General features: G+C 53.5%; 48 protein-coding genes and 3 riboswitches (2 of these 51 running past the window's edge). Of the genes, 25 read left to right on the top strand and 23 right to left on the bottom strand.

From position 1 onward, the window contains the following. A protein-coding gene (locus MHI42_RS18475; RefSeq protein WP_342420293.1) for an EAL domain-containing protein crosses the window boundary here: on the top strand, positions 1-2,261 show its 3' portion. The gene continues 838 nt to the left of window position 1, outside the view; 2,261 of the gene's 3,099 nt are visible here — the last part of the coding sequence; its start codon lies beyond the left edge, outside the window; it ends in the stop codon at positions 2,259-2,261. Between the two features lie 94 nt (positions 2,262-2,355). On the opposite strand, the gene MHI42_RS18470 is transcribed toward MHI42_RS18475, so the two are convergent. After that, a complete protein-coding gene (locus tag MHI42_RS18470) occupies positions 2,356-3,384 on the bottom strand; it encodes a GGDEF domain-containing protein (protein WP_342420292.1) in 1,029 nt (342 codons plus the stop codon). 281 nt (positions 3,385-3,665) lie between these two features. After that, positions 3,666-3,765: riboswitch (purine riboswitch) on the top strand. 124 nt (positions 3,766-3,889) lie between these two features. Here MHI42_RS18470 and MHI42_RS18465 point away from each other — a divergent pair. Continuing rightward, positions 3,890-5,353 (top strand): NAD(P)/FAD-dependent oxidoreductase, encoded by a 1,464-nt coding sequence (locus MHI42_RS18465; RefSeq protein ID WP_342420291.1) that lies wholly within the window; start codon positions 3,890-3,892, stop codon positions 5,351-5,353. Between the two features lie 759 nt (positions 5,354-6,112). Next, on the top strand, positions 6,113-7,630 hold the full coding sequence (locus MHI42_RS18460) for a methyl-accepting chemotaxis protein (RefSeq protein ID WP_342424764.1): 1,518 nt from the start codon (positions 6,113-6,115) through the stop codon (positions 7,628-7,630). A 139-nt stretch (positions 7,631-7,769) separates the two neighbouring features. On the opposite strand, the gene MHI42_RS18455 is transcribed toward MHI42_RS18460, so the two are convergent. Next, positions 7,770-8,348, bottom strand: coding sequence for a nucleotidyltransferase family protein (locus MHI42_RS18455; protein WP_342420290.1), 579 nt, complete (start codon positions 8,346-8,348; stop codon positions 7,770-7,772). Between the two features lie 149 nt (positions 8,349-8,497). Between MHI42_RS18455 and MHI42_RS18450 the strand changes: the two genes are divergently transcribed. The 5 genes from MHI42_RS18450 (at position 8,498) to MHI42_RS18430 (ending at position 14,277) form a co-directional block, all read left to right on the top strand. After that, positions 8,498-10,159 carry a sensor histidine kinase gene (locus MHI42_RS18450; RefSeq protein WP_342420289.1) on the top strand — a complete coding sequence of 554 codons (1,662 nt, stop codon included), beginning with the start codon at positions 8,498-8,500 and terminating at the stop codon, positions 10,157-10,159. After that, on the top strand, positions 10,156-10,887 hold the full coding sequence (locus MHI42_RS18445) for a LytTR family DNA-binding domain-containing protein (RefSeq protein WP_340990271.1): 732 nt from the start codon (positions 10,156-10,158) through the stop codon (positions 10,885-10,887). Before MHI42_RS18450 ends, MHI42_RS18445 begins: the two co-directional genes overlap by 4 nt. A gap of 135 nt (positions 10,888-11,022) precedes the next feature. After that, positions 11,023-12,291 carry an OFA family MFS transporter gene (locus MHI42_RS18440; RefSeq protein ID WP_342420288.1) on the top strand — a complete coding sequence of 423 codons (1,269 nt, stop codon included), beginning with the start codon at positions 11,023-11,025 and terminating at the stop codon, positions 12,289-12,291. Positions 12,292-12,718: 427 nt separating this feature from the next. Then, positions 12,719-13,333 (top strand): sigma-70 family RNA polymerase sigma factor, encoded by a 615-nt coding sequence (locus MHI42_RS18435; protein WP_342420287.1) that lies wholly within the window; start codon positions 12,719-12,721, stop codon positions 13,331-13,333. Then, positions 13,294-14,277, top strand: a complete 984-nt coding sequence (locus tag MHI42_RS18430; protein WP_342420286.1) for a hypothetical protein — start codon at positions 13,294-13,296, stop codon at positions 14,275-14,277. Before MHI42_RS18435 ends, MHI42_RS18430 begins: the two co-directional genes overlap by 40 nt. A 451-nt stretch (positions 14,278-14,728) precedes the next feature. Here MHI42_RS18430 and odhB read toward each other — a convergent pair whose 3' ends face one another. Together odhB and MHI42_RS18420 are read right to left on the bottom strand one after the other, a co-directional pair. Continuing rightward, entirely contained in the window at positions 14,729-16,075 is a 1,347-nt protein-coding gene (odhB, locus tag MHI42_RS18425; protein WP_342420285.1) for a 2-oxoglutarate dehydrogenase complex dihydrolipoyllysine-residue succinyltransferase, read from the bottom strand. A gap of 58 nt (positions 16,076-16,133) precedes the next feature. Continuing rightward, on the bottom strand, positions 16,134-19,001 hold the full coding sequence (locus MHI42_RS18420) for a 2-oxoglutarate dehydrogenase E1 component (protein WP_171720310.1): 2,868 nt from the start codon (positions 18,999-19,001) through the stop codon (positions 16,134-16,136). Between the two features lie 516 nt (positions 19,002-19,517). Continuing rightward, a riboswitch (cyclic di-GMP riboswitch) is annotated at positions 19,518-19,602 on the top strand. A gap of 28 nt (positions 19,603-19,630) precedes the next feature. Between MHI42_RS18420 and MHI42_RS18415 the strand changes: the two genes are divergently transcribed. Then, positions 19,631-19,780, top strand: a complete 150-nt coding sequence (locus MHI42_RS18415) for an anti-repressor SinI family protein (RefSeq protein ID WP_083442555.1) — start codon at positions 19,631-19,633, stop codon at positions 19,778-19,780. 150 nt (positions 19,781-19,930) lie between these two features. Here the strand turns inward: MHI42_RS18415 and MHI42_RS18410 are convergent, their stop codons facing one another. The 10 genes from MHI42_RS18410 to MHI42_RS18365 form a co-directional block, all read right to left on the bottom strand. Continuing rightward, on the bottom strand, positions 19,931-20,263 hold the full coding sequence (locus MHI42_RS18410) for a helix-turn-helix domain-containing protein (RefSeq protein WP_039299636.1): 333 nt from the start codon (positions 20,261-20,263) through the stop codon (positions 19,931-19,933). Positions 20,264-20,435: 172 nt separating this feature from the next. Then, positions 20,436-21,026 carry a TasA family protein gene (locus MHI42_RS18405; RefSeq protein WP_039299460.1) on the bottom strand — a complete coding sequence of 197 codons (591 nt, stop codon included), beginning with the start codon at positions 21,024-21,026 and terminating at the stop codon, positions 20,436-20,438. 69 nt (positions 21,027-21,095) lie between these two features. Continuing rightward, a complete protein-coding gene (locus MHI42_RS18400) occupies positions 21,096-21,692 on the bottom strand; it encodes a TasA family protein (protein ID WP_342420284.1) in 597 nt (198 codons plus the stop codon). 98 nt (positions 21,693-21,790) lie between these two features. Beyond that, positions 21,791-22,387, bottom strand: a complete 597-nt coding sequence (locus MHI42_RS18395; RefSeq protein ID WP_039299468.1) for a signal peptidase I — start codon at positions 22,385-22,387, stop codon at positions 21,791-21,793. 1 nt (position 22,388) lies between these two features. Then, positions 22,389-23,552: a hypothetical protein gene (locus MHI42_RS18390; RefSeq protein WP_342420283.1), complete on the bottom strand. Its 1,164-nt coding sequence runs from the start codon at positions 23,550-23,552 to the stop codon at positions 22,389-22,391. Between the two features lie 376 nt (positions 23,553-23,928). Beyond that, complete coding sequence (locus MHI42_RS18385; RefSeq protein ID WP_342420282.1) at positions 23,929-24,906, bottom strand: aldo/keto reductase; 978 nt, start codon at positions 24,904-24,906, stop codon at positions 23,929-23,931. Positions 24,907-24,961: 55 nt separating this feature from the next. Continuing rightward, on the bottom strand, positions 24,962-25,180 hold the full coding sequence (locus MHI42_RS18380; protein WP_171720306.1) for a hypothetical protein: 219 nt from the start codon (positions 25,178-25,180) through the stop codon (positions 24,962-24,964). 236 nt (positions 25,181-25,416) lie between these two features. After that, positions 25,417-25,977 (bottom strand): PadR family transcriptional regulator, encoded by a 561-nt coding sequence (locus tag MHI42_RS18375; RefSeq protein WP_342420281.1) that lies wholly within the window; start codon positions 25,975-25,977, stop codon positions 25,417-25,419. A gap of 5 nt (positions 25,978-25,982) precedes the next feature. Next, on the bottom strand, positions 25,983-27,509 hold the full coding sequence (locus MHI42_RS18370) for an MDR family MFS transporter (protein ID WP_342420280.1): 1,527 nt from the start codon (positions 27,507-27,509) through the stop codon (positions 25,983-25,985). Between the two features lie 201 nt (positions 27,510-27,710). Then, positions 27,711-29,528: a diguanylate cyclase gene (locus MHI42_RS18365; protein WP_342424763.1), complete on the bottom strand. Its 1,818-nt coding sequence runs from the start codon at positions 29,526-29,528 to the stop codon at positions 27,711-27,713. A 208-nt stretch (positions 29,529-29,736) separates the two neighbouring features. Between MHI42_RS18365 and MHI42_RS18360 the strand changes: the two genes are divergently transcribed. The 3 genes from MHI42_RS18360 (at position 29,737) to MHI42_RS18350 (ending at position 33,218) form a co-directional block, all read left to right on the top strand. Continuing rightward, the gene (locus MHI42_RS18360) at positions 29,737-30,084 is read left to right on the top strand and encodes a metal-sensitive transcriptional regulator (RefSeq protein ID WP_342420279.1); all 348 of its coding nucleotides are present in this window, start codon (positions 29,737-29,739) and stop codon (positions 30,082-30,084) included. Positions 30,085-30,443: 359 nt separating this feature from the next. Then, positions 30,444-30,644, top strand: coding sequence for a copper ion binding protein (locus MHI42_RS18355; protein ID WP_039299488.1), 201 nt, complete (start codon positions 30,444-30,446; stop codon positions 30,642-30,644). A 120-nt stretch (positions 30,645-30,764) separates the two neighbouring features. Continuing rightward, positions 30,765-33,218 (top strand): heavy metal translocating P-type ATPase, encoded by a 2,454-nt coding sequence (locus MHI42_RS18350; RefSeq protein WP_342420278.1) that lies wholly within the window; start codon positions 30,765-30,767, stop codon positions 33,216-33,218. Between the two features lie 741 nt (positions 33,219-33,959). On the opposite strand, the gene MHI42_RS18345 is transcribed toward MHI42_RS18350, so the two are convergent. After that, the gene (locus tag MHI42_RS18345; RefSeq protein ID WP_342420277.1) at positions 33,960-34,904 is read right to left on the bottom strand and encodes a DMT family transporter; all 945 of its coding nucleotides are present in this window, start codon (positions 34,902-34,904) and stop codon (positions 33,960-33,962) included. A 207-nt stretch (positions 34,905-35,111) separates the two neighbouring features. Here MHI42_RS18345 and MHI42_RS18340 point away from each other — a divergent pair, with 207 nt between their 5' ends. Both MHI42_RS18340 and nfsA read left to right on the top strand, forming a co-directional pair. Continuing rightward, positions 35,112-36,455, top strand: coding sequence for a PLP-dependent aminotransferase family protein (locus tag MHI42_RS18340; RefSeq protein WP_342420276.1), 1,344 nt, complete (start codon positions 35,112-35,114; stop codon positions 36,453-36,455). A 91-nt stretch (positions 36,456-36,546) separates the two neighbouring features. After that, the gene (gene nfsA, locus MHI42_RS18335; RefSeq protein ID WP_342424762.1) at positions 36,547-37,290 is read left to right on the top strand and encodes an oxygen-insensitive NADPH nitroreductase; all 744 of its coding nucleotides are present in this window, start codon (positions 36,547-36,549) and stop codon (positions 37,288-37,290) included. A 102-nt stretch (positions 37,291-37,392) separates the two neighbouring features. Here the strand turns inward: nfsA and MHI42_RS18330 are convergent, their stop codons facing one another. Then, positions 37,393-38,892, bottom strand: a complete 1,500-nt coding sequence (locus MHI42_RS18330; protein WP_342420275.1) for a glycoside hydrolase family 30 beta sandwich domain-containing protein — start codon at positions 38,890-38,892, stop codon at positions 37,393-37,395. Positions 38,893-39,114: 222 nt separating this feature from the next. Here MHI42_RS18330 and MHI42_RS18325 point away from each other — a divergent pair, with 222 nt between their 5' ends. Continuing rightward, positions 39,115-39,495 carry an ATP-binding cassette domain-containing protein gene (locus MHI42_RS18325; protein WP_171720298.1) on the top strand — a complete coding sequence of 127 codons (381 nt, stop codon included), beginning with the start codon at positions 39,115-39,117 and terminating at the stop codon, positions 39,493-39,495. Positions 39,496-39,992: 497 nt separating this feature from the next. On the opposite strand, the gene MHI42_RS18320 is transcribed toward MHI42_RS18325, so the two are convergent. The 6 genes from MHI42_RS18320 to MHI42_RS18295 form a co-directional block, all read right to left on the bottom strand. Next, complete coding sequence (locus tag MHI42_RS18320) at positions 39,993-40,838, bottom strand: ABC transporter ATP-binding protein (protein WP_342420274.1); 846 nt, start codon at positions 40,836-40,838, stop codon at positions 39,993-39,995. 89 nt (positions 40,839-40,927) lie between these two features. After that, on the bottom strand, positions 40,928-41,689 hold the full coding sequence (locus MHI42_RS18315) for an ABC transporter permease (protein WP_039299509.1): 762 nt from the start codon (positions 41,687-41,689) through the stop codon (positions 40,928-40,930). Beyond that, positions 41,686-41,979 (bottom strand): MTH1187 family thiamine-binding protein, encoded by a 294-nt coding sequence (locus tag MHI42_RS18310; RefSeq protein ID WP_039299512.1) that lies wholly within the window; start codon positions 41,977-41,979, stop codon positions 41,686-41,688. Before MHI42_RS18310 ends, MHI42_RS18315 begins: the two co-directional genes overlap by 4 nt. A gap of 53 nt (positions 41,980-42,032) precedes the next feature. Continuing rightward, a complete protein-coding gene (locus tag MHI42_RS18305; RefSeq protein WP_342420273.1) occupies positions 42,033-43,115 on the bottom strand; it encodes an ABC transporter substrate-binding protein in 1,083 nt (360 codons plus the stop codon). A gap of 131 nt (positions 43,116-43,246) precedes the next feature. Further along, positions 43,247-43,357, bottom strand: a riboswitch (TPP riboswitch). 69 nt (positions 43,358-43,426) lie between these two features. Next, positions 43,427-44,887, bottom strand: coding sequence for a hypothetical protein (locus MHI42_RS18300; RefSeq protein ID WP_342420272.1), 1,461 nt, complete (start codon positions 44,885-44,887; stop codon positions 43,427-43,429). Positions 44,888-44,934: 47 nt separating this feature from the next. Further along, the gene (locus MHI42_RS18295; RefSeq protein WP_342420271.1) at positions 44,935-46,143 is read right to left on the bottom strand and encodes an MFS transporter; all 1,209 of its coding nucleotides are present in this window, start codon (positions 46,141-46,143) and stop codon (positions 44,935-44,937) included. 161 nt (positions 46,144-46,304) lie between these two features. Here MHI42_RS18295 and MHI42_RS18290 point away from each other — a divergent pair, with 161 nt between their 5' ends. The 8 genes from MHI42_RS18290 to MHI42_RS18255 all read left to right on the top strand — a co-directional run bounded on the left by MHI42_RS18290 (position 46,305) and on the right by MHI42_RS18255 (position 53,223). After that, entirely contained in the window at positions 46,305-46,742 is a 438-nt protein-coding gene (locus MHI42_RS18290) for a pyridoxamine 5'-phosphate oxidase family protein (RefSeq protein ID WP_336103826.1), read from the top strand. 196 nt (positions 46,743-46,938) lie between these two features. Then, positions 46,939-47,976 (top strand): EAL domain-containing protein, encoded by a 1,038-nt coding sequence (locus MHI42_RS18285; RefSeq protein WP_342420270.1) that lies wholly within the window; start codon positions 46,939-46,941, stop codon positions 47,974-47,976. Between the two features lie 97 nt (positions 47,977-48,073). Continuing rightward, complete coding sequence (locus MHI42_RS18280; protein ID WP_171720290.1) at positions 48,074-48,748, top strand: winged helix-turn-helix domain-containing protein; 675 nt, start codon at positions 48,074-48,076, stop codon at positions 48,746-48,748. Further along, positions 48,745-50,178, top strand: a complete 1,434-nt coding sequence (locus MHI42_RS18275; RefSeq protein WP_342420269.1) for a HAMP domain-containing sensor histidine kinase — start codon at positions 48,745-48,747, stop codon at positions 50,176-50,178. The genes MHI42_RS18280 and MHI42_RS18275 overlap by 4 nt, the downstream gene beginning before the upstream one ends. Positions 50,179-50,274: 96 nt before the next feature. Continuing rightward, a complete protein-coding gene (locus tag MHI42_RS18270; protein WP_042133070.1) occupies positions 50,275-51,186 on the top strand; it encodes an ABC transporter ATP-binding protein in 912 nt (303 codons plus the stop codon). After that, positions 51,183-51,899 (top strand): ABC transporter permease, encoded by a 717-nt coding sequence (locus tag MHI42_RS18265; RefSeq protein ID WP_342420268.1) that lies wholly within the window; start codon positions 51,183-51,185, stop codon positions 51,897-51,899. Before MHI42_RS18270 ends, MHI42_RS18265 begins: the two co-directional genes overlap by 4 nt. Positions 51,900-51,901: 2 nt before the next feature. Continuing rightward, positions 51,902-52,639, top strand: coding sequence for an ABC transporter permease (locus MHI42_RS18260; protein ID WP_342420267.1), 738 nt, complete (start codon positions 51,902-51,904; stop codon positions 52,637-52,639). A gap of 218 nt (positions 52,640-52,857) precedes the next feature. Beyond that, positions 52,858-53,223 (top strand): metalloregulator ArsR/SmtB family transcription factor, encoded by a 366-nt coding sequence (locus tag MHI42_RS18255; protein WP_039299548.1) that lies wholly within the window; start codon positions 52,858-52,860, stop codon positions 53,221-53,223. Positions 53,224-53,536: 313 nt separating this feature from the next. Here MHI42_RS18255 and MHI42_RS18250 read toward each other — a convergent pair whose 3' ends face one another. After that, positions 53,537-54,631, bottom strand: a complete 1,095-nt coding sequence (locus tag MHI42_RS18250) for a cation diffusion facilitator family transporter (protein ID WP_342420266.1) — start codon at positions 54,629-54,631, stop codon at positions 53,537-53,539. A gap of 338 nt (positions 54,632-54,969) precedes the next feature. Between MHI42_RS18250 and MHI42_RS18245 the strand changes: the two genes are divergently transcribed. Then, positions 54,970-57,288, top strand: coding sequence for a heavy metal translocating P-type ATPase (locus MHI42_RS18245; protein WP_342420265.1), 2,319 nt, complete (start codon positions 54,970-54,972; stop codon positions 57,286-57,288). 353 nt (positions 57,289-57,641) lie between these two features. Continuing rightward, a protein-coding gene (locus tag MHI42_RS18240) for a methyl-accepting chemotaxis protein (protein ID WP_342420264.1) crosses the window boundary here: on the top strand, positions 57,642-57,671 show its beginning. The gene runs 1,863 nt beyond the window's last position; the window shows 30 of its 1,893 coding nt (coding positions 1-30); the start codon lies at positions 57,642-57,644; the stop codon falls past the right edge of the window.

Raw genomic sequence — 57,671 nt, 5'->3', positions numbered from 1 at the left:
AACAGGAATTCTTCGAGGATGTGATCGAGAATACCGGAATGATCGTATGGGCGGTTCATGGAGACAAGCGGAGCGTGCGCTTCAATCAATATGCCGAGAAAATGACCGGGCTTTCAGAGAAGGACGTGCTCGGCGTGAGTATCGATGACCTGCCTGGTCTTGAGGGCGGAGCGGCAGTGCTGCGGGATCTCCTTACCAAAGCGGTTTATCTTGATTATGTGACTAATGTGGAGCTGAAGCTCCCGGAGCATTCTCCGGGTGCGCATTATTTCTCCATCCGCACTACCCTGATCAAGGGGATGGATAATCAGGCGGAGGATATATTTGTCCTGGTCGGGCTTGATATCGATGAACGCAAACAGAACGAACTTAAGCTGCAGCTGAGTTACGAGGAACTGGAATCTACCTATGAGGAGCTTGCGGCAACTGAAGTTGAGCTGCAGGACCAGTTCAACCGGCTGGGCGTCAGTGAACGGCGTTTCCGTCTGGCCTCCGAAGGCTCAGGTGCCTATATGTGGGAGCTCGACTGGGATAGCGGCTTCTACAAGCTCTCGGACCGCTGGTATGAGGTCATGGGCTACACCGAGGAAGAGATTAATTCCTTCGAAGGCGGCGTGCTCAGCATCATTCATCCGGATGATCAGGAATCCGCACGCAAAGCCAGACAGGAGCATCTTACCGGGCTGACTCCGATCTACGAAACCGAGTACCGGATGAAGACCAAGGATGGCGTCTACGTCTGGTTTGAGGTTAGGGGGAAGGCAATTGTGGACCCGAGAGACCAAATCGTACTGTTCCTTGGCTCGCTGATTGATATCAGTAAGCGGAAGCAGGCAGAGTTCAATCTGAACAACAGCTATCAGGAGCTTGAAGCGACCTATGAGCAGCTTACGGCTACGCAGCAGGAGCTTGTAGGGCAATATGAGATGCTGCTGGAGAATCAGAAGAACATGCACCGCCTGGCTTATGTGGATTCGCTCAGCAATCTGCCGAACCGGATCTGTCTGCTGGAGACGATGGAGAATTATTTCCGCCGGCCGGGGGGGAGAGCAGCGCTGCTGTTCGTAGACACAGACAACTTCAAGTATATTAATGATACGCTAGGACATAAATCCGGCGACATTCTGATCCGCAAGGCCAGCGAGCGCCTGCAGTCGGTAGTCCGGGAAGGGGACATGCTCTCCCGGCTTGGCGGCGACGAATTTGTAGTGTTTCTCAAAGACATAGAGAGCCGCGTGGATGTGCTGAATCTGGCCGAGGACATTATGCGCTCCTTCCGCAAATCCTTCCTCATCGGCGAGAGCAACCTGTACGTATCCTGCAGCATCGGGATCTCCTTCTACCCGGAAGACGGGGAGACGACGGAGGAGATTCTGAAGAATGCTGATGTAGCGATGTACCGGGCCAAAGAAGAAGGAAAAAGCACTTATGTGGTTTATGACAAATCAATGCATACGGCATTTAATGAACGGATGAACATTGAGAAGCATCTGCGGAGTGCCATGAACAATAATGAATTTGAGCTGCATTATCAGCCGCAGGTGCAGATCGATACGGGACTGATCTCGGGATTCGAGGCTTTGATCCGCTGGAACAGTCCGGTACTCGGTTTTGTCTCTCCGCTATCCTTCATCAAGATTGCCGAGGATTCCAGGCTGATAATTTATATCGGGGAATGGGTGCTGCGGGAAGCCTGCAAATTCATGAACAGCATCCACCAGCTTACCGGAATCTCTTATAAAATATCAGTGAATATCTCCATTATTCAGCTGCTGCAGGATGATTTCGTGGAGATTGTGCTGGATAGTCTGGAAGAGAGCGGTCTTGAGCCGAGCAGTCTGGAGCTGGAGATTACGGAATCCATATTTATGGAATCGTTCGAGAGCACCGTTAGCAAGCTGGAATTCCTGAAGTCACGCGGCATCCGGATTGCGCTGGATGATTTCGGGACGGGGTACTCCTCCTTAAGCTATCTTCAGCAGCTGCCGATCTCGACACTCAAAATGGACAAAATTTTCATTGATTCCCTTGCGGATAAAGCCTATAGCGAGTCCTTCGTTCAGACGATCATTATTCTGGGCCATAAGATGGGCCTGGATGTTGTAGCCGAGGGCGTGGAGGACTCCAGCCAGCTGGCCTTCCTCAAGGAATCGAATTGCGACAAGGTTCAGGGTTACCTGATCAGCCGGCCGGTGCCGCAGCGCAAAGTAATTGACCTGCTCGTGCCGCAGAAGCGTTATGAAGTAGAACATCTGAATTAGAGCTTATAGATTACATAGTAAAAGCGGGTCCCGGGCATGGATAATATGCCTGCGGACCCGCTTTTTTTGAACTATAAAAAATGTTTATTTGCAGCTAGAAGATGACGATTTTGTTCTTACCTGTTTTTTTGGCTTCATACAGGGCATCGTCTGCCTGCTGAAAAGTGGAGCTCTTCGAATCCGTTCCATCATAATCATGCATGCCGATGCTGACCGTAACCGATTTATTCTCCATTTCATTAATGGGCAGGCTGGCAATTCCGGTTAGGATCTTGTCCATAATCCGCACGGAATCCTCCAGCGGCTTGGCCGTCAGAATGATAACGAACTCTTCACCCCCGTACCGGGCGGCGAAGTCATCCGATCCGATATGCTGCAGCATGACTGCAGCTACCTGCTTCAGTACAATATCGCCAACCCAGTGGCCATACTGGTCATTTACTTTTTTGAAATTGTCGATATCGAGAACCGCCAGCTGCAGGGGAAAAGGATTGTTCTGCTGATGCTCGATCAACCAGCCCAGATATTCATGAAAGGTCTTGTGATTGTACAAGTCGGTCAAGGGGTCAATCTTGGACAGCCTGTCCATAATAATATTCTGAATGCGCAGATCCTGCTCCGACTTCACCGAATTCTCCAGTGACTGCATTAGATCCCGTCCCCGTGCAATGACGCCGAACCCGGCTAGAGAAGTTCCTGCGAAGATAAGGGTGATAATAATGTTCTGGATGCGCAGGGTATAGTCATAGGTGGCTGTGTTGAGGAACAGCATAATGATATAGATCAGGCAAATAATTGAGGAAGCCTTCAGATAATTGTCCTTCAGATAGATCATGGATACCAGCAGCGGAAGCAGCATAATCAGCGGCTTCACATGAAACTCCGTGCTCAGATTCATGATCATCAGAATGCCGTACAGATGGCTTGCGACAATAATTGAGAACTCGGACATCAGCGGTTTCCATTTATGTACAACCTCGAGAATCAGAAGCAAGACGAGCAGTATGGAGTCGGGGATCAATATGTGGTTAATGAAATATTGCCCGCCTGAGAGCTCAGGCCGGTGGCCCCACATGGATAAGGCAACAAATAGCTGGCTTGCCAGATAAACAAACAGGACCATCCAAAAGGTATTGAGGAGGACACGGTTCCAGTACATTTGGCGAGGAGTTGGCGGTGGGATGTGCATAAGATGTTCCTCTTTTCCAGTGGCAATATACTTATATATTCGACAATTACCCCGATTTTCCTCCCTAATCCGATACTGTGATCATTGTTCGTGTTTTGGTGATTAACACTAGGTATTTATAGCTATTTATGCTGATATAATAATTCAAACACGAATTATTAATGCGATATATCCTTGACACATTCGCATAATTTCTGTAGAATTCCAATTGGCTCACAATAATGAGCTAAGCTGTTCGTATATCCTCAATGATAAGGTTTGGGGGTTTCTACAGGGGACCGTAAATTCCTGGCTACGAATAGGGTGCATTTTGCATACCTATGAAGAGGTCGGGATTTTTGTGCTGTTTGCGTAAGTGAATTTATATTTATCGCAGAAACAGAGCAGCCCTTATCCACTGCAGGGGCAGCCGTTTCATCCTGGGAGGAACAGAGAACCTATGAGTAAATATGATGTGATTGTTGTTGGAGCCGGTCCTGCCGGAATATTCGCCTGCTATGAATTGACACTTAAAGCGCCGGAGCTGAAGATCCTGCTGGTGGACAAGGGCCATGATATCTACCGGCGGAATTGCCCGATTCTGGAGGGGAAAATCAAGCTCTGCCCTCCGGCTTCGGGCCGTAAGGAATTCGCCGGATGTCTGCCGGCCTGTTCGATTACTGCCGGCTTTGGCGGTGCAGGTGCGTATAGTGACGGCAAATTCAACATCACGACCGAGTTCGGCGGCTGGATGACCGATTATCTGCCTCCTTCCAGGGTGATGGAGCTGATTGAATATGTTGACGGCATCAACCTGGAGCACGGCGCAACGCCGGTTATTACCGATCCGACTACCGAAAGTATCCGCGGGATTGAGCAGCGGGGGTATGCGGCAGGGCTTAAGCTGCTGCGTGCGCAGGTCCGCCACCTGGGAACAGAACAGAACCTGGAAATCCTGAAATCCATATACGAATATTTGAAGACGCGCATTGATATGCTGTACAAGACTGAGGTAGAGGATATTGTTACCGTCAAGGAGAACGGTGCACATCGGATTACGGGCATTACCTTGAAGAATGGTGAGAGCCATGAGGCGGATCAGGTAATGATTGCTCCGGGACGTGACGGATCTGCCTGGCTGACTGCGGTGCTGAAGAAACGCCGGCTCAAAATGTATAATAACCAGGTGGATGTAGGGGTGCGTGTGGAAACCTCTGATGTGGTGATGCGTGAGATTAACGAGCATCTCTATGAGGGGAAATTCGTCTTCAATACATCTGTGGGGACACGGGTCCGCACCTTCTGCAGCAACCCTTCAGGACATGTTGTCGTGGAGAATCACAGCGGAGTGATGGCAGCGAACGGACACTCCTACAAGGACCCGGCGCTTGGCTCCAAGAATACCAACTTTGCCCTCCTGGTCTCCCATACCTTCACCGAGCCGTTCGATAAACCGAATGAATATGCCCGGGAAATCTGTAAGCGGGCCAATGATCTGTCCAGCGGCGGCGTGATCGTGCAGAAGTACGGCGATATCCTGCGCGGCCGCCGCTCCACGGAGACACGGATTAAGGAAGGGTTCCTCGAGCCCACGCTGAAGGAAGCGGTGCCTGGCGATCTGGGTCTGGTCCTGCCGTACATCACGATGAAGAGCCTGATTGAAATGGTCGAGGCGCTGGAGAAGGTTACACCGGGTATTGCCTCCGAGCATACGCTGTTCTATGGAGTTGAGGCGAAGTTCTATTCCGCCCGGCCTAAGCTGACAGAGCAATTCGAGACCGAGATCTCCGGGCTCTACTGCGGCGGCGACGGTGCAGGCATTACCCGCGGCCTTGCACAGGCCGGAGCGGCCGGAGTATGGATCGCCCGGGGAATGATGGCTAAGATTAAACAAGAGGGCAACATGCAACCGGCAGTTTTGTAGAACCGCCCAGGTGGATGCCGGGAAGGACAGCCTTACACGCAGAAGCTGCGGTGTACACGGCTGTCCTTTTTTGGGGAGGTTATATGTTGGAGTCTGAATCTCCCCGGGCGCCCAACCCAACCCAACCCAACCCAACCCAACCCAACCCAACCCAACCCAACCCAACCAATACTCCTCGTTTCAACTGTTTTACCGGTTTGTCGAGTCTGAAGGATATGCGGGAGCGGGAAAAGTTGGAGCTAGTTAGCTTGAAGCTAGCGGAGCAGAAATAGATGGATTTCCTCCACTTGCTGATGCGCGAAAAGGTGCTGCCAAACCAATAGTTGGAAAAAGAACACTTAAATTACCCCAATTCAGCCAAAGTAGCGAAAACTAACATAAATAGGTGCTGTTAATCCACTTGCTTCCGTTCATTCGTAAGAAACGGGCAAATTAAGATGCGTTTATCCACTTGTTGTGGCAGGCGCGGGGCGGAGTGGGGTGGAACGGATACCTGAGCGGCATGCCTCGCAGCGTCTTCGCCGCATGTTCCACGCCCTGGAGTCCACGCCGCATGTTCCACGCCCTGGCGTCATCGCCACGTGTTCCATGCCCTAGCGTCCACGCCGCATGTTCAACGCCCTGGCGTCATCGCCGCTTCCCTTTTGTTCTTTATACACGCCGTAAGTGGAGGATAGGCATAGAAATGGTTTCCTTAATTTTACTCTGCTGATATAATGTTAGAATACATAACATGATAGAGTGGAGTGAACGTTGAAGATGGGTATTCGCCGGGGGAAAGCCGTTCTAGTCGTTGTTTTACTGCTGCTTGTAGGTGTGTACAGCTTATGGGTTGATATGTACTGGATACATAAGGTTATCTATCTGCTGCTAATGGCGGCGCTCGGCGGACTTGCGCTGGACAGCTATTACGGCGGAGTCCTCAAGGACCGGCAGCTGGCGGAATCCCGGGGCAAGGTGGAGCTGCTGGGCAATGAGATTGTTGTCACCTCGGACCGGTTGCATGGGGCGCTCGAAGAAATTAGCCGCCACACGGAAGGGCTTCAGCAGACTGCAGACTATTCACATGCATACGAAGTGGATTTGCAGACGCGCAGTAATGAGGCTAAGGCCAATATTGAGGGTGCTTTTGCCACCATGGGCGGAGTAGCGGCGGTGACGCAGCATATAGAGGAGCTGACCGGGAAGCTGGGGGCGACCATGCAGACGACCCGCTCAGGAATGGTTGAAATGGTGGATTCACTGAAGAATACAGATGAGGTCATGGAGGAGCTGCAGGAGCAGAGCGGAGATATGCTGAACAAATTCACGACGCTCAGCGGGCATATCGCCATGGTGGAGGAGATTAACTCGCTGATTGTCGGTATTGTCAACGAAACCTCGCTGCTGGCGCTCAACGCTTCTATTGAAGCTGCGCGGGCGGGTGAACAGGGGCGGGGCTTCGCGGTAGTAGCAAGCCGGATCAGGCAGTTAGCTGACCAGAGCCGGAGTTCGGTAGACCGCTCCACGGAGGTGCTGCTCGATATCAATAATGGAGTGCGGCAGGTGCTGGAGTCGGTTACGAAAGAGCAGTCTGCAGTTGAGCACGGTGTGAATGAAGTAGCAACCGTGAAGCGGCGTCTCGGCGATATCTCGGACAGAATAGAAGAGGTGGGGACGGCGGTAGCTGAATCGGTCGCTGCGGCTGCGCGGCAGAGCAGGCTGATTGATGAGGTGACAGCCGAACTTAGCGGTGCAGTGGGTATTGTCAACGAGACCATCGCAGGTGTGGACCTGACGCTGGAGCAGGTCACCCGGCAGCGGTCCCAGATCGGCCAGCTGAATAATATCAGCGCCAGCCTGCTCATGGAGTCGCAATCCCTGCAGCAATCTGTGAATGCAATTGCGGGGCGCGGGGTGATTGAGATGAGCGGGTACGAGGGACGGCTGCAGGAAATGCAGGTATTGCTGGAGGAGCTCTCAGCTAAGCAGGAGCTGTATTCACCGGATGCGGACAGCCATAGCAGCGTCCTTGCTTCCTGTATCCGTAAGGTTCCGGATGTGCAGGCGATCTGGTCCAACCGGACGGATGGCACGTTCATCTACTCCGAGCCTGCGGCAGGACTCCTGAATGCCAAACGCCGTGACTGGTGGAACGGGGCCATGAATGAAGGCCAGTACGTCTCGCAGCCGTATGTTTCGGCGATTACCAAACGTTCCTGCATTACGCTCTCCAGAGCGATTAAGGATGGCCGCGGAGAGATTGTAGGTGTGGTGGGGATAGATCTGGCGGTGTAAACTAGAGTGTTTCGGCGGGATAGCTGAGGAAGAATAACTGTACGAAGCAGATAACATTATCTTGTAAAAAGAGCAGCAGGCTGCCCCGGTCAGGGAGTACCTGCTGCTCTTTGCGGGTTGTACCGGGTCTCGGCCCGGACTAGGTAGCGTCAGCCGGGAGGCTGCGCAGCCCGCTCCAGATGCTCTGCCAGTTCTTGCCTGCAATCCGCTTCTCATAAATAGGCAGCAGATGCGGATGGGCGGCGAAGTAAGGCGAGGGCCGCAATACCAGCTGAATGACATCCGAAATTCCATGAGGGGCGGCCAGAATTATTTCCCCATTCCCGTCCAGGGAGAGTCCAAGCGCCGTTGCCGTCTCGGGGAATTTGGACATTCCGTCTGTGGACGAGTAATAGGGCGGCAGGTTATTGACGGTATGCATCCTGGCCTGATTCTTGACTGACCAGGGGATTCCGGGATACCGGCGCTTCAGCTGGGCTTCCCAGGATTTCTCCACTTCCTCCCGCAGGTCGCCGGGGTCATAATAGATCACATCAATATCCGCGAGGGGGGTTCTCTCCGTACAACCATGCTGCACATCCCAGATCTTCGACCGCACAAATCCGGCGCAGACCCACCAGTCCGGTAATTGCAAAGTTCCGGCAGCCTTCAGAATATCCATCATCCAGTCATCTTCCCTCACCCGCCGAAGAATGTCTGCTTCACTGGTTATTATCATTGTATAATCTCTTCTTTCTCTGCTGAAATGAAGACAATAATCCATTATAGCCCGGATGGAGCGGAAAGTGTATGCTGCGCAGAGGGCCTTTTTTTCTGAAAAATAAGGCTTTATAATGGACCGATAGATTGTCCGATGGGGGCGTGAATGTGCAACATAACCTGAGTATTCTGCTGCAATTGTTCGAGCGGGCAGCGCTGCTGCTGATGTGTCTGTTCGTACTGACCCGGCTGCCGCGCTTTAAAGAGATTTTTGCCAAAGGGGTATATGCGCCGCAGGAGCTGGCGATTGTAACGGTAATCTTCAGCCTGTTCGCCATTTTCGGAACCTACAGCGGGATTAATGTGGAAGGGTCGCTGGTCAATGTGCGGATTATCGCCATTATGGCCGGCGGGATTCTCTTCGGCCCCTGGGTCGGGCTGATTACCGGGATCATCTCGGGGGTGCACCGTTTCCTGATTGATATCGGCGGTGTCACCTCGCTTCCTTGTCTAATTACAAGCATCACAGCAGGGCTTGTATCGGGGATCATCTACCGGCGCACCGCACCTGAACGACGCTGGATCGCCGGTATCGCGGCCGGGATGGCCTGTGAGGCGCTGACGATGGCGCTGATTCTGATTATGGCCGACCCTTATTCGCTGGGTGTGGATATTGTGTCGAAGATTGCTTTTCCGATGATTATCGGTCAGATCAGTGTCGGGCTGATTGTTACGCTCGTGCAGAGTGTCGAGGGGGAGAAGGAACGGATTGCGGCTAAGCAGTCCAAGCTTGCGCTGGATATTGCCAACAAGACGCTTCCGTATTTCCGCAATATTAATCCAGAGTCGCTGCGTACCATCTGCGGGATTATCCAGGAGGATATCGGAGCGGATGCGGTGGCGATTACCGATACACGGTTCATTCTGGCCTATGTCGGTGTCGGTGAAGAGTATTATGCCGAGGCCAATGAGATTATCAGTGAAGAGACCAAGCAGACGCTGAAGAGCGGCGAGATCACCATCCGCGATGACGATACCGAGTACATGAACCGGGGCATCCGCTCGCTGATCATTATTCCGCTGAAGGAGAAGGGTGAAGTGACGGGGGCGCTCAAGATTTACTACACCAATGCGCATAAAATCACCTATTCCCTGCAGGCAATGGCAGTCGGGCTGTCGCAGATCATCTCTACACTAATGGAGGTTTCGCGGGTGGAGGGAATCAAGGAGATGGCCAACAAAGCTGAACTGAAGGCGCTGCAGACGAGCATCAACCCCCATTTTCTGTTCAATGCGCTGAATGCCATTATCTCCTCGATCCGGATCGATCCGGACAAGGCGCGCGAGCTGATCGTCAACCTGTCGGGGTATATGAGATATAATCTGGAGCTGACCGATGAGTCCATTGATATCCGCCGGGAGCTGCAGCAGGTCCAGCATTATGTGGAGATTGAGAAGGCCCGCTTCGGCAGCCGCCTGACCGTTCTGTACGATATTGATGAGGTGGCGGTGCGTATTCCGAGTCTGATTATTCAGCCGCTGGTGGAGAACGCGATTGTCCATGGGATTTTGAAGGAGAAGGGCAATGGTACTGTGGATATTTCAGTCAAAGACCACGGTGACAGCGTAAGGGTAAGAATTGCCGACACCGGAGCGGGAATTAGTGAAGAGACGATTGCCAAGGTCTACAGCGGCAGCATGGAAGGTAACAAAATCGGACTGTACAACGTGCACCAGCGGGTGAAGCTGATCTATGGCACGGGTCTGACGATCCACCGGCTTGCCAAGGGTACGGAAATTTACTTTGATGTGATAAAGGAGCAGCGATGAGAGCGATAATTGTCGAGGATGAAGTGCTGGCGAGGCAGGAGCTTGCTTTTCTGATACAGGCACACAGCAGTTTCAAGATTGCCGCCGAGTTCGAAGACGGGCTGGATGCGCTGAAATATCTGCAGACGGATACGGTGGATGTGATTTTTCTGGATATTAATATTCCTTCGGTTGACGGCGTGCTGCTGGCCCATAATATTAGCCGTTTCGCGGTCAAGCCCTATATTGTGTTCATCACAGCCTATAAGGAGCATGCCGCCGAGGCGTTCGAGATCGAAGCGTTCGACTATATCCTGAAGCCTTACAGTGAGACGCGGATCAAAGCGATGCTGCAGAAGCTGGAGGGGGCCATTGCGGCCAGGAGCCGCCAGGGGGAAGAAGAGCCGGTCAAGCTCAGCAGCGGTAAGGTCAATCTGTGGAAAAATGAAAAGATCATCGTCGTCGATACGGACGAGATCTACTATGCTTCGGCGCAGGAGAAAACAACGAGCGTCATTACCAAAGATGAGGAGTACAGCATGGCTTTAAGCATCAGCGAATTCCATAGCCGCCTGCCGCAGGAGCAGTTCTTCCGCTGCCACCGTTCGTATCTCGTCAATCTGTCCAAGATCAAGGAAATCATCCCCTGGTTCAACAACACCTATCTGCTCCGGCTGCGTGATTTGGACTTCGAGGTGCCGGTCAGCCGCGGCAAGGTGAAGGAATTCAGGCAGATCATGCGCCTCTAGCGGCAGTTCATTCCCCGTTTGCGTCATCTCATTCCGGATTTCTCTTAAGTCAGCATCTTTTCGCTACAATGAAGAGGCAAAGCAAGCCTTGAAGCGACTTTGGAAGCGATATTAGAGAGAAAGAGGGAATCACCCATGACTACGACTACGCCAGGCAGCAAGCGGTGGCTCATCGTGCTAGGTACAGTGATTATGCAAATGGGACTCGGTACAATCTACACCTGGAGCTTGTTCAATGCCCATCTTGTCAGCAAATTCGGCTGGGAGCTCAGCTCGGTTTCGATAACTTTTTCCATCACCAGCTTTGCTCTGGCCTTCGCGACTCTGTTCGCGGGGAAACTGCAGGACCGGTTCGGCCTCCGCAGACTGACCGCTGCTGCCGGGATTATGCTGGGGCTTGGTCTGATTCTAAGTTCGCAGGCCAGCTCCCTCCCGATGTTCTACCTGCTGGCCGGCGTAGTTGTCGGGTACGCGGACGGAACAGCGTATATTACTTCACTCTCCAACCTGATTAAGTGGTTCCCGAAGAATAAGGGACTGATCTCCGGAGTATCCGTAGGTGCTTACGGTACGGGTAGTCTGATCTTCAAATATATCAACGGCAGCCTGATTGAGTCGGCGGGCGTGTCGAATGCTTTTCTGTACTGGGGCTTCATGGTGATGATTATGATCGTAATCGGCTCAATGCTGGTCCGGGAAGCGCCGGTGGCGGCCCCCGCATCGGCGGCTATGGCTGCCGGGAATCGCATGAAGACAGCCGCTGGAGCTGTTATTGTGCCGAAAGATTATACTGTTAAAGAAATGCTCCGCACGAAGGAAGCATACCTGCTGTTCGTGATCTTCTTCACCGCCTGCATGAGCGGCCTCTATCTGATCGGCATCGTGAAGGATATCGGTGTGCAGCTGGCCGGACTGGATGTTGCGGCAGCGGCGAATGCTGTAGCGATGATCGCGATCTTCAATACGGCCGGGCGCCTGATTCTGGGTGCATTATCCGACCGCATGAGCCGCTTGAAGCTGATTAGTGTAACGCTGGCTGTTACGGCGGTAGCGATGTTTACTCTCAGCTACGCCACCCTCAGCTACGGTATATTCTTCACCTGTGTGGCGGCGATCGCCTTCTGCTTCGGCGGTAATATTACCGTATTCCCGGCGATTGTCAGCGACTTCTTCGGCCTGAAGAACCACAGCAAGAACTATGGCGTTGTCTATCAGGGCTTCGGCATCGGCGCGTTGTCCGGCTCGTTCATCGCCGCATTCCTGGGCGGGTTCAAGCCTACGTTCATCGTAATTGGTCTGCTGTGTATCCTGGCCTGCATCCTGGCGGTTTCCCTGAAGCCTCCGGTAGCAGGGCAGGCAAAAGTAAAGGGAATGAGCCTGAAGCCTTCACGGCATACGGCTTAACCATATAGAGATTGATGTTGGCTTGAAAGAAACAGAGACAAAGAGTGTCGTAGAGAAAGAGAATGGCAGACCAAGAGTGCTGTAAAGTAAGAGAATGACGGGCAGCGAGTGTTGTAGAGAAAGTGTGCTGTAAAAAAGAGTGCTGAAGACCAAGAGACTGGTTTCGGAGAAGAGATGTCCATACTTCCGCGTGAGCGGAGGGGGAGGTCTCTTTTTTTTCTGTGGAGAGGGGTAAGAGTCCGGAGGGGGCCGGATGAGAGGTGGAAAGTGCATAAATCAGCCTTCGATAAATCTGCTAAAGTTATATTATATTGGATTGAAAGACTACATAGGATGAAGCCTGTACAACCGTTTTTACTCGAATAAAGTTGTGCCGGTAGGCACTTTTTGCAGAAGTCAGGTGTTATAGAGATATACAAGCCAGGAGGTGAGGGCAACGTCACAGGAGAATATGCCGGATATGCGGCAGGTAGAGGCGGTCATTATCAGGGTTCAACAAGGGGAGCAGGAATCCTTTGCGTTCATTGTGGATGCTTTTCAGCAGCCGGTTTACCGGTATTGCTGCCGCATGCTGGGGAACAGGCAGGATGCCGAGGATGCGGTGCAGGACGTGCTGGTCAAAGCCTATCAATCTATCAGCGGGTACAAACCTACGGTTAGCTTCACGGCATGGCTGTACCGGATTGCCGGCAATCATTGTCTGAACCTGCTGCGCCGGCGGCGGATGCAGGGGCACTTCCTGCGGGTGTTCCGTCCCGATACGGCGGCAGCGGCCGGTCCGGAGCAGACGCTGGAAGAGCGGCTATACAGTCCGGCGCTGGAGGCTGCACTTGGACGGCTATCGCTGGAGGAACGGAATTTGCTTGTTCTGCGGGTATTTGAAGAGCAGACCTTTCTGGAGATCAGCGCAATTCTGAACATTACGCCTAATGCGCTGCATAAAAGGATGGAGCGGATCAAACGAAAAGTGCGGGAAACGATGCAAGCGGAGGAGGGGATATCATGGAACGGGCAGGAATCGGCAATGAGTACCAAGATATAAGAGACGCTGCAGTCCGTGAAGAGCAGCTATCCGTGATAGAGGTTACTGATAGAGTTATGGCCCGCGTGCGGGGGACTGAACAGAAGAGGAGTCCGCGCGGGATCAGATTCGCCGGTAAAACGGCTGCGTTCACAGGGATGCTGGTTATGCTGCTGCTGATCACAGTAACAGCCTACGCTGCCTCGGAGTATATTCAGATCCGGAATAAGGCAGGCGAGGTGAAGGTGCAGCATCAGGCAGAGAACCCTAATCCTGGACCGCCGGCAGCGTATAACAAATATGCATGGAAGCTGATGGATTATGCCAAACCCGGGGAACTGATCGCCTATTTCGTCAGAGGAGAGAAGCTTCCTGAAGGGGAGGAATCAGCACTGCAGTTTGCAGGCAAGGAGCTGCGCCTGACCGATTACCCGGCTTTCCTTGGAGAGATGAATAAATTGAAGACGCCTGTATTGCCCAAGGAAGCCGGAGGTTATGAATTTAAGTATGGCAAGATACACCCCGGTTCACCTTTAGCCGCGGAACGCGATGGAAATCCGCTCTACCGTCAGACTCTTGACGAACTGATGGCTGAGGCGAAGCAGAATACCGGCCGCAATCTGTTCATGAAGGCGATCCCGTGGACCGAAGCGGCTTCTATTGGCGGCAAGTATACCAGAGAAGGGGCGGTCATCGAAATAGGGGCTACCCTGCTGCATGGAGGCAATGTGCAGGTCATGCTAAGACCGGAGGTGGCCGCAGAGAAGCTGGAGGTAGAGGGCCGTGAGATCGTATACAATCACGCCGACAAGCCAGAGGTACGGCCGGATATAAGCTACCATTACCTGAACTGGTACAACGAGCAGCAGGATGCCTATTATATTGTCACCACCTACGGGGACCGGAAGCTGACCAAGGAACAGCTGCTGGATTTGGCGGGTGAATTGATCCGGGGCGGGCTGTAGGCGGCGGTTCTGGGGAGTGATTTTGTTAAGTTCAGTCTATACAGGCATAAATGTTGTACGTACTGCAACATTGGTTCATAAATACCGGCTGTTCAGGAGGATTGTTGTATGAAATACAACAATAGCTTCGTTAATCGGCCTGGAACGAGGGAATTGCTGCATTTTGTGCAACAATTATAGATTTAGGCCGTGTTATTGAGGGAAATGTTGTATTCTGTGCAGGATTGTAATAAGCACTCCATGTGCAAAGGATGAATCGGGCAACTCTTGCTTAAACAGCAGCCGGAAGTCCAAATATTCATCGTTGAGCAGCCAGCAGCTTAAGTGAATAGATTGAATTCAATTTAGGTATTAAAAGGTATTCAAAAAGGCATCCGTAGAGCGAATACGCTCTATGGATGCCTTTGGTGTTCACACGTATGAGGAATGAAGGATGCCGCGGGAGGAGGGCTTAGCCCTCCAACAGCAGTGCTTCAGGGTCTTCCAGTAATTCCTTGACCTTGACGAGGAAGCCTACCGCCTCTGAACCGTCCACAATCCGGTGATCGTACGATAAGGCGACATACATCATCGGACGGTTAGCTGTCCGCTCTTCATCCAAGGCGATCGGACGAAGCTGGATCTTATGCATGCCGAGGATGCCGACCTGCGGCGTATTGAGGATCGGCGTAGACAGCAGAGAACCGAATACACCACCGTTGGTGATCGTGAAGGTACCGCCCTGCAGCTCCGGCAGACTGAGCGTGTTGGCACGCGCTTTGGAGGCGAGCTCGCCGATCTTGCGCTCGATTTCCGGGAAGCTGAGCCGGTCGGCATCGCGGACGACCGGCACGACCAGGCCTTCTTTGGCAGCTACGGCAATGCCGATGTCATAGTATTTCTTCAGCAGGAGATCCTCGCCGTCGATCTCGGCATTCAGCAGCGGATAAGCCTTGAGTGCACCGATCACGGCTTTGGTGAAGAAGGACATGAAGCCGAGTCCGACCTCATGCTTCTCTTTGAAGGCATCCTTGCGGCGTTTGCGGATGTCGAGAATAGCGGTCATGTCCACCTCATTGAAGGTGGTCAGCATCGCTGCCGTCTGCTGCGCTTCGACCAGTCGGCTGGCAATCGTCAGCCGTCTGCGCGACATGCGCTTGCGCTCGGTCGCTTTGCCGTCCTCCGCGTGCGGCGCCTTGCCCGCCGGCGCGGGCGGCTTCACCGGCTCCGGCCGCGCCGCCGCCGGAGCTGCAGGCGCAGCGGCCTCCGGCACGGCTGCGCCATGGCCGTTCACATCGGCCTGGCCGATCCGGCCGATGGGGTCGCGGGCACTGACCTCGCCGAGGTCGATGCCCCGCTCCCGGGCCAGCTTGCGCGCCCCCGGCGAAGCCAGGGCCGCAGTGCCCGCCGCCGCACCTTCGGAGGCGGCCGGAGCACTTGCCGCTTCCGGCTTACCGCCGTCAGAGGCACTGCCGCCCGGTGCTGCACTTGCCGCTTCCGGCTTACCGCCGTCAGAGGCGCTACTGCCCGTCGCTGCGCTCGCCGCTTCCGGCTTGCCTCCGCCTCCGGCTACTGCCGCACCGTCGGCGCTGCCGATAATGCCGATAGCTTCGCCAACGGCAACGTTCTCGCCCGCCTGGCGCAGGATGGAGGAGATGACACCATCCTCCTCCGCACTGATCTCCAGGTTGACCTTGTCGGTCTCAAGCTCCGCGAGCACATCGCCCTGGCCGACAGTGTCGCCCTCTTTAACCAGCCATTTGTAGATCGTTCCTTCGGAAATGGATTCGCCCAAATCGGGTACTTTAATTTCGGACACAGGCCGTTACCTCCCCAAATATAGTAGTTTACGTTATCGAGAGACCGCCTTGCTGCTGTCAGGAAGACGGTACAGGTGCTTGTACTTGAGCGTTTAGTTTCAGGGCTTCTCTAACGATGCGCCGCTGCTCGAAGCTGTGCACATCCGCGTAACCGCTGGCCGGGCTGGAGCGCTCCGGACGGCCGATATACTGGACGGTAACATTCTGCGGGGCAATGGCGCGCAGCCGGGGTTCGGCGTAGCTCCAGCCGCCCATATTCTTCGGTTCCTCCTGCACCCAGATGATTTCCTGCAGGGAACGGAACGAACTGAGATGTGCGCCAAGCTCGCGTTCCGGGAATGGGTATAGCTGCTCCAGGCGGAGAATATGCAGCCAGGAGAAGTCCTGTCCGCGGGCGGCCTCCAGCTCTGTCTGCAGGTCGATGGCGACCTTGCCGCTGCATACCACCAGGCGCTTGACCTCTTCGGGCTTGCTGCCGAGCAGCGGTTCCGGAAGCACCGGCTGGAAGCTGCCGGAGGCGAGATCAGCACCGGCTGAGGTGCTGCGCGGATTGCGGATCAGGCTCTTCGGTGCCATGATTACCAGCGGCCGGGCGTCGGGCTGTCCGCAGAGTGCAGCCTGACGGCGCAGCAGATGGAAATACTGGGCCGCGCAGGTCAGGTTCGCTACGGTCCAGTTCTCCTCGGCGGAGAGCTGCAGATAACGTTCCAGCCTGCCGCTGGAGTGTTCCGGTCCCTGGCCTTCATATCCATGCGGCAGCAGAATCGCAAGATTGCTGCGCTGTGTCCACTTGGCGCGTCCGGCGGAGATGAACTGGTCGATAATGACCTGGGCGGCATTGGCGAAATCGCCGTATTGCGCTTCCCAGAGCACGAAGGTCTCCGGTGCGAACACATTATAGCCGTATTCATAGCCGAGTACAGAGGCTTCTGACAGCGGGCTGTTGTAGACGCCGAAGGAGGCGCGGGAATCCTTAAGCTGGTGAAGAGGGGAGAAGAGCTCCCCGCTCTCACTGTCATGCAGGACAAGGTGACGGTGAGCGAAGGTGCCGCGCTGTGAATCCTGTCCGCTGAGGCGGATCGGCGTGCCGTCCTTCAGAATGGTAGCGAAGGCTAGGGTCTCAGCCAGCGCCCAGTCTACCCGCTCGCCGTCATTCAGCGCATCCTTGCGCCGCTGCAGAATCCGCTCCAGCTTCGGATAGACTGTGAAGCCGGCCGGTACGCTCAGCAGCTCACGGTTAATCTCCTGGAGGCTGGCCAGCGGAACCGCTGTAGGGCGGTGCACCGGTGTTCCGGTATCCAGGACGACCGAAGTCTTGGACTCGGCGTTCTTCTGTTTCCCTTCCTTCATCTGCTCGAAGGCCTGCTGCAGCACATTCTCGGCCTCGGCAATCATGTTCTTCACCTCATCGGCTGTAACGACCTTCTCGCGCTGCAGGCGTTCCGCATAAACACGGTAAACGGTAGGGTGGTTGCGGACCTTGCCATAAACCACCGGCTGGGTGGTTTCCGGATCATCCATCTCATTATGGCCGTGGCGGCGGTACCCGATCAGATCAATCAGGAAATCCTTCTTGAACAAATGGCGGTAAGCGCTGGCCATACGGACGGCTGCAATACAGGCTTCGGGGTCATCGGCATTGACATGCACTACCGGGATCTCATAGCCCTTCGCCAGATCACTGGCGTAATGCGTGGAGCGGGAATCTTCACTTTCGGTGGTGAAGCCGATCCGGTTATTGACGATAATATGCACAGTGCCGCCATTCTGATAACCTGTCAATTTGCCGATATTAAGTGTTTCCGCAACAATGCCTTCACCAGGGAAGGCGGCATCGCCATGCATAAGCACGGCCATAGCTTTGTTCGTATTCAGCTTAGGCAGGCCGGGGGTACCCCGTTCCTCCTGGGCTGCACGCGTAAAGCCTTCAACGACCGGATTCACGAACTCGAGATGGCTCGGGTTGTTCGCAAGCGTGATGCGGGTACGCACGGTTTCGCCTTCACGGACGGCCCGGTCAGCGCCTAGATGGTATTTCACATCACCGCTCCAGCCATAGGTGACACCCATGGAGCCTTCGGACGGGAAGAGCTCCTTGTTCGGTGAATGATGGAATTCCGAGAAAATAATATCATAAGGTTTGCCCAGGATGTGGGCAAGCACATTAAGTCTTCCGCGGTGGGCCATACCCATCAGGATATGCTCTGCGCCGTCATGTGCGGCAGCGCGGACAATTTCATCCAGCATAGGCACGAGGGCGTCATTGCCCTCCAGGCTGAAGCGCTTCTGGCCGACGAAGGTCTTGTGCAGGAAGGTCTCGAACTGCTCTACCTGGATCAGGCGTTTCAGCAGCTCTTTGCGTTCCGCATTATTCAGTGGAGCAGGCGACGTTGTGGATTCCGCCTGGCTGTTGAGCCAGCGCAGCTCACGCTCGTCATGCACATGCCCGAATTCATAGGCGATGGTCTGTGTGTAGGCCTGGCGCATTCTGTGAACGGCATCCATAGCGGTATGCACACCCTCAGGGGCATTCTCCCAGATCAGTGAAGCCGGCAGGGCATTCAGATCTTCGCGCGTCAGCTCATAGGTCTCGATCTCCAGCCATTTCGCCATCGGGTTGGTGCTCCGCTCCAGCGGATCGATATCGGCAGCCATATGGCCGTATATTCGGATGTTAGCCATTAGCTTGGAAGCTTTAACGGCTTTCTTGAGCCACTCTGTATCTCCTGAGATGGCGGGGGGAGGCGTCTTGACGGCATCCGGAGCCAGGGGAGGCGGACCGGATACTGTGAACAGGTCGCGGTAATGATGCTCTACGGAAGTGGGATCCTTGACAAACTGCTCGTATTTCTCCTGAATGTAGCCCAGATTGGGACCGTAATACTTGCTCCAGACAGATTCGTTATAGGGCTCTTTGACGGCCATGAGTAGGTCCTCCTAACGGATAAACTCCACATGCGGTATATTAGGAACACCGCTTAGCGGAGCTGCGATGTTTGCGGTTTCATTCTCATCCTATTGTGCTACTTTCCGGCAGGGTAATCAATTCATACTTTCGTGCAATCCGTTCGCAAAACGGTATGATTCAGCAGGGAATTCATACGGAACAATCATAAATTTTCCGGGTGAAGCCGGAGGGATAAAATATCGTTAAAATCCATAAAAAATTAAGGAATTAGGTGGTTGTAAATCATGGAAATGGGTAATTACTTCTATATTGTGTTACGGGATAAATATCTATTAGTATATTTAAACTAATTTGGACCGATTGAAGATGAATTGGAATTATTTATACAAGCCATTGGCAATTTTAGCTAAGGGTCCTCACGATTTAACATAAAAAAATTCCAGAAAACGACACACTTTTCATGTAAGATCTTGTATAATGTTATTGCGGAGAACGGTTTCATCGATTCTTTCCAGATCCTTTCATGTAAAGGGTCCAGTAAAGGGTAAACCTGCCGAAAGACAGGGGCACAAAGTCTCGGATCTAAAGTAGAAATACTATGATGGCCGGACTGCCTGGGGACGCGAAAATTCTAGGAGGAGATTTCTTGGATAAGTCCAACCAGGGGAATGACGAACTGCAGGCAGTTGATCTGGATTTAGAATGGGTGCATTTGCTAATGTCTGCTAAGCAGGCTGGCATCCAGGCAGACGAGATTCGGCGTTTTTTTACTGAAAAAGCACTCCAGGCGATGTAGGGCATTCAGCATTGTACGGATACATACAGAACAAGGCACAGCGGTGTACACGCTGTGCCTTGTTCTGTTGGAATTTACATGTTGTTTCGGGGTCCCCGCAAAGTGCCTGAGTAATCATCGAAGCTGCTGCCTCACTTTGTGGGGGGTATTTCAGTTATCCTTTTGCTCCAGCCGCCATTTCTGATAATCGAGAAATTCCTTGAATTCACGTTTGCTTATACCAGAGGCCATCGCATCCTGTACCAGCCTGAACCATTCTCCATCGAGAGCCGGTTCTGCAGTCTCTGCAATTCCGCCATACAGTAATACGTGAATCGATACTTGAAGTGCATCGGCAATTTTTTCGATAAATTGAATGGAGGGGTTGGATTGGATATTCCGTTCGACATTACTTAAGTATGATTTCGCCACGTCAGCCTTATCCGCAAGCTCGGATAAAGAATAACCCTTCTCCAGACGGAGCCTATGGATGCGGCTTCCCATGTTATCTGACACGATTACAACGCCCTCCGTACTTTTTGTTATCAGTATAACAAAAATTCGCAAAACGGACAAAAACCCTTGTTCCTGCCAGAAGCTGGCGGGGAGAGACAAAACGGCATATCCAGCCCGGATGAGGGAGGATATGCCGTTTTGTGTATATAGTTTGATGGCCTTATTTGGCTTCTCCCAAACCTTGCGTAGCATTGAATGTCCAGTTCAGCGCCAAGCCGTCACCCTGGAAGATATTCTGATCCTGGGTATTGTCAACGAATTCGAAAGCAATCTTGAAGGTTTTGGTTTGGGTAGCGGCGATGCCTCCCGGCAGTACACCCGCCGTTACGAGATCATAGCTGGAAGTGTTCTTCAGGTCCTTCAGGGAGATCTCGGACAGCACATGGCCGGCAAGCGGACCGCTGGTGTAAGAGCTGTCGAGAAGTTTGATTTTGAAGTGATCTCCAAGATCCTGGCCGGCATTATCGCCCTTCGCATCAGTTATAGTGTAGCTGGTGGCCAGCGTTAGGAGTTTGATATCCAGGGTGCCGTCATTGGACAAGGTGAACGTGCGTACGGTGTAATCACCCGGTTTCAGGTTGGTCAGGGCAACAGGGGTATTGAAGGAAGAGCCGAGCTTCAGTGTGCCTGCCGCGAAGGTTGCCGTGCTGGTTGCTGTGGAGCTGAAGTAAGCGAAGGTGCCCCCTCCGATTAAAGACAATCCCAGTGCTGCCGATGCAACGCCAAGACCCAGTGTTTTTTTGATACCCATAATTAATTTCCTCCTCGAGTATATTATGTTTTTTTAAGATCGGTGATCAGGAATGCATATACAGATAGATTATTTGAGGGCGCCTTTTTCCTGGTTGGCTTCGAAGTTCAGGGTCAGGGCCAGCGTATCGCCTTGATAGTAGTTTTGCGGCTGGAAGGTTTCCTTGAAGGCAAACTGTACGCTCAGGTTATCTGAAGTACCTGCTTTGATGCCCCCGTTCTCTACACCAAAGATCCCGCCGAGAATTCCCTTGGCTACAAGATCCGGACTTTGCTGCTCAAGGTCGGCCAGTGAAATGACCAGGACAGGTGATGTTACCTTATCCTTGTTAACAAGGAAGGTCACAATAATATCGTCTTTGAGATTATGGGCGCCGTTATCCCCCTGGGCATCTGTAATGACAGATGAGGTGCGCAGAACAACTTTGGGAATATTGAGCGTTCCGTCATTTTTCAATTTAAAATCTCTTAGAATCGTATCCCCCGGCTTAAGATTGCTGAGATTGACAATAACGGAGGGGTCTGAATTAAGTAATAAAGTACCGTTGTTAAAAGAAGCGGAAGTGGTGGAGGTACTGCTGAAGTAAGCGAAGGTTCCTCCGCCCACCAGGGTTAATCCGAGTGCTGCCGATACAACGCCGAGACCTAATGTTTTTTTAACGTTCATTTGTTCATCCCTCTCTCATCGTTCTTTTTGGTCTTTACCTGTCTTCGGGGAAAATTTATTGTTGCTCCGCGTTTCGTAAACGGGAGAGGACAATCGGTTTATTGCACAATGTCTGGAAGGGTATCCGGTCCGCCGGTCACCGCTGGCCCTGCATTCTTCTTCTCCAGTGCCGCTACGGCTTTCCAGGAGGAATACAGTGCGTAGAGGAGCAGGAGCAGCCCGGGGATAATCATCAGCATTACGCTTCCGGCTTTGGAGACCGCAAAATTCATGGCATATCCTACATAAGGGACGGTGACGCCGGTATATTGGCCTACCACATTTGTTGAGCTGACCGCTGAGGTATCGGCTGCATCGTTATTGTCCCCTTTGGTGGTATAGCTGGCCTCGCCTATGGCACTGTTTATTGAAGCATCGACCACACGGTGTGTAATCAGGAGGTTATCGGGATTCATGAAAGTAATCACATCGCCTTTTTGAAAACGGGTCATATCCCCGCCCGGCTTAATCGCTACTATAGATCCGGTCTGGATGCCCGGCTCCATGGAACCGGATAACACCGTCTTGATCTGATAGCCGAAGAAGGAAGGTTCGCCTCCGGAGGCTTTAGAGATGACTACTGCGGTTACCAGCACCAGAAAAATCATAAATATCAGTGTGGACAATGTGGTGCTGACTATCTTTTTAATGCGCATATTATTCCCCGCCTTTGCTGGTATCCGATTGTGGATCAGGTGTAGCTGTAGCTGTAGCTGTAGCTGTTGGCTGCGCGGTATCTGTAACGCTATCCGGGAGCTCCCCAGGTGAGTCTGCCGCTGGAGTCGCCTCCGGAAGATTGGCTTCCGGTGCCGGTGTGGCAGGCGGAGCGGTAACCTCTGTATCTGGTGAGGGTGCAGGAGCCGGCTTTTCTCCCTCAGGAGCTTCTATAGCAGGTTCTTCGATGGTCTTATCTTCTCCAGGAATCTCCGCTGCGGGCGGATTATTCTTGGTTTGATCGTTCTCCTGTTTCTGCTTCTCCAGTGCCAGCCGTTCCGCTTCCTCAGCCTTGGCCTTCTCCTCCAGCACCGCCTTCGCCTCAGCAATGTGTACCTGCTGTTCCTGAAGCGTGGTGATTGTGGACGATAGGTTGTCTCTGGAGGCTGTTAATTCTGCACTTAACTGATCATAGCTTGACTGTAAGGCGGGAGATACATTGGGGTCTGCATTGTCATTGTAAGCTCTGGCCATGAGTGAGAAAATCGGTTCCTCGGCAGGGAAGCCGAAGCTTTCTTGCCGGAGAAGCACCCGGTCAGGATTACCGGTCGGCAGCGAGCCGCCGAAATCATGAATCGTATTCAGATAATGCACAATGCCCGTTAATGTATCCGTCAGGGATTCCGACAGCACCCCGCTTTGATGGAGACCTTCCTGCAGCTGTTCGAAGAACCGGGCGTCACGGATTTCCAGGCAATTGGGTTCGAGATTAACCATATATCCTCCGAGTTGATGCAGAATGGCTGCTGCACTGCCAATTTCCTGCAGAATTTGCTGCCAGATACCTGCATTGAAGCTCAGCTGTGTATCCAGTGCGCTAACTGTATCGCTTGCCAGCCGGATTTGTTCCGAGATCTCACTGGAGACCTGATCCAGTTCCTCCGCTGACAGTTCTTCAGAGATTGGGGGAGTGTTATAGTTCCCGCTCGTATTGTGGCTGCCAAGAGAAGATTTCAGTTCGATAATTGTGCGGACATGTCCGCTGAACTCAGACAGCAGCTGTTCAATCTGACCCGGAAATACGGAGCAGAGCCCGATAGAGGTGTTCTGTTCCTGGGAAGTGTTATACTCTCCGTAAGTACTGCCAATCTGATTGGATGTATACATTATAAGGACAGATACAGCCACACCGGATTGCAGGATCCGAAGACCGAGTTTCGTGTAATTCTTTTTACGCCGTTTGGCGGATCTGGGGTACAAAGGTAGGCCCCCTCTCATGGCTTACTGTTTGGTATTCGTTATATTCGTTCTTTATTAAGAACGTCTTCGTAATGAAATCATACACTGCGCACCCGGGAAAAGAAAAATGTCAATTTCAGCGAATTGTTCGCAATAAAGCACGAATGCATCTGATTATCTTTAATTATCTTAATATATCGCTGTTTTTCACAAATGTTCTTTATTGAGAACGAAAAAAGGTTATGCTATCCGCACAACAAATACGGATGGCATAACCTTTTCCTTTTGTAGTGAAGCCCGCTCCTTAAGGAAGCTTCTCTCCGCGTGAGCTGACGTACAGCTCGTACCATTCCTTGCGGGAGAGCTCAATCTTATCCGCTCCTCCGCAGGCTGCGATGCGCAGCGGATTGACGGTGCCGATTACAGGCTGGATGGCTGCAGGATGCGTCATCAGCCAGGCCAGGACGATGGCCTCAGGTGTTGTATTCTTCTCATCGGCGAGCGCCTGTACTCTGGCCGCTGTATTCACCACGTTCTCCGGCTGTCCTTCAAGTGGACGTCCGCTGAACAGCCCCTGGGCCAGCGGGCCCCAGGCTTGAAGCTGGATGTTCCCCGCGCGGCAATACTCTATTGTACCCTCAGGAAACGTGAGGTCTTTCCACTGTTCCCGGTTCACACTGAGTACGGCATCGACCCAGCTGATTTTGGCCAGGCTCATATGCAGCTGATTGACGATGAAGGGCTCGTCACAATAGGTCTCCAGCAGTTTGATCTGGGCAGCACTCATATTGGAGACACCGAAGTGGCGCACCTTGCCGGCTGCCTTAAGCTGGCGCAGTGCTTCGGCGACTTCCTCGGGGTCCATCAGCGGGTCGGGGCGGTGCAGCAGCAGAATATCAATATACTCTGTGCCCAGCCGGGAGAGTGTTCCGTCTACACTGGACAGAATATGCTCCTTGGAGAAGTCGAACATATTGGTGATATCCCCCGGCTCCATCAGCCTGATGCCGCATTTCGACTGCAGGATGATCTCATCACGCAGACCCGGACGCTCCCTGAAGATCTGTCCGAACACCTTCTCCGCCTTGCCCCGGGTATAGATATCCGCATGGTCAAAAAAATTGATGCCGATCGACAGCGCCGCATCCAGCGCCTCATGCCCCTGCTTAATGTTCTCCGCTGTAACCGGTTCATGGTCCCAGCCTCCGCCAAGCCCCATACAGCCCAGCGCAATGCGGCTGGCAGGAATTCCGCGTTTGTTAAGTGGCAACGCTTTCAGCAATTGTATCCCTCCATAAGCTATAGCTTTTGAATGCTCTAAGATTAAGTGTACACCTTTAGAATCCGGTATGGTATTTTTTGTCGCTGGAGGAGCGGTGTTTCGTGCCTTCCTTATCCTTCTCCTCCTGCTTCTCGAGTGTCAGATCCTCGACCGGAATCGGATCTACATTCTGTTCCCTGTCATCAAGGTCAAATAAGCTTGGCTTGTCGGTCGGGTATTGCTCAGGGTGGTCGCGTTCGTCTCTTATCGGCTTCTTATCGTCACTATGGCTCATCTTAAGTTCACTTCCCTTTCGGAATATTTGCCGGACAAGGATGGGGAATGTGCTAGAGAATTCTCCTGAGCCTTGCCGGCAGTTTGCTCCCTAATAAACACAATTCGGGCTAATTAAACACAGGGACCTGTGATAAACCGCTGGTTCCTGTGTGAACAGGCTTTGGACATGAAATGGAGGACTGCCCCGGCTGCCTGTAACGGCGGCGGAACAATCCTCCTGAAATTCTATACTTATTAAGGAATAATCGGGCTGCCTTTGTCACTCAGCCTGCGGGCCACAACATCCTCATGGAGCCGCTTCAGCCATTTCAGCTCGGTCAGACAGTGCTCGTACCGGCCGTACATCAGATGCAGTGCCGAACGGGGAACTATGGAGATATGCTCCTCATACACCTGATAAGCGAAGTTCACCTGGTGCTCTGTCTCGCGGATACGTTCCTCCAGCAGCCGTTCCAGCTTCTCCTGATCAATGTAGCGGGAGAGGGCCAGGGCCATGTACAGCGGATGATGCAGCTGATCGCTTTTCTTGATCTGCTGCAGAATGAGCTGTTCCATCAATTCCTTGCCTTTATCGGTAATCCGGTAGATCGTTTTATCCGGCCGGTCCGTGCTGCGGATAACCTCTACAGCTTCAATATGGCTGCCCTCGGCCAGCTTGTCGACTGCATAATACAAGGACCCCATCTGCAGCTTAATGAACTGGTCCATCGTGCGTTCCTTCATGACCAGTGTAATCTCATAAGGATGCATATCCCGTTCCAGCAGCAGCCCCAGAATCAGCAGCTTCATGGACATGATGCTTACCTCTGCCCGGAAGCTGGAGCAGGCTGGGATTCCTTAGGCTGAATAGCCAGACGGTCTTTGGGCATCAGCAGAACAAAGACAACGGCAAGCACCGCAGGGACGATAGCCCACATGAAGGTATGAGCGATCGATGTAGACAGTGAATTCGTAATCTTGTCCAGTACCGGTGCCGGAATCTGTGCACGGGCCTCAGGGGTCAGAGCAGAACGCGGATCACCGAAGGAAGAGGCCTGGCCACCGTCTCCGAAGGCCGTGCTAAGCTCTGAAGTGAAGCTGTTGCGCTGGATAATACCGAAGATGGTAATCCCCAGCGTCATCCCGAGCGAGCGCAGGAAGGTGCTGGTGGAGGTAGCTGAACCGCGCTGGCGCATATCGAAATGGTGAATGGACGACATGCTGAGTACGGAGAAGGAGAACCCGACCCCGAAACCGGTCAGTGCCATGAACGCATTCAGCAGCAGACGGGAAGTATCCGGTGTCAGTGTGCTGAGTGAGAAGATTCCGGCAACGAAACACACTGCGGACAGCAGCATAATGTTGCGGAAGCTCGTCTTGGTGGTGAGCAGACCGCCGGCTTGGCTGCCGATGACCGTACCGATCATCATCGGCATCAGGATCAGACCGGAGTTGGTGGCGGAGCCGCCGTATACCCCCTGGACATAGATCGGAATGTATACCGTAGCTACGATAAACGCCGAGCCGTAGAACAAGCCGAGCAGACTGCTGGTGGCAAACAGGCGCCCCCGGAACATGTTGAACGAGATGACCGGCTCTGCCGCATTCTGCTCAATGAAGATGAAGGCAATCAGGAATACGGCGAAGCCGGCGAACAGTCCGAGAATCGTTGCTGAATCCCAGGCATACTGATTGCCGCCAAGCTCAAGCGCGAACATCAGGCAGATAATTCCTGCCACCAGCGTGAAGGCGCCGCCCCAGTCAATCCGCTGTTTGGCATGGGAGACGGATTCCTTGTAGGACGTCATAATCAGGAAGAAGGAGACGATACCAATCGGCACATTAATATAGAAAATCCAGTTCCAGCCGACGAAATCAGTGATATAAGCGCCAAGCAGAGGGCCAATTACACTGGAGATCCCGAAGACAGCACCGAATAATCCGGTGAGCTTGCCTCTTTTTTGCGGCGGGAAAATATCAAATACAATCGTGAAGGCAATCGGCATCAGCGCACCGCCGCCAACCCCTTGAATCGCCCGGTAGATACTGAGCTGTGTGATGCTCGCCGCCGTACCGCACAGGGCGGAGCCGATCAGGAACACGATGAGTCCGAAGATGAAGAAGCGCTTGCGCCCGTACATATCGGACAATTTGCCGAAGATGGGGGTTCCGGCCATAACCATGACCATATAAGCGGAGGTTACCCAGACGATTTTATCGAGTCCCCCTAGATCTGAGACGATGGTGCCCATAGCTGAGGCCACAATCGTATTATCCATCGCGGACATCAGAATGCCGAGCAGCAGTCCGGCAACGACGAGCTTAAGATTGCTTTCTTTAGTATGCATTTACAAACTCCTTTACGTTCGTTATTCAAGATGAAATCTTATTATATTCAAATTTGAATAGGGTGGCAATCTTTTTTTCAAAATTAAAGTAAATTGTGGACGCAAATAAGCCGCCCTTGTACAACAAGAACGGCAGGACTTCTATGTATGGTATTCCCTGACGGGCGGAACCTTATTCGCAGCGCGGTTGCACGCTTCTTCCTACATGGCAGCATCGCTTGAACGCAGCTCACGGGCTTCTATGTACCTGATGAACAGCTCGGTCAGCTCCGGGTCAAACTGGCTTCCCGCGCAGGCCCGCAGCTCCACAATCGCTTCCGCGAATGATTTGGTCGGCTGATACGGACGCTCCGTCGTCATGGCATCGAATGAGTCGATAATGGTCAGCATCCGGCATAGCCGGGGAATCTCTTCTCCCTTGAAGCCGTAAGGATATCCTTTGCCGTCATACCGTTCGTGATGCAGCTCGATATAAGGGGCAAGATCCTTGTATTTATTGTTGGTAAGTGCCATCTCTTTGCCCCAGGTGACATGCCATTTGACCATCTCCCATTCCTCCGGCGCGAGCTTATCCTTCTTGTTAAGTATGCCCCAGGGAATCTCCAGCTTGCCGATATCGTGGATCAGTGCGCCGAGCGTGAACTGCCGTTTGGAGAGATTGTCCAGCGCCAGCAGCTCGCTGATGTCCATGGCATAGCGGAATACGCGTTTGGAATGCTTGAAGGTCTCCAGATCCTTGTACATAAAAAGATTAAGCTGCTGCTCAATATCGCGCACATCCTGGCTGAAATCGATGTCACGCTCCAAGAGAGACTGGTTACCGTAGACGTGGACCATGTTCTTGCCTTGTTTTTTGGCATAGTACAACGCCTGATCGGCATGGTCGACCAGCTCTGACTTGAAGTGGACATCCGGCCGGTACCCGGCTACGCCTGCGGAGAAGGCCAGACAGCCCTGCGGGAAGATCTCGCTGCCTTCAAACATAGAATTGTTGAGCGTTTTGCGCAGCTTTTCGATAAATTGCTTGGCCGTTACGGCATCGTAGCCCGGCATCAGCAGGGTGAATTCTTCACCGCCATATCTGGAGACAATAATATCGGTGGACCCGGTTTCCTTCTTCAGCAGGTCAGCCAGAAAAACGATCAGCCCGTCCCCCTTAAGATGGCCGAAGTGATCATTATATTTCTTGAAATCATCAATATCAATCATGGCCAGGGAGAGTGCGCTGCCGCCTGCCTGCGATCTGCGCATTTCCTCTTCGAGCGCCGCTTCGAAATAGCTGTGGTTAAACAGTCCGGTACGCTGATCGCGGTTGGCCCGCTCTTCAATGTCACGGTACATGCTGAACAGCCGTTTGAAGGAATAGGAGATCAGTACACTGAGGCCCAGGAATAAGGCCAGACCTGTAATTCCGTTATAAAAGAGCAGAACGGTCAGCACCAGGGCGAGCACCAGCGTGCACAGATAGGCCAGTACGGCGTCTGTCAGCATTGCTTTAAGTGTATTGTAGAGATTCTCACGGAAAATTATGTAGTAGAAGAAGCCGACAAGCAGCAGGTTCAGGATGAAATAAATGGCCATAGCGCTGAGGTATGCTGCCAGATGGCTGCTGAGAAGCGGTCCCTGCCGGCCCCCGAACCACGAGAAGATAAAGGCTGCGGAAGTGATCATGATACAGTACACGGCGAAATTATTGAGATGCTTCCAGAGTGGAGTGCTTCCCCATTCGATGAATAGCAGTACGATGGAGCAGAGCAGAAGAACCAGGAGAGCGGATGGGGCGCCGAAGATAAAGATACAGGCCAGATAGATGGAAGAATCCAGTGACAGCCCGTTCCCCTGCGGAGGCAGCTGGAAGGTGAAGACGGTGAGCAGGACGGCCGCGCCTGACATGGCGGTAACCCAGCCCCAGTCGGATGTGGAGAGTTGAAGAATTTGCGGTTCCGTTTGATAAATGAACAAGCCCAGCCCGGCGAGGCATATGATAAAGGAGTACAAATAGCTCCTGCGGCGATGCATCTGGCTGATGATTGATTTGAGCACTGCTCCTCCTCCATTCGCGTAGTTGTAGATGTTTTATTCTAGGAGATTCGCGTTTACACCAGGATTCTCCTGCTAAATCATGACAAATCCGCATGGATTACAGGACAAAGGGGGAAAGCTGCGGTGAAGCCTTGACATACCCATGGGGGGTATATTATATTGATACTTGAGGAGGCTGATTCCTGTGTCAACAAATGAGAAGGTACATGCCGGGCATGACTGCGGCGAGGATTGCCATTCTTCTGCATCCGGTGTCCGCAAGAGCCATCATTCCCCGGAATTCAAGAGTGGACTGACCACCCGGCTTAACCGGATTGAGGGACAGATCCGCGGCGTCAAAGGCATGATTGAACGGGATACCTACTGTGATGATGTGCTTAATCAGCTGGCGGCGGTGCAGGCGGCACTGAACAGTGTCGGCAAGCTGCTGCTTGAAGGCCATATGAAGAGCTGCATTATCGAACGGATCGAAGCCGGCGAGCATGAGGTTATCGATGAGCTGCTGATTACGGTGAATAAGCTGATGAAATAGAGATTGGGGCCTGGATAAGCAGAACTCTTAAATTCATGCAAGGATGGCGGGCGTAACTGCGGTGAATGTTTGAACTTTCGGCCGCTGTTGTCCCCGGATTTCTTTGATTTAAACCGCTATTTGCGGTAGAAATCCGTGGACAAAGGCGTACGCATTCGCTCCTACAGTTTCAAAATTCCCCTCCGTTACTTTCATCCCTTGTTTGATTTAATAGTTCAAGTTATCCAGGCTGTGGTGGAGAAGGAAGCAATGAAAAGCTAAGTGCTTGCTATTGAAAACTAAGCACAAGCTTGCAAATCCGGTTTGTTCGGTGAAGAATCAAGGAGCTATGCTCCATAAACTATTAGGAGGGTAATCAAATGTCGAACGTAACATTGAATGTAGAAGGAATGTCTTGTGGTCACTGTGTAAGTGCTGTAGAGAAAGCTGTGAGCGGCGTTGGGGCTGCGGCGAAGGTAGATCTTCCGGCGAAGACGGTAGCGGTTGAATTTGACGAGAACACTGTAAGCCTGGATGCAATCAAGGCAGCTATCGAGGATCAGGGCTACGACGTAGTTTAAGTGAAGGATTGTAATGTAAGGGCTTGGAGCCGGGAACCCTAGAGCAATAGGGCCGGGCGCCAATGCCTTTTCTTTTAAAGATAAATATACCCCTTGGGGGTATAAGGAGGTGCGTGAATCATGGAAAAGAGTGCAGAACCGGTCCAGCAGCAGGCTACGCTGCAGATTACCGGGATGACCTGCTCCGCTTGTGCGGCGCGGATCGAGAAGGGATTGTCCCGCATGGAGGGGGTATCCCGGGCGAATGTCAATCTGGCGCTGGAGCAGGCGACGGTGGGATTTGATCCGAAGGTCGCAGGCGTGCCGCAGATCGAGGAGAAGATTCGTTCGCTCGGCTATGATACGCTGAAGGAATCGGCGGATTTCGATATTACGGGCATGACCTGTGCGGCATGCTCGGCCAGAATTGAGAAGGTGCTGGGACGGATGCCCGGGATTGCCGCAGTGAATGTGAATCTGGCGCTGGAGACAGCACATGTGGAATATTCGCCGGGCAATATCAGTACAGCCGAGATTATGGATAAGGTGAGCAGCATCGGCTACAAGGCGGCGCTGAAGCAGGACCGCAAGGATATCGCCAGCCAGCGCGGGGAGGAAATCACGCACAAACGGAACAAGTGGATCATTTCTGCTATATTGTCGCTGCCGCTGCTCTGGGCCATGGCGGGCCATTTCTCATTCACTTCCTGGATCTGGACACCGGAGCTGCTGATGAATCCCTGGTTCCAGCTGGTGCTGGCGACTCCCGTGCAGTTCCTGATCGGCTGGCAGTTCTATGTCAGTGCCTACAAAGCACTGAAGAACGGCAGTGCCAATATGGATGTGCTGGTGGTGCTGGGCACCTCGGCAGCCTATTTCTACAGCCTGTACCTGACGATTGATTCCCTGAAGATGAGCGGGATGAACCATACCGTGGATATGTATTACGAGACAAGCGCGATTCTGATTACGCTGATTCTTGTAGGCAAATGGTTCGAGGCATTGGCCAAAGGGCGTTCCTCAGACGCGATACGCAGCCTGATGGGGCTGCAGGCCAAGACCGCGCTGGTGCTGCGTGACGGGGTTGAGCTGAGCATTCCCGTGGAGGATGTCGTGATCGGAGATCTCGTGCTGGTGAAGCCGGGAACCAAGGTGCCTGTAGACGGTGAAGTGGTCGAGGGGCTGTCCTCCGTCGATGAATCCATGCTGACTGGCGAGAGTATGCCGGTGGAGAAGAAGCCGGGGGATGCGGTTATAGGAGCCACGCTGAACAAAAACGGTATGCTGCGGATCAAGGCCCGCAAGGTCGGCCGGGATACGGCGCTGGCGCAGATTATTCGAGTGGTGGAAGAGGCGCAGGGCTCGAAGGCGCCGATTCAGCGGATCGCCGATGTGATTTCCGGGATCTTTGTGCCGATTGTCGTCGGGATTGCAGCTGTAACCTTTGTAATCTGGTATATCTGGGGCGCACCCGGGCAGTTCGCCGATGCGCTGGAGAAAGCCATCGCGGTGCTCGTGATCGCCTGCCCGTGTGCACTCGGACTGGCAACACCGACTTCCATAATGGCCGGGTCCGGCCGGGCAGCCGAGTTCGGCATCCTGTTCAAGGGCGGGGAGCATCTGGAAGCTGCACAGGGCATTAAGGTTGTTGTAGTGGATAAGACCGGAACCGTGACCAACGGCAAGCCGGTGCTGACCGACATTGTAACCAGTACTGGCATTGTTGCACAGGGCAAGGTGCTTGCCGAGAACCGGCTGCTGTCGATTACAGCGGCGGCGGAGAAGCTATCGGAGCATCCGCTGGCTGATGCCATTGTAGCGGGCGCGCAGAGCAGAAGCATTGAGCTTCCGCCTGCCGGGCAGTTCGAGGCTGTGCCGGGCCGCGGCGTATCTGCCGTAGTGGCCGGCCAGAAAGTAAGCGTGGGCACACGGCGGATGATGGAGGAGAGCGGCCTTGATATCGGGCCGTGGACAGCGATCATGACCCGGCTTGAGCATGAAGGCAAAACAGCGATGCTGGTAGCTGTTGACGGCGGGATTGCCGGTGTTGTAGCGGTGGCGGATACGATTAAGGAAACCTCGCGCGCTGCGGTATCCAGACTGCACGAGATGGGCATCGAGGTCGTTATGATCACCGGGGACAACAAGATTACGGCTCAGGCCATTGCCGAGCAGGCGGGCATCCGCACGGTGCTGGCAGAGGTGCTGCCGGAAGGCAAGGCAGCCGAGATCCGCAGGCTGCAGAGCGGCGGAGTCAAGGTTGCCATGGTAGGCGATGGCATCAACGATGCGCCAGCACTGGCAACGGCAGACACCGGTATGGCCATCGGCACCGGCACGGATGTGGCGATGGAGGCGGCGGATATTACGCTCATGCGCGGCGATCTGATGAGCATTCCGGATGCCATTCTGATGAGCCGCAAGACGATGCGCAATATCAAGCAGAATTTGTTCTGGGCGCTTGCCTACAATACGATCGGCATACCGGTTGCCGCGCTGGGCTTCCTGGCTCCGTGGCTGGCCGGTGCAGCAATGGCCTTCAGCTCTGTATCCGTTGTGCTGAACGCGCTGCGGCTGCAGCGGGTCAAGCTGTAATGTTCACTGCTTCTGCTGCAGACGGAGCGATCTGGACTTGAGTGCGGATAACCGGCTGAGCGCCGATAACCGAAGAACCGCCGGAGCGTTAATGCCGGCGGTTCTTTGTGTCGCCGCCGAAAGCGGAACAAGGGAGGAAATGAGGGGCACTAGTGCCCTTGATTCCGCCGAAGGCGGACCAAAGGAGGAAATGAGGGGCACTAGTGCCCTTGATTCCGCCGAAAGCGGGCCAAAGGAAGAAATGAGGGGCACTAGTGCCCTTGATTCCGCTGAAGGCGGGCCAAAGGAAGAAATGAGGGGCAATAGTGCCCTTGATTCCGCCGAAAGCGGGCAAAGGAAGAAATGAGGGGCAATAGTGCCCTTGATTCCGCCGAAAGCGGGCCAAAGGGTAATCGGGCCAAATGTATGCGAAAAACCGAATACAATGTGCCTCCGCGAGGGTAATCGGACCAATTGTATGCGAAAAATCGAATACAATGAGCCTCCGCGAAGGTAGCTGGATCCAATATATGCGAAAAACCGAGTACAAAGTGCCTCCGCAAAGGTAACCGGACCCAATGCAATGTGAAAAATCGAATACAATGTGCCTCCGCGAAGGTAATCGGACCAAATGTATGCGAAAAATCGAATACAATGTGCCTCCGCGAAGGTAACCGGACCCAATGTATTCGAAAAAACGAATACAATATGCCTCCCTAGAAGTAGTCTGAATAGAGCAATGTGGAACAGCGCGCTACCTGCTTACACAGACTCGCTCCGGCCGGCAACCTGCACGCCAGGCTTGTTTCGTCCGAGCCGGTTGGTGCCGATTACCCCGGCTATGATCAGAAGCGATCCGATCCAGTGGTACACTGTAATCTCTTCCCCCAGGAAGAATGCTCCGGCTGCAATGGAGACGATGGTTGAGAGATTGGTGAACACGCTCATGAGTGAAGCTTCGATTTTGGACAAGATATAAGTTGAAGTCAGGGTAGTCACCAGCGAGGCTATGACTCCCAAATATACAGCAGACAGGACAAAGGTGCCGCTCCCCAGCGGGCTCAGGAATTCGCTGAAGGTTCCGCTGGCTGCATGTCCGGTGAGCGAAATGATCAGGAAGGTTGCGAAGCCGATCCCCATCATGAGGTAGCTGAGTTCAGCGGGGCTGAAGTGCCTGGAGAGTGACCGGGCCAGCACGCTGTATCCGGCAAACGCGAGACAAGTCAGGAACAACAGCACAATCCCGGTCAGGTTGGACAGCTGAATACTGCTTCCTTTCATGACAAAGATAAACACAACGCCAAATACCGACAGGAAAATACACAGCTTTTGCAGCAGAGAGGTCTTCTCCTTCAAGAAAATAGAAGCGATGATCATCGTCACGACCGGAGTGAACGAATAGAGAATTCCGCCCTCGGCAGAGGTGGCATGCTGGAGTCCGAATACCTGAAGGGTAAAGAATCCCAGCGGATACATCGCTGCCAGCAGCAGTGCTCGGCCAACCGGCTTGCCGCGGTAGGAGATTTTGACCCAGCCGAAGACGACCGGGACCGACATCACAACAAACGAAGCAGCGAAACGGTAGGTTAGTGTATCGAGCGGTCCGGCATGGCCGAGAGCCACTTTGGTGAACAGGAATGAGAATCCGATAATGACCGCATTGAGTACGGCAAAGCTATAAGCGAGCTTGAGTCCTTGCTGCTGCATAGGTACATCTCCTTTGTGTGAGTAAGACTGGATGCTGTAAACATCTTATCTGTTACTTTAAAATTAAAGGGAATTCCGCAGCAGAACAATACCGCCTTTCCGCTACTGTACCGGTACAGTTTGTTGTTTCCTGTATAATAATTGAAGGATAATAGAGGTATCATGAACAGCAGGCCGTGGAATGAAGGCGATGGGAGGCGGGGCAGCGTGAAAAAGTATCATTCGGTTGTATCGGAGATAGAGAAGCGGATGAAGCAAGGACAGTACCGTCCTGGGGAAAAGCTGCCTTCCGTGCGCAGTGCCGCAGCATTCTACGGCTGCAGTGTCAGCACCATTCTACGGGCCTATGGGGAGCTGGAGCGAACACATCTGATCTATTCGATTCCGCAGAGCGGCTATTATATGGTGGAGAAGACGGAAGAACCCGGACCTGCCGGGGGCAGCGGAATAATCGACTTCGCTTCGGCATCGCCCGATCTGAACGTATTTCCGTATCTGGATTTCCAGCATTGCCTTAACAAGGCGATTGACCAGTACAAATACAACCTGTTCACTTACGGGGATGCGCAGGGACTGGATTCGCTGCGCCGCACGCTGGTGTCTCATCTGGCGGAGTATCAGGTTTTTGCCAAGGCAGAGCGGATTATCATTACTTCGGGAATCCAGCAGGCATTGGAGATTCTGGCCAGAATGCCGTTCCCCAGCGGCAGGACGGAGATCCTCGTGGAACAGCCGGGGTATGATATTTATCTGCGGTATTTGGAGGCGGAGGGACTGCCTGTCAGCGGAATCGGCCGCTCCGCAGCCGGCATTAACCTGCGGGAGCTGGAGGAGCGGTTCGCAAGCGGCAGGTTTAAATTGTTCTATACCATGCCCAGGTATCATAATCCGCTCGGGACATCTTACAGCACAGCAGAGCGGCAGGCTATTGCCAGACTGGCCGGCAAATACGATGTGTATATCGTTGAGGATGATTACATGGCTGATCTGGGTGCCGGACGGCAATTTGATCCTGTATACGCGTATGACCAGACTTCACATGTGATTTATTTGAAAAGCTTCTCCAAAATCATCTTCCCCGGCCTCAGGCTGGGGGCGGTTGTGCTGCCGGAGCCGCTGCTGGAGACGTTCCGCGCCTATAAAGGATACACGGACACCTCGCTGTTATCCCAGGCAGCGCTTGAGGTATACATCAAGAACGGCATGTATGAGCACCACAGGCACAAAATAAAAGTGATGTACGCCAAAAGAATCCAGGCGGTGTATGAGGCGCTCCGGCGGTATAATACGGAAGGTTTAATTGAAGCATCCGCGGACAGCTCCGGCGTCTATATGCAATTCAAATTGCCGGTAACCGTGAATCTGGAACGGCTGGTCAAGCGGCTGGGAGAGCGGAAGATCTGCGTCGTATCCGGCAATGGATTCTATTTATCCGATTACCGGACCCGGGACAAGTTTATACGCATCAGTATTTCCCGCGCCGGGCTGGACCAGATTGATGAGGGGATCAGGGGCATAGTCCAGGAGGTGAAGCGGGGGGGCGGATGGTAGCGCGAAGGCCCTCCTGTTGTCTGGATACTAAATTGTGTTCATAATATTCCTATATAACTGTGAAAAGAGAGGCGAACCTACTGTGAAACCTGTGAATGAAACCCTTGAGCTGTTGAACCGTCATACCTCCGTCCGCCAGTTTCAGGACAAGCCGGTCAGTGACGAGCTGCTCGCTGCCATTATCGGGGCGGGCCAGATGGCCTCGACCTCCAGCAATGTGCAGGCTTATAGCGTAATTGCCGTAACGGAGCCTGCACTTAAAGCGCAGCTGTCCGCCTTATCCGGTAATCAGGCGTATATCGAGCAGTGCCCGGTCTTCCTGGTCTGGTGTGCCGACCTGTACCGGCTGCGTGAGGCGGCGGCTCCCCATCTGCAGGGGGCGCCATCCTATGAGGACAGTACCGAGAATCTGATCGTTGCCACCGTCGATGTTGCGCTCGCCGCGCAGAATGCTGCGGTTGCCGCCGAATCGCTCGGTCTTGGCATCGTATATATCGGCGGCGTCCGCAATAATATTGCTGCTCTGTCAGAGCTGTTGGGCTTGCCGGAGCTGGTCTATCCGGTATTCGGCATGTGCCTTGGTTATCCCGCCGCCGTGAATGGAGTGCGGCCGCGTCTGCCACTGCAGGCCGTGCTGCATAATAACAGCTATGACGCCGAAGCCGCATTGCAGCAGGCCGGGGTGTATGACGGAATCTCACGGGACTATATGCGCGAGCGGACCGGCGGCCAGAGTGAGGCCTCGTGGTCGGAGATCATGGCGAAGCGCCAGGCCCAGCCGTCAAGAATGCATATGAAGGAGTTCCTGCTGGGCAAAGGGTTCATGCAGAGATAACACGTTAAAGTGTGTAACTGAAGCTATATGGATAGCAGCAAGAAGCCTTCCCCCTTAAAGAAAGGGCGAAGGCTTTTTGCTGCTTACAGGATTCAACCCTCTTTATGACGGATTGCCGTACCACTTATATGTCATCACTGACTTGGCAGGCACATTTACGATAAACGACTGGCTGCCCCATTGTATCTTGACGTTCTTGGCCGAGGTCTGCGGATTATAAGCGACAACTACCTTGGAGCCGTCGGGATTCTTGAAGGCCACATTCTTCAGATCATTGCTGGTGTTGGTCTGGATGCGGTAAGCACCCGGAACGACAAATTTGCTGAAGTGGCCCAGCAGATAATATTGCTTGGTATAAGTGACATTGTTCTCCGGATTACTGTTTGAATTGTCAGAGTTCTGAATGGTGACCATGCCCCGGTTGGTGTTGTAGGCGGACAGCAGGGCAGGACCGTCCTTCTGATCAAGTGCGGCGTTCCAGAGAATAACCGATTTGGACCAGTTACGTGTAATATTGATGAATTCAGTGATCATGTTGTCGAAGCCCTGGCTTGTGCCGTTCTGCGGATCATTCCAGGTGCCGAACCCGCCCTCTGTGAACCAGATGTCTTTATCGGGATGGGCATTATGCATGGAGGTCATCTGCGAGCCGTCACCGCTGTCGTAGTGATGGAAGGCGCTGCCGGCGATATAGCTTGCTTTGCCGGAGTTTTTCAGATTCTGAACGACCGTATTCGGGAAGCTCCAGTTCAGATAATTATGGTCAAAAGCAATGATCTTGGTATTAATCCCGGCATTCTGCAAGGTTGGGCCCAGGTAGTCTCCGATGAAGCCGGTCTCATCCTGCTCGTTCATGCCCATCGAGGGGTAAGCCCCGGTTTCATACATGGGCTCGTTCTGTACGGTGACGGCATAAATCGGAATCCCCTGGGCCTGATAGGCTTGAATGTATTTTTTGAAATAGTCGGCGTAGGTCTGATAGTACTCAGCTTTGAGCTTGCCGCCGTTCAGGGTGCCGGAGTACTTCATCCAGGCCGGGGCACTCCACGGTGAAGCAAATACCTTGATACCGGGATTCTTGGCAATCGCCGCTTTGACCATTGGAACGATATAAGGCAGATCACGGCTGATCGTGAACTGACCGAGTGAGGTGTCCCCGGCCGTGTCATCATACGTATAGGCCGACCAGGTGAAGTCCGAGCTGCCCATCGGCTGCCGCAGCACACTCAAGCCAATACCGGTGTTGCCAAACAGCTTCTCCATCACCTCAGCCCGCTTGGCGGCATTCAGCTTATAGTTCAGCAGCCAGGCGGAGGAGTCGGTCAGGGAAACGCCGAATCCGTCCATTTGCTGATAGGTGGTGCCTTCGTTAACGGTAATTGTATAATCGCTGCTTCCGGTGGCGGAGCTGAAGCTCTTGTCTCCGATGCGGGTCAAGCGGGCGCCGGTGCTAAGTCCGACAGCCGGCTCCGTATTCGGATCTGAGGTGGATATCCATACTTCTGCCGTCTCCCCTGCAGCCGAAACCGGTTGCGGCGCAATGCCTCCGATGCCCGCAAGCAGCGCGGCGATCAGCGCTGCTAGTCCAATTCTTTTGATCATACCTTAAACTCCTCTCGATTATGCAGAAATGTAATCGCTTACTTTTATTGCAGGATTATCTTAATTCAATACTCCATAAAAATCAATAATTTCCTCAAAAAGTTATTTATCCGGATGACAGTTGTCACCTTGAACGAATGACAGTCCATACTGATGTTCACTTTCGGCCTCCTGTACTATAGAAATATAGCCGGAGGGCATATGGATACGGAGGGATACAGAATGGATCATGTGATCGAAATGAAGAATGTCAGCAGAAGCTTTCATGATAAAAAAGCGGTAGACGGCGTCAGCTTCACGATTAAACGGGGTTCCATTACAGCAGTGCTCGGGCCTAACGGAGCAGGCAAAACAACTACCTTATCCATGCTTCTGGGGCTGCTTGAGCCCACAGAAGGAAGTGTACAGGTGTTCGGGCTTCCGCCCAAAGATGCCAGGGATGCGGAGGACACCGCAGACCGGATTCTGCTGTTCAGCCGCGGGGCCCTTGTGGCAGACGGCAGCCCGGAGGAGATTAAGGCCAGAATCGTGAGTAAGTCAGTGTCCTTCCTGCCGCTTGGCGATCCGGCGGTGCGGCTGGCTGAGGAGAAGGGCTGGATGTAGGAATAACAGCTGATCCCGAAATCTGCCGGGAAATTGAATCTGTTGTACTTTGTACAGCAGAAATCTGCAAAGTGGTATGTATGGACGATTATTCAGAAATCGGTTGTACGAAATACAGCAGAATGGGATTTATCTCAGAATATTGGGAATTCTGTTGCACCAAATGCAATCACTGGGACAATTGAGCTTCTTAAGCTCACGCTGAATAGGCAATATGTTGTACGTAATGCAACTTTGGTACCCCTATAATAGGGTGTTTGGGAGAATTGTTGTACGAAATACAGCAATTCTCCCGCTAAGCCGCTTGGAGAGGGAGAATTGCTGCTTTTTGTACAACAATCTTGGATTAGAGGCGGGGATAAGGAGGGGAATGTTGTATTTAGTGCAGGATTTCTCCGGAATTCCAGAAAATGTGATTCCCCACCGCAAACGGCAGGTCATCGGGAAATGTGAATAGCTAGGTTCAGCATACATGGGCCGAATAGCGCCGACTCACCTCAAAGGCTCTTGGCCTGCTCCTCGCGCATCCACAGCGAGAGCTGGCGCTTGAGCTGCAGGAACTCCGGCGCATCGGTGATTTCATCGCGGCGCGGACGCGGGAACGGTACATCGACGGTGTGCAGGACGGAGCCGGGCCGTCCGGAGAAGACATAGATGCGGCTGGAGAGCAGCAGCGCTTCTTCGATGTTGTGGGTGATGAACAGCACGGAGCGGCGGTTCCCCTCCCACAGCTCCAGCAGCCAGCGCTGCATCTGCTCGCGCGTCAGCGCATCGAGCGCGCTGAACGGCTCGTCGAGCAGCATCAGCTCCTGCGGAGCGAGCATGGCCCGCAGGAAGGCGGCCCGCTGCTGCATGCCGCCGGACAGCATATGCGGATAAGCGCGCTCGAATCCGCCCAGGCCGACCTTGGCCAGCCAGTGGCGTGCCGCTTCGCGCGCCTCCGCTTGCGGTGCGCCCTGCAGCTCGGCGCCGAGCAGGACGTTGTCCAGGGTGCTCCGCCACGGGAACAGCGCGGGCTGCTGCGGCATGTAGCTGATCTTGCCGCGCTGCCCGGTAACCGGGACGCCGTCCATGCTGACGGTTCCGGCATCCGGCAGCGTCAGGCCGCCGATAATGTGGAACAGGGTGCTTTTGCCGCAGCCGGAAGGACCGACAATCGAGACGAATTCCTGCGGCTCTACCGTCAGCGACACCTGATCCAGCACAGGCGTCTCCCGGCGGCGGTGCGTGAACGATTTGGAGACGCTGCTGACTTCAAGCGCAGGCGGTGTGCTTCTGGCCTCGTCAAGGCTGCTGCCGGGGACGTCCTTCTTGAGCTGTACGGTATTCGTGAGTGGAGACACTTCGGTCAGCTCCTTCTATATAGAATTTTTGTACTTAAGGCTTTATCTCAAACGTGCTCAGTATAGCGTGTATTGTTACCCTGTGCGTGTTAAGCTTCCTTGCGCGGTTTCCAGCGCACGAGCCATTTCTCCAGCAGGGCAATCAGTGCAAACAGCACCAGACTCAGCAGCACAATAATGACAATGGCCACGAACATCCGGTCCGTGCGGTAAGAGGCCTTCTGCAGCAGCATATAATAGCCGATCCCTTTGTCCGCGCCAATCCACTCGGCAACCACTGCGCCCATGACGGCATAGGTCGCGGAGATTTTGAGCCCTGAGAACAGGGAGGGCAGGGAGCCGGGTAGCTCCAGCTTGGTGAAGATCTGCCAGTTGCTTGCACCGGCCATTTTCATATAGTTCAACATTACCCTGTCGCTTTGCGCCAGCCCGCCCATGGCCGCTACGGCAACCGGGAAGAAGCAGACGAGGGTGATCAGGACGATTTTGGGCAGCAGGCCGAAGCCGAACCAGATAATCAGCAGCGGTCCAAGGGCAATGGAGGGCACATTCTGGCTGAGGATCAGCAGCGGGTAGAGCGCTCGCTTAAGCCAGGGCAGCAGATGGAGCAGCAGAGCCACAATGAGGCCGATGCCGGTGCCGACCGGGAAGCCGATCAGGGTCAGCCGCAGCGTTGCGGCCGTATGCGCCCAGATCCCGGAGGCGTTGCCGCGTGATTCACGCGCGATATCGGACGGGCTGGGCAGCTGCCAGGCCGGGATATGGAACACCGATACCGCAATTTGCCATGCGCCCAGAAAAAAGATGACCGCCACAAGGGGCGGCCAGATTTGTCTCCAGGTGCTTCTCACGGCCGGTATTTCTCCGTCAGCTTGTCCATGCTAATGCCGCTGGGATTATGGGCGATCTTGATCTGGGAGATCACGCTCGGGCTGCCGGAGGCAATCAGTGCCTCATGCATCTGACGTACAACTTCCAGCAGCTCCGTGAGCTCGCCTTCCATGGTGGTATCAAGCGGATTCACCTGATGCTTGACCCCCGACTTCTGAATTACCTCAATCGCAGTGTCCACGTAAGGGATCGAATCCTCATTGTTTGGAGTCTTGGGAATTACCTGAATGCTAAGCAGTGTATTAGCCATTTATTATTCATTCCTCTCATGTGAGTTAGTGTCATTACTATTCCACTCGGTGTTTACTGGCCTTCCGGCAAAAATTCATTCGTAAACGTACTTGCGGCATCCAGCGGCTTATCGAGCAGCTTCAGGCCGTACATCCAGTCGGCATAATTCTGCCAGATTTCTAGCTTCTGCTCACCCCAGCGGGCGGCATCGTCCTTGTATTTCGGGCTGAGCCATTTCTGGCTGGCCAGCACCAGCTCGGGATCAAGATCAGGCACAGCGTCGGAGAGGACAGTGGCCGCTTCTTCCGGGTTGTCGATCGCGTATTGGTAACCTTTCGACGTAGCTTTGAGGAAAGCCTTCACCACTTCCGGATGCTCGGCGATTTCCTTCTCACTGGTTGTGAGCACCGGTGTGTAGTAATCCAGCTGCGGCGCGTAATCCTTCAGGTACAGCATATCCAGCGGCTCGCCGCGCAGCTCGGCTTCAATCCCGGTCCAGGCGTAGAAGATCCAGGCGAAGTCGATATCGCGTTTCACCGCAGTGAAGAAGTCAGCTTCGCCGATATTCACCAATTTCACTTTGGAGACATCTCCGCCATCGGGGTCCATGATGGCTTTCATGGCTGCTTCTTCCGCAGGAGAGCCCCAGCCTCCGTAGGTTTTGCCTTCGAAGTCTTTCGGCGTCTTAATGTTGCGGTCCTTTGGAGCGGCAAAGCCGGAGGTATTATGCTGAATGATAGCGGCGATGGATACGAGCGGCACATCCTGCAGGCGGGCCAGGGTGAGCGCCTCCTGTGCACTGATGCCAAACTGGGCTTCACCGGAAGTGACCATCGTATCCGAACCGGCGGAACCCGGCTGCACGATCTCTACGTCAAGACCTTCCTCTGCGTAATACCCCAGCTCTTTGGCGGTATACAGGCCGGTGTGATTCGTGTTCGGCGTCCAATCCAGCGCAATCTTAACCGGGGTCAGCTCTTTAGGCGCGTTGGTGGTGCCGGCTGCAGTTGCTTCAGGTGCAGCGGTGCTGTTCCCGGCGGCAGGTGTGCTGCCTCCGGCATTGCCGCCCGGGTTGCCGTTCCCGTTGCCGCATCCGGCCATCACGAGCACAAGCATAGAGCTGAGCAGCAGCGGTAATACTTTTTTGACTCCCATTTCTCTTCTCTCTCCTTCCAGCAATCCCTAGTCTTCCAAAATTCAGAGTAACCCATACCAAAAAGCGCCCCGGAGACCGGGACGCCAGTTACTTGCGCAAGGTGAGTTCAACTTCAGGCCCATGAAGGGGCTCGGGGTTGAATGAAGATTCCTACGCTGGCATTATCCAGATCAGGTATAAGGGTCAGTATCTTGTGGGATACAATCTCAGCCGGCCAATTCCAGCACCCCTGGTTCTATGAAGTTCACGGGTATTGCTATGTTCTTACGGTGTATTATAGACGGCAGTTCCGCTGTTGTCCAGTGGCCCCTCAATCCTTATCATAGAACCGCTTCTTACGGCGGCTGCGTATTCCGTTCCACGCCTCCCTCAGCGTCAGGCCCAGGCTGACTGCGATCCCGGAGAAGGTGAGGAACAGCGCCAGGTACTCAAACGCAGAGTACTCCAGCATTTTGCTCCAATCGATCGGTGCCTTCAAGTCCTCAATGACCTGATTCATTCCGTAAATCCCGCTTATTACCGTAAATACAGTCAGGACCATCAGCAGCGTATCCCGGCGTTTGGCCTGGAATTTATCCTGATACTGGAACAGGTCATTCAAGGTCATCTTCACTTCATCGAACAGGGCGTCATTGCCGTAAACCTTGCGCAGCTGGAAGAAGATCTCCCGTCCCTGCGACTGCGAAATCAGCTCCAGAAAGTAGAATTTGGCCGAGAACTTATTAATCAGGAAGATCAGATTCTCGATCTCGTCATAATCGTGGTTGATGCGCAGCCGGGAATGCAGATTGGCCAGCTTCAGCAGCACGATTTTATGAAAAATACTCAGCAGCAGCCCGTAATAATACTCCCCGTACATCTGATTAATCAGCTGGGTGGCGATGTCAGTTTCCGCCCGACTCAGGCAGCAGAAGGTCTGCTCATTGGTCATATAATAGGTGTCCGGCCCCCAGCGGCTGTAGCAATGCTCAGAGGTATACTGTTCGATATATTCGGGATCGCTGGCACTGGTATAGGGTTTACCCTCCATATTCAGCCCATCCAGCTGGGAGGCACGGTAGCGCAGCTCGACACTGATCTCATCTATTTCTTCCACGCGGTTGAAGCCATAGAAAGCCTGCACCAGCATCCGTTCATCCACGAAAAAAGGCAAGGTCTCAAAATACGCGCCATCGATCTCCGCAGGGTCGAGAAACGGCTCCAGCCCGGCAACCAGATTCTTGAATACGAAATCCTCTACCTGTCCAAAAGACTTCTTATGACAATGGATAAAGGACTGCTTATCCTGGTAGGATACGTCCTCCAGTGTACGGAAGCGGTCGGCGAATTCCAGCGCAGTGCTGAAGGAGAGATGCTCTTCTTCAATAGCCACTCTTATGGTCAGGAAACCAAGCTCAAACGGGCAGAGGAACACATCCGTGGACAGCACGCGGAAATTCACGGATTGAAACGGCATTTCAAGCTGGCACAGCAGATTGTTCACCCGGGAAAAGCGGCGGAAGGAATCAGCATCCTTCTCACGCGGAAAGAGGACATGAGCGGCGAACGGCAGGTAGCTGCGCTCCATTTTCTCATGGGACACGCAGTAGCCCTCCCCGTAATAAGCATGCTCAAGATCCTTGTTATCGAGAAAAAAACGCGTAAATCCTTCCTGCTGCAGACGCTGGGCCAGCTCTTTGTCCTGTCCGGCCTTGATGGAGAAGGGGAAAATGAATTGCAGCAATGCAGTATGCAGCAGCGGTTCGGGTCTCTCGGAGTGAAGCTCAGCCATATAGGGGTTCCGTCCTTATTCACAGGATATTGAACTTGCTTATTATATTACCCGATTTTCCAGGCGGCCACGCTAAGCAGGAATAATACGGCGGCAAAAGCGGCCAGAAGCCCCGATGTCTGGGCCACCTGCATATGGTTCATGGACCAGCCGGTCAGCAGCGGCAGCACCGCGCCGCCGATTCCGCCCGAGGCGATCATGATGCTTGGCGTGGATTCTTCCGCACCGGGCAGCAGCTTGCTTGCGAAGACCAGGGCGATGGAGAAGATGCCGGACATGAACAGCCCGAGCAGCAGAATGACAGCGAATGCGGCAATCCGGTGCTCTGCGAACGGGAAAATAACCAGCAGCAGCAAAGCGGCGAAGCAGCTGATGAGCACATAGATGCGGTAGGAAATCCGCTCGGCAACCACACCGGCGAATAGTCTGCCCGCCGACATAGCCAGCCAGAAGAAGGTAACCGTCAGCGCTGCCGCAGCTTCGCTCATGCCAAGCTTGGCGATGAAGATCGCCGGCATGAAATTGACCAGACTCATCTCGGTACCTACATAGAGAAAGAAGAAGACGATGAACAGGCCAAGCAGTACCCACTGTTTACCTTTGTAGGGCAGGCGTCCGGATTTGCCGGCGGCGGGTACTGTTGCACTTGCTGCTGCGTCTGCGGAGGCCGCGGCAGCGGCAGGGCGTGACGGCCGCTCATCCAGCACACGCTGGAGCGGACCGAAGCTGCTCTTCGCCCAGAAGAGCAGCGAAACCAGAGAAAAGGCGGCAACGATCAGGAAAGCCAGCCTCCAGCTGCCGGCGGCAATCAGCGGACTTGCGGCCAGCGGCATGAGCAGCGCGCCTACACCGAATAGCACCTCCAGCCGGCTCATGGCAATTGCCGTTCCTTCGGTAATCGCGGCGATAATAATCGTGCCGATGACAGCTTCGATCATGCCGAAGCCGAAGCCTGCAGCTATCGCGATCACGTACATCCAGCCCCAGGGCGGGAGGAAGGCGTAGGCCGTTTCGGCGCAGACCAGCAGCCCGGTGGCGATCAGGATGCCCCCGCGTTTGCCGAAGCGGCGGTTCAGCAGCGGCGAGACCAGCACACCGGCGAGGAAGCCGCCGAACTGGCTGAAGATCAGCTCGCCTCCGGCACTGTAGCTGCGGTCATAATGCTGGAGCAGCACAGGCAGAATAGAGCCCAGCACCACATGGGCAAGGCCGATGACGAAATAGGAGAGACAGCCGATCCAGATTAATTTTTTCAAGGGGAGAGACTCCTTCTGGGTGAATTTATGAACATAGTCCGGGATTCATTATGAACCGAACGGGTACACTATAATAAGCACAGTTTTTATAATAAATCCAAACTGCGGATGTGAATATATAAACTTATATTCACATGAATTCGAAAGGAGCTTTCTCGTCAATGGATAACAAAGAGCTGGAGAAAACGATCATACAGGTGCTGGATGACAACAAGTTCGGGTCCTTCGGCACGATAGAAGCCGGCAACAAACCTAAGGTGCGTTATATGGCGGTATTTCATGACGGATTGAACATTTATCTGGCTACGAACCGCAAGACCCATAAGGTAGAGGAGCTTAAGGATAATCCGAATGCTTGTCTGCTGCTGGGTTACGAGCAGGGCGGCGGCAAGGATGTGCTGGAGATTGAGGCTACCGTAGCTGTCACCAAAGATGAGGGTTTGCGTTCGAAAGTATGGAACACTTCCTTGGAGCAATGGTTCAAGGGACCGGATGATCCCGATTATGTAATCCTGGAGCTCTCCCCGACACGGATTGAATATATGGGCAAAAATAAGGAACACGGAGTATGGCAGGGGACTGCTGCGGTATCCAAGTAAGCAAACGGCGGTACTGAAGGGACCCAGTCCTTTATAATAATAGAGGTAATGTTTATGATCAGGCCTTTCCCGAGCCTTAGGGTTCGGGAAGGGCCTTGCCGCGTTGTGCCGCATGTCCGTAAATAATAGATGGAACATGGGAAATCATGCTATACTTGCCTCAGTATTTTGACATCCTGAGGCGGAGGCGATTGCCATGAATTGTGTTGACTGCGCTGACATAGACCCGATTGAAGATGAAGGGGAGCTGAAGCTGCGCCCCTATTCTGTTCCGCTTGCCGCTGCGGTAAGGAATGCAGGATATGAAGTATTCGGGACAAGCAGGACCTGTATCATTCCCTACCGTTGTAAAGAAGAGTTGCTGGAGCTGTTAGGACGGCTGGAGGTATTCGAGCAGCAGCAGCAGATCTCCTTGTCCTTATGCATTAAGGGCAGAGGAGCCCGCATTACTCTGGAGCGCTGGCTGACTCTGGATCAGCTGAAGGTCCGCTTTTCCAGCGAGAATCTGGTTTCGATTATTATGAGCCATGATTTCTGCAGCCACATGCAGCCGATTGTGAATTTCTCCGAAGAGATTATTGGCTTTGAACTGCTGCTGCGGCCGCTGCCGCAAGGGAATCATTTTCAGCCGTATGAGCTGTTTGAGATTGCCCGGCGTACAGGATTCCATTCCTTTCTTGACCGCGCGGCCAGGATTTCAGCCATTGAGACAAGTACAAGAATGCTGCCGAAGGGCATCAAGCGGTTCATTAACTTTCTGCCCTCCTCTATTTATAATCCCAAGTATTGTCTCACGCATACGTTCGAGACGATTCAGCGGCTGGATCAGAATCCGGAGGATTATGTATTTGAAGTGGTGGAAACGGAAAAAATAAACGATATGCCGCATCTCCGCGCCATTTTTGCCGAATACCGCCAGCAGGGTATGCTGGTTGCGCTGGATGATGTCGGTGCGGGGTATTCGACTGTAGAAGTGATGTCCAGCCTGCAGCCCGATTATGTCAAAATCGACCGTGATTTGATCAGCTTCTGCGATCAGAATAAGGACAAGCAGAACGTTCTGCGGGATATTATCTCCCGGGCCGGGGATTTCGGTGCAAAGGTGCTCGCCGAGGGAATCGAGCGCCGGGAGGAGTTTCTCTTCTGCCGTGACCTCGGCATGGATCTGGGGCAGGGGTATCTCTTCGGGAAGCCGGAAGAGAAGCCGCCGGCACATTTCGGATTCAGTGCCTGAATCAGCAAGATCCATTCTCCCCGGAGCGCAGTCTTGAAGGCTGCCTGCTTCCGGGGATTTATTATGTTATTTGAAGGAGAGAGGGGAGAGGTTCTGCGTGGGTGTTACAGTACTATATGTAGAAGATGACCGTGAGATTGGCAACGCAGTATCTGCGGATCTGCGGGAACGGGAGTATGCTGTCCGCTGGCTGGAGAGCGGAGAAGGCGCGCTGGAAGCGGCTGAGGGCTGCCAGCTGGTGATACTGGATGTGATGCTTCCGGGACTGGACGGGTTCACCGTCGGCCAGCGGCTGAAGCGGGTATACCCGGAGCTGCCGATCCTGATGCTCTCGGCGCGTACCTCCATTGACGATAAGCTCCAGGGGCTGGAATTCGCGGATGATTATTTAACCAAGCCGTTTCATCCCGATGAGCTGGCAGCCAGGATTGAAGTCCTGTTAAGAAGAAGCGGCACGGCTGCCCCTGCTCCCTTGATTCTTAAGCATCTGGTGGTTAGTCCGGGCAGCAGTGTGGTTACGGAAGCCGCAAGCGGACGGGAGATCATGCTTACCGGCAAGCAGTTCCAGATCTTCTCTTATCTGCTGCGCCATCTTGGCCAGATTCTGACCAAGGAGCAGATTTACGAAGCCGTCTGGGGCGAAAGCTATATCGAAGGCGACAAGACACTTATGGTACATATCCGGTATCTGCGCGAGAAGCTGGAGCTTGATCCGGCTGCGCCGGAGATTATTGAGACGGTCAGGGGTATCGGTTACCGGGTGAGAGGATGAAGAGGGCGGGGTGTTTCCAATTTCTGCGCCGTTCCCTGCTCTTCCGGTATCTACTTATTATTATTGCTGCGCTGTTGTTTATTCCCGTTGTTGTACCCCTTACTATTATTCTGTACAGCACCTTTGGCGGATTCACCCGTGAAGATCCCCCCGAGGAATATGCGCTGTATTCAAGCGTCGATAAGCTGGAAATTATATGGCATGAGGAAGCGCGTAAGCTGCTTGGACAGCCTCCGGAGGGGATCACTGAGCGTCTCCGGGCTTTGAGCGAAACCTACCATCTGGCCCGAATATTCTGGGTAGATAACGAGGGCAGAACGCAACTGATCACGGTACCCTCAGGTCCCCCGCTGCTGGAGGGCGGCCATGCCGCCAGGGAGGTTCCCTCTTATTGGACAGCCGCCGACACGGTGTCCTTCATGAAGGATAGCGCAGCGCTTAAACCGCTGGCAATTGTTGCTTTTGTGGGGGATCAGGCTGCAGCGGGCGAGGGCTTCATGGTCATGCAGATTCCGGAAGTAATCACGAATGTGAAATACGCCCAGGGTCTGAATACGTGGTATATGGTAGTCATGATGATATTCTTCATAGTCTTCATCGGCAGCTCCTGGTTCTTCTTCATTATGATTCGCAGAAGGCTGCTGCGTCTGCAGACCGCTATGGTTTTTACCGGACGGGAGGGTCTTCCTAAGGCGGTTATTCCGGGCAAACCTGATGAAATTGGGCGGCTTGAGGAGGCATTCAATACGATGGTGACAGAGCTTGCCGCCAGCCGCTCCAGAGAGACGGAAGAAGAGGGCCTGCGCAAGCGCCTGGTTGCCGACCTGTCACATGATCTGCGAACCCCGCTCACCGTGATCCGCAGCCATCTGCATGTGCTGGGCAAGGAGGATTTATCGGCGCGCGGCCAGGAATCCCTTGAGCTGATGGATCAGCGGATCGAGAGTCTCGGAGGGCTGATTGACAATCTGCTGGCCTATAATCTGCTGAACAGCGGGCGGATGACGCTCAAGCTGGAGCAGAAGGATGTGCTGAGACTGCTGCGGGAGAGCGCTGCGGCCTGGTACCCGCTCTGGGAGAAGGAGGGGTATCAGATTGAGATTGATCTGGAGGCAGCGCCGCTCTACTGGAATGTTGATGTCAGCTGGTTCCGCAGGGTGCTTGATAATCTGTTCCAGAATATTCTGCGTCATGCGCGCAGCGGTTTATATGTAGGTATTTTTACAGAGATCCGCGGCGGTAACCGTGTCCTTGTAATCTCGGACCATGGCGGCGGCCTGGACGGGAGTACCGATTCCAAAGGGGCGGGCCTTGGCCTGTCCATTGTTGATCTGCTGCTCAAGCGGATGGAGCTGGAATGGAGTATGGAGAGTACGGGGCAGGGCACCGGGATTACAATCTGGAAGCGGCTGCCGGACCGGATAATTTGAACAAAATGCCGGACCGGAAAATTTAAACAAAATTTAAACTTGCTGCTTCCGCGCTTTTAACCTTGGGACGTTATGCTGAATACCGAGGTGAAGAGAATGAAGGATACAGTAATAGAAACAAGAGCTCTGCTTAAGGAATACCGTGGCCGTGCGGCCGTGAAGGAACTGAATCTGAATATCAGACAAGGGGAAATCTATGGATTCCTCGGTCCGAACGGCGCCGGCAAAACAACAACGATCCGTATGCTGCTGGGTCTGATTAAGCCGACCTCCGGCAGTATCGAAATTTTTGGCCGGGAGCTGCGCCGGAACAAGCTGCAAATCCTGCGCAAAGTAGGCTCTCTGGTGGAGTCCCCTTCCTATTACGGGCATCTGAGTGCCCTGGACAACCTGGAGGCAATCCGCCGGATTCTGGATGTGCCGAAGCCGCGCATTGCCGAGGTGCTGGATATTGTCTCGCTTACCGGGGAAGAGAAAAGGCCGGTCAAAGGCTTCTCGCTGGGCATGAAGCAGCGGCTGGGCATTGCCGCTGCGCTGCTCGGCAGCCCGGAGCTGCTGATTCTGGATGAACCGACCAACGGGCTGGACCCGTCGGGCATTCAGGAAATCCGCTCACTGATTAAGCGGCTGCCGGAAGAGCAGGGAATTACGGTTCTGGTATCCAGCCATCTGCTGAGCGAAATCGAGCAAATGGCCGGAACCGTCGGCATTATCCGTGAGGGGCAGATGGTCTATCAGGATACGATTGCCCATCTGCAGGAGCAGGCGGCAGGCAATCTGAGCCTGGCGGTATCGGAGCCGGAAGCTGCGCTGGTGACTGCACTGCGGCGCGGGTGCGGCGGTGAGCTGCAGGAGGGAAGGCTGATCCTGCCCCGGATGAGTGATGCCAGAGTATCGCTCCTGGTCAAAGAGCTGGTCGAGGACGGCCATGCGGTCTACAGAGTGGAAGAGCACAGACAATCGCTGGAGGAATTCTTCCTGCAGGTAGTTGGGGGAGGGCAATCATGATGTGGCGTGCACTGTCGGCGGACTGGCTCAAGATCCGTGGCAAAGGCTTATGGTTCCTGGTGTTCCTCGGACCGGTCGGTCTGATTGCCATGCAGGGAGTGAATTTCGGGCTCCGCTATGATTATCTGCGGAATCAATACCAGGCGGATTTGTGGGGAGGCCTGCTTCGCAATGTGTCCGATTTCGTACCGGTAGCCTTGTACCTCGGCGGGACACTGGTCTGCTCGCTGATTGCAAATATCGAGCATCAGACGAGTTCGTGGAAGCAGCTGCTGGCGTTGCCTGTCTCGCGCACGGCTGTGTTCATGTCCAAGCTGCTGATCTGCCTGCTGCTGCTTGTGGTGTCTTGTCTCCTGCTGTCGGCAGGGACCGTCTTCCTGGGTCTGCTGCTCGGATTCAGTACACAGCCCATTCCTTATGCGGATGTCCTGCGGATAGGATTTGCTTCTTACGCAGCGGCTATGCCTGTCATTGTGCTGCAGCTGTGGCTGTCCTTGTCCAGCCGTAACCAGACGCTTCCCGTATCTCTGGGTATGACATTGTCGCTGCTCAGCCTGTTCTCGGTATTCCTCTCTGAGTGGATTCCGTTATCCTGGCCTTCCCTGGCCTGGAATGCTGAGCATCCCTGGTTATTCAGCGGGGCAGGCCTGCTCCTTGGAGTCATAGTGCTGCTGCCGGGAGCCCTGCATTTCGCCCGAAAGGATGTGGCCTGAAGATGAGACCATTCTTGCGAATTATGTCTGCGGAGCGGCTGAAGATGTCGGGGTCCTGGGTCTGGCTGCTGGTGCTGATCAGCCCGCTGATCGCCTTGGCCGTCGGGGCTGTCGCAGACCGGCAACCGGACGGGGTATTCACCTGGCAGGTGTTGCTCAGTGCCATGTCGGTTATTCACGCCATGTTATTCCTTCCGGTGCTCTCGGGCATCTTCGCGGCTCTGATCTGCCGCAATGAGCATAGTGACGGCGGCTGGAAGCTGCTGCTTGCCTTGCCGGTTAGACGGACCTCGGTATACCTGGCCAAATATACAATGGTTATGGCGCTCCTGGCTGCTGTGCAGCTGCTGTTTCTTGCAGCTCTGCTGGGGATGGGATTGTACCGCGGTGCGGAGGGAGCGATTCCCTGGGAACTGCTGCTGACCAGCCTGTTCGGCGGCTGGTTCGCCTGCCTGCCGCTGGCTGCGCTGCAGCTGGCCGTATCCCAGGGCTGGAGCAGCTTTGGCGCTCCTCTAGCGCTAAATGTATGCTTCACCATCCCCAATATCCTGATCGCGAACTCAGCAACATACGGGCCGTATTATCCATGGGTGCAGCCGATGCTTGCCATGTCGCCTTTCGGGAAGGACCGGTTCGGCGCTTTCAACCTGCCTGTGGAGAGCCTGATGATTGTAGTGTCCGGGAGCCTGGCGTTATTTCTGGGAGCGGGGTTGTTCTTCTTTTGGCGTAAAGCGGTATAAAGGCAGGGTTATTGCGGAGTAGGATATAATAATTTGTGCGTGTGATTATGCTGATATTTCTAACTTATAGTTTGCTCTGCTTATACCAGTTATGTGCTGTCTCTCCTGTTCTACATTTCTCTCCATGGACATTGACCGCAGTTTTTTCTATAATTAATCGTAGAAGTAACTATTAACGGCCGGTGAAGCCGGATAAGCATATGGAGGAGGGCGAGAGCATGGAGCCAGCGGCACTTGAAGAATGCGACAACACATGCAATGGTTCCGAGCTGGAACCGGAATCTATGGCATTGATCCTGCCTGACCGCGGGACTACAGACAAGATGGCGGAGATGTTCAAGGCACTCGGCGATCCGACCAGAGTACGGCTCATTTACGCTTTATCCCAACAAGAGTTATGTGTGCATGACTTGTCGTCGATCCTGGATATGGGACAGTCCGCTGTTTCCCACCAGCTCCGTTACTTGCGCAATTTGCGGATTGTGAAACGCCGCAAGGAAGGCAAGACTGTATTTTACTCGCTGAATGATGCACATGTGGAGCAGATCTTCCTGCAGACCCATGAGCATATCCGGCATGAATAGATAGCTCTGAACATGAACAAGGGAATGTCCCGGCAGCTGCGAATAGGCTGCTCGGGGACATTCCCTTTTTGTATTGTGGGGTGAATGAATTAACTGGTTCGAGCTAAAATCCTGTACGAAATACAACATTCCGCTCAGTAAAACGGCGTTAATTCAAAATTGTTGTACAAAATACAGGATTCTTCCTCTTCCAGGCGGCTTAGCGGGAATATTCTTGCATTTCATACAACAATTATCCCCTACACCCTGGTATCTATGAACCCAAGTTGCAATATGTACAACAATTATGCCTTGTCCTGCAAAAGCCTCCCAATTACACAGGAAGCTCCCTATGCTTCAAGGAAGAATTCTCAATCTGCAGGGTAGTGTGGTGAATGCCAAATTTGTCTTCCACAACCTTAAGTGCCTGCTGCAGCACCTGCTGGTGGTCAGTGTGATCCCCGATCAGCAGATGGCCGCTGAGTGCATCCAGTCCGGAGGTAATCGTCCAGATATGCAGGTCATGCACATCAATGACCCCTTCGATTCCCAGCAATGTTTCCTGCACATCACGTATATTCACCGTGAGCGGAGTACCTTCCATAAGAATATGAAAGGCCTGTCTGATGACACCCCAGGCGCTGCGCAGAATGAGAAGGGCAACCAGCACGCTGATGATAGGATCTGCGACGTACCAGGAGAACAGATTCATGATAAGGCCGGCAATCAGGGCGCCGACGGAGCCGAGGGCATCGCCCATAATATGCAGATAAGCGCTCCGGATATTGATGTTGTCTTTAGCTTCGCTCTTGCGCATCAGCGACCAGGCGCTGATGAGATTGGCCAGCAGTCCGACAGCGGCAATCACCATCATGGTTCCGCTGGCAACAGCCGGAGGCGAGAAGAAGCGCTGGTACGCCTCCCACATAATAAAGCCGGCGATAACAAACAGCGTCACCCCGTTGAACAAGGCTGCCATAATCTCAAACCGGAAGAACCCGTAGGAGTTCTTCGATGACGGCGGCTTCGCGGCAATAATCATCGCAACCAGGCTCAGTGCCAGCGAGGCGGTATCGCTGAGCATATGCCCGGAGTCAGATAACAGGGCCAGACTGCCGGTGACAAGGCCGCCGAAGAATTCGAGAAACATAATGCCGCCGGTAATAATTAAGGCGATCAGCAGGCCTTTCTTATTATCCGGTGCATGGGAATGAGAGTGTGAGTGTGAGTGTGAGTGCGAATTCGAATGGGAATGATCCGCAGCCTTGTGCCCGTTGTGCGGGTCTTTGCCGTTCCCGTGCTCGCCGTGCTGGTGCTGCTCTGATTGATCTGAGTAGTCTGAGTGGGTTGAATGCCCCGAATGCCCCGAATCCTTACCATCAGGTGCCCCATTCTGCTTTGTCGTGCCGGAATTTTTAGAATGATTCATGGGTAAAACCTCTTTTCAGTTAACATATGAATGATTGCTCATATGTTAATATTATGACGGCTGAAGTTAATTTACAAGGGTTTGCAGCAAGTTTATTTTCGTTTCAGAGCTAGTTGTCGCAAAAATCCCTGTCGCTTCAATTACCGGTATACCGCACCTTCTCCAGTTCAAGCTAGATAAGTTTTATTTAACGTTGTTTTAATTGTTATTTTTCATGAAAAAGCCAAAAACTATGCGCGGAGTGCATTGACACTGCAAGATTCAGGGGAATATAATATGTGTAAGTTAACATATGAACAAATACTCATATATAGGTTTTACCAAGGGAGATGAGTCATTTGAATACGGTACAAGGTAATGTGAAGCGTAAATGGGTACTCGAGGGTCTGGACTGCGCGAATTGCGCCATGAAGATTGAGAATAAGGTCAAGAAGATCGAAGGGGTATCTTCCTGTTCCGTGAACTTTGCGATGAAGACCATGACGCTGGAGACCGCTGCTTCTGCTGCAGAAGAAGTAGCTGAACAGGCGCAGCATACTGTCACTGCACTTGAACCGCATGTGAAGCTGCGTGAAGTCACCGCTTCGCGGGCGGTCAAGAAGCCGCTGGCTGCTGGCAGCCCAGGCCAGGTACGCCGCGTAGCTACTCAGGGTCAGGAGCATGACCATCCGGGCGGAGAGCCGCATGCCCATGCTGACACACACGGTCATGACCATGCGGCTGCAGAGGATACCCATAGTCATACCTCTGCCGCTGAGGACGGTCATGACCACAGTCACGGCCACAGCCATGAGCACGGGGAAAGCGGTACGCGCAGAATCCTGCTGCGTTTGGCCGGCGGAGCCGTTCTGGCTGCTGCCGGGATGTTCCTCCCGGTCAGTGGAATCGCGGAACTGTTAATCTTCCTGGCAGCGTATCTTATCGTCGGCGGTGAGGTAGTCTGGTCTGCCGCGCGGAATATTATCCGCGGCCAGGTGTTTGATGAGAATTTCCTGATGGCGCTGGCGACCATCGGGGCCTTTGCCATCGGAGAGTATCCGGAAGGCGTTGCGGTTATGCTCTTCTATCAGGTAGGTGAGCTGTTCCAGGGGATGGCGGTGAACCGTTCACGCCGTTCGATTACAGCGCTGATGGATATCCGGCCGGAATTTGCCTACTTGAAGGAAGGCAGTAATCTGCGCAAGGTCTCGCCGGAAGAGGTAGCAGTTGGAGACAGCATCGTGGTTAAGCCGGGCGAGAAGGTACCGCTGGATGGCATCATTCTGGAAGGCAGCGCGATGATGGATACCTCGGCGCTGACCGGTGAATCCGTGCCCCGGTCAACCCAGCCGGGCAGCCAGGTGCTGAGCGGATTCATTAACCGCAATGGTGTGGTTACCATTGAGGTGACCAAGGATTTCGGCGAATCGGCAGTCTCGCAGATTCTGGAGCTGGTGCAGAATGCGACCAATAATAAAGCGAAGACAGAGAACTTCATCACGAAATTTGCCCGTGCCTATACGCCGGTAGTAGTGATAACAGCCCTGCTGCTGGCGGTGGTTCCGCCGCTGGTACTCAGCGGAGCCACGTTCTCGGACTGGATCTACCGTGCGCTCGTCTTTCTTGTTATTTCTTGTCCCTGTGCGCTTGTGGTATCGATCCCGCTCGGATTCTTCGGCGGTATCGGGGCCGCTTCGCGGAACGGTATTCTGGTCAAGGGCAGCAATTTCCTGGAAGCATTAAATGATGTGAAGGTTGTTGTATTTGATAAGACGGGAACCTTAACCAAAGGGCAATTCAGCGTGACCGGGAATTATCCGGCGGAAGGATTCAACCCGCAGGAATTGCTGCGGATTGCTGCTTATGCCGAGAGCCATTCCAGTCATCCGATTGCCGAATCGATCCGCTCCGCTTACGGAGAGGTCATCCCTGGAGAAGCCGTCACGGACTATAATGAAATTTCCGGGCACGGCATTGCTGTCACAGTCGAAGGCAAGGCGGTCCTGGCCGGGAATGCACGGCTGATGGAACGGGAGGGGATTGCAAGCCAGATCCCGCAGCAGAGCGGCACTGTAGTTCATATTGCTGTCGATAAGCAGTATGCCGGTTATATCGTTATTGCTGATGAAGTGAAAGAGGATGCACAGCGGGCCATTCAGGAGCTGAACGCGCTGGGAATCCGCAAGACCGTCATGCTGACCGGTGATGCTGCATCTGTAGCCGAGTCCGTCGGCAGACAGCTGGGCATTCAGGAGATTCATGCGGAGCTGCTGCCCGGAGATAAGGTCGAAGCGATTGAACGGCTGGAGCGGGAGAAGGGACCGAAGGAGAAGATTATTTTTGTCGGAGACGGGATTAATGATACTCCGGTGCTGGCTAGAGCCGATGTCGGGATCGCCATGGGCGGACTTGGCTCCGATGCAGCTATTGAAGCGGCAGATATTGTAATCATGACGGATGAACCCTCGAAGATTGCCGCCGCTATCGGCATTGCCAAGCGCACGCGGACCATTGTGTGGCAGAATATTATTTTTGCGCTGGGGGTCAAGGCCGTCTTCCTGCTGCTGGGAGCGTTCGGAATTGCTACCATGTGGGAGGCCGTATTCTCCGATGTCGGGGTAACCGTGCTTGCCGTGCTCAACAGTATGCGTGCATTGCAGCCTCCGAAATCAGGATAATGCTCAGCTGCCATATTTATAAATTCACTACTTTTGCCGGATTCTGATTTATAAATTATGAAATAATTATGAAAAAGTAAGCCGTCATGATCCTAAATATTGGGTCCTGAGGCTTATTTTTTATTGGATGTATAATGTTTTTTGTCTATTTATGCCGATATATCATTATATATTTACAGCATATGGAAGATTACAACGGTTTTCTGGGGGGACATTCGGTGAAGAAGGCAGGCTTGTGGTCAAAAATGAAAATGAATGCAAACAATGGAAAATCTGGTTCTCTGCAGAAAAAGTGGTCGTTGGTCATTTTAGCAGTTGCCATTGTACCTCTGCTGGGAGCGACCCTCTTTTTCATGCAATACTTTGGGGGCGTGACCCGGGCG

Source organism: Paenibacillus sp. FSL E2-0178 (genome assembly GCF_038593005.1).
Taxonomy (GTDB): Bacteria; Bacillota; Bacilli; order Paenibacillales; family Paenibacillaceae; genus Paenibacillus_AQ; species Paenibacillus_AQ phytohabitans.
The sequence above is the reverse complement of the archived record's forward strand: the minus strand, read 5'-3'. Positions and strand labels throughout refer to the sequence as shown.

Coding starts and splice junctions, on each gene's coding strand:
- MHI42_RS18445 (WP_340990271.1), top strand. CDS start 10,156: ATGAGAGCGATAATTGTCGAGGATGAAGTGCTGGCGAGGCAGGAGCTT.
- MHI42_RS18275 (WP_342420269.1), top strand. CDS start 48,745: ATGAAGAGGGCGGGGTGTTTCCAATTTCTGCGCCGTTCCCTGCTCTTC.
- MHI42_RS18380 (WP_171720306.1), bottom strand. CDS start 25,180: ATGAGCCATAGTGACGATAAGAAGCCGATAAGAGACGAACGCGACCAC.
- MHI42_RS18405 (WP_039299460.1), bottom strand. CDS start 21,026: ATGGGTATCAAAAAAACACTGGGTCTTGGCGTTGCATCGGCAGCACTG.
- MHI42_RS18440 (WP_342420288.1), top strand. CDS start 11,023: ATGACTACGACTACGCCAGGCAGCAAGCGGTGGCTCATCGTGCTAGGT.
- MHI42_RS18455 (WP_342420290.1), bottom strand. CDS start 8,348: ATGATAATAACCAGTGAAGCAGACATTCTTCGGCGGGTGAGGGAAGAT.
- MHI42_RS18345 (WP_342420277.1), bottom strand. CDS start 34,904: ATGCAGCAGCAAGGACTCAAGCTCGCTTATAGCTTTGCCGTACTCAAT.
- MHI42_RS18460 (WP_342424764.1), top strand. CDS start 6,113: ATGGGTATTCGCCGGGGGAAAGCCGTTCTAGTCGTTGTTTTACTGCTG.
- MHI42_RS18470 (WP_342420292.1), bottom strand. CDS start 3,384: ATGGTCCTGTTTGTTTATCTGGCAAGCCAGCTATTTGTTGCCTTATCC.
- MHI42_RS18350 (WP_342420278.1), top strand. CDS start 30,765: ATGGAAAAGAGTGCAGAACCGGTCCAGCAGCAGGCTACGCTGCAGATT.
- MHI42_RS18255 (WP_039299548.1), top strand. CDS start 52,858: ATGGAGCCAGCGGCACTTGAAGAATGCGACAACACATGCAATGGTTCC.
- MHI42_RS18325 (WP_171720298.1), top strand. CDS start 39,115: ATGGATCATGTGATCGAAATGAAGAATGTCAGCAGAAGCTTTCATGAT.
- MHI42_RS18270 (WP_042133070.1), top strand. CDS start 50,275: ATGAAGGATACAGTAATAGAAACAAGAGCTCTGCTTAAGGAATACCGT.
- MHI42_RS18375 (WP_342420281.1), bottom strand. CDS start 25,977: ATGTCCATGAAGCTGCTGATTCTGGGGCTGCTGCTGGAACGGGATATG.
- MHI42_RS18395 (WP_039299468.1), bottom strand. CDS start 22,387: ATGCGCATTAAAAAGATAGTCAGCACCACATTGTCCACACTGATATTT.
- MHI42_RS18355 (WP_039299488.1), top strand. CDS start 30,444: ATGTCGAACGTAACATTGAATGTAGAAGGAATGTCTTGTGGTCACTGT.
- MHI42_RS18410 (WP_039299636.1), bottom strand. CDS start 20,263: ATGGGAAGCCGCATCCATAGGCTCCGTCTGGAGAAGGGTTATTCTTTA.
- MHI42_RS18285 (WP_342420270.1), top strand. CDS start 46,939: ATGAATTGTGTTGACTGCGCTGACATAGACCCGATTGAAGATGAAGGG.
- MHI42_RS18260 (WP_342420267.1), top strand. CDS start 51,902: ATGAGACCATTCTTGCGAATTATGTCTGCGGAGCGGCTGAAGATGTCG.
- MHI42_RS18365 (WP_342424763.1), bottom strand. CDS start 29,528: ATGCATCGCCGCAGGAGCTATTTGTACTCCTTTATCATATGCCTCGCC.
- MHI42_RS18300 (WP_342420272.1), bottom strand. CDS start 44,887: ATGGCTGAGCTTCACTCCGAGAGACCCGAACCGCTGCTGCATACTGCA.
- MHI42_RS18310 (WP_039299512.1), bottom strand. CDS start 41,979: ATGGCTAATACACTGCTTAGCATTCAGGTAATTCCCAAGACTCCAAAC.
- MHI42_RS18400 (WP_342420284.1), bottom strand. CDS start 21,692: ATGAACGTTAAAAAAACATTAGGTCTCGGCGTTGTATCGGCAGCACTC.
- MHI42_RS18265 (WP_342420268.1), top strand. CDS start 51,183: ATGATGTGGCGTGCACTGTCGGCGGACTGGCTCAAGATCCGTGGCAAA.
- MHI42_RS18465 (WP_342420291.1), top strand. CDS start 3,890: ATGAGTAAATATGATGTGATTGTTGTTGGAGCCGGTCCTGCCGGAATA.
- MHI42_RS18250 (WP_342420266.1), bottom strand. CDS start 54,631: ATGAATCATTCTAAAAATTCCGGCACGACAAAGCAGAATGGGGCACCT.
- MHI42_RS18420 (WP_171720310.1), bottom strand. CDS start 19,001: ATGGCCGTCAAAGAGCCCTATAACGAATCTGTCTGGAGCAAGTATTAC.
- MHI42_RS18330 (WP_342420275.1), bottom strand. CDS start 38,892: ATGATCAAAAGAATTGGACTAGCAGCGCTGATCGCCGCGCTGCTTGCG.
- MHI42_RS18305 (WP_342420273.1), bottom strand. CDS start 43,115: ATGGGAGTCAAAAAAGTATTACCGCTGCTGCTCAGCTCTATGCTTGTG.
- MHI42_RS18390 (WP_342420283.1), bottom strand. CDS start 23,552: ATGTATACATCCAATCAGATTGGCAGTACTTACGGAGAGTATAACACT.
- MHI42_RS18290 (WP_336103826.1), top strand. CDS start 46,305: ATGGATAACAAAGAGCTGGAGAAAACGATCATACAGGTGCTGGATGAC.
- MHI42_RS18370 (WP_342420280.1), bottom strand. CDS start 27,509: ATGCATACTAAAGAAAGCAATCTTAAGCTCGTCGTTGCCGGACTGCTG.
- MHI42_RS18430 (WP_342420286.1), top strand. CDS start 13,294: ATGGAACGGGCAGGAATCGGCAATGAGTACCAAGATATAAGAGACGCT.